Origin of the sequence: Lysinibacillus sp. A4, assembly GCF_024919535.1 — a bacterium.
Lineage (GTDB): Bacteria > Bacillota > Bacilli > Bacillales_A > Planococcaceae > Lysinibacillus > Lysinibacillus capsici.
This window is the reverse complement of the sequence record NZ_JANWTB010000006.1, coordinates 288358-346028: the sequence shown is the minus strand read 5'-3', so window position 1 is coordinate 346028 and position 57671 is coordinate 288358. Positions and strand designations below refer to the sequence as shown.

57 protein-coding genes, 1 pseudogene and 1 riboswitch (2 of these 59 only partly in view) are annotated in these 57671 nt (G+C 37.1%); of the genes and pseudogenes, 34 read left to right on the top strand and 24 right to left on the bottom strand.

The window, feature by feature from the left end:
• Window positions 1-534 carry the end of a VWA domain-containing protein gene (locus NY607_RS14765; protein ID WP_259419903.1) on the top strand. It extends 2064 nt beyond the left edge of the window, so only the last 534 of its 2598 coding nucleotides appear in the window; the start codon falls outside the window, past its left edge; the stop codon is at window positions 532-534.
• Window positions 535-721: 187 nt separating this feature from the next.
• Here NY607_RS14765 and thiW read toward each other — a convergent pair whose 3' ends face one another.
• The 7 genes from thiW to NY607_RS14730 all read right to left on the bottom strand — a co-directional run bounded on the left by thiW (window position 722) and on the right by NY607_RS14730 (window position 7505).
• Window positions 722-1222: an energy coupling factor transporter S component ThiW gene (gene thiW, locus NY607_RS14760; protein WP_131521684.1), complete on the bottom strand. Its 501-nt coding sequence runs from the start codon at window positions 1220-1222 to the stop codon at window positions 722-724.
• Window positions 1223-1316: 94 nt separating this feature from the next.
• Window positions 1317-1424: riboswitch (TPP riboswitch) on the bottom strand.
• 66 nt (window positions 1425-1490) lie between these two features.
• The gene (locus tag NY607_RS14755; RefSeq protein WP_048391968.1) at window positions 1491-2687 is read right to left on the bottom strand and encodes an MFS transporter; all 1197 of its coding nucleotides are present in this window, start codon (window positions 2685-2687) and stop codon (window positions 1491-1493) included.
• A gap of 488 nt (window positions 2688-3175) precedes the next feature.
• Entirely contained in the window at window positions 3176-4249 is a 1074-nt protein-coding gene (locus NY607_RS14750) for an ABC transporter substrate-binding protein (RefSeq protein WP_259419902.1), read from the bottom strand.
• Window positions 4246-5043: an ABC transporter permease gene (locus tag NY607_RS14745; RefSeq protein WP_237899475.1), complete on the bottom strand. Its 798-nt coding sequence runs from the start codon at window positions 5041-5043 to the stop codon at window positions 4246-4248. Before NY607_RS14745 ends, NY607_RS14750 begins: the two co-directional genes overlap by 4 nt.
• Window positions 5040-5849, bottom strand: coding sequence for an ABC transporter permease (locus NY607_RS14740; protein ID WP_048391965.1), 810 nt, complete (start codon window positions 5847-5849; stop codon window positions 5040-5042). The genes NY607_RS14745 and NY607_RS14740 overlap by 4 nt, the downstream gene beginning before the upstream one ends.
• Window positions 5839-6945, bottom strand: coding sequence for an ABC transporter ATP-binding protein (locus NY607_RS14735; protein WP_131521681.1), 1107 nt, complete (start codon window positions 6943-6945; stop codon window positions 5839-5841). Before NY607_RS14735 ends, NY607_RS14740 begins: the two co-directional genes overlap by 11 nt.
• A 17-nt stretch (window positions 6946-6962) precedes the next feature.
• On the bottom strand, window positions 6963-7505 hold the full coding sequence (locus NY607_RS14730) for a helix-turn-helix domain-containing protein (RefSeq protein ID WP_004224674.1): 543 nt from the start codon (window positions 7503-7505) through the stop codon (window positions 6963-6965).
• 406 nt (window positions 7506-7911) lie between these two features.
• On the opposite strand from NY607_RS14730, the gene NY607_RS14725 reads away from it, so the two are divergent.
• The 7 genes from NY607_RS14725 (at window position 7912) to NY607_RS14695 (ending at window position 13240) form a co-directional block, all read left to right on the top strand.
• Window positions 7912-8454, top strand: a complete 543-nt coding sequence (locus NY607_RS14725) for a peroxiredoxin (RefSeq protein WP_004224676.1) — start codon at window positions 7912-7914, stop codon at window positions 8452-8454.
• A gap of 143 nt (window positions 8455-8597) precedes the next feature.
• Entirely contained in the window at window positions 8598-9053 is a 456-nt protein-coding gene (locus NY607_RS14720) for a TlpA family protein disulfide reductase (protein WP_004224678.1), read from the top strand.
• Window positions 9054-9191: 138 nt separating this feature from the next.
• Window positions 9192-9854, top strand: a complete 663-nt coding sequence (locus NY607_RS14715; RefSeq protein ID WP_004224679.1) for a potassium channel family protein — start codon at window positions 9192-9194, stop codon at window positions 9852-9854.
• Window positions 9855-9860: 6 nt separating this feature from the next.
• On the top strand, window positions 9861-10340 hold the full coding sequence (locus tag NY607_RS14710; RefSeq protein ID WP_237899476.1) for a hypothetical protein: 480 nt from the start codon (window positions 9861-9863) through the stop codon (window positions 10338-10340).
• Between the two features lie 131 nt (window positions 10341-10471).
• The gene (locus NY607_RS14705; RefSeq protein WP_237899485.1) at window positions 10472-11575 is read left to right on the top strand and encodes a GNAT family N-acetyltransferase; all 1104 of its coding nucleotides are present in this window, start codon (window positions 10472-10474) and stop codon (window positions 11573-11575) included.
• 172 nt (window positions 11576-11747) lie between these two features.
• The gene (locus NY607_RS14700; RefSeq protein ID WP_237899494.1) at window positions 11748-12263 is read left to right on the top strand and encodes a GNAT family N-acetyltransferase; all 516 of its coding nucleotides are present in this window, start codon (window positions 11748-11750) and stop codon (window positions 12261-12263) included.
• On the top strand, window positions 12260-13240 hold the full coding sequence (locus tag NY607_RS14695; protein WP_131521676.1) for a S66 family peptidase: 981 nt from the start codon (window positions 12260-12262) through the stop codon (window positions 13238-13240). The genes NY607_RS14700 and NY607_RS14695 overlap by 4 nt, the downstream gene beginning before the upstream one ends.
• 37 nt (window positions 13241-13277) lie before the next feature.
• Here the strand turns inward: NY607_RS14695 and NY607_RS14690 are convergent, their stop codons facing one another.
• From NY607_RS14690 to NY607_RS14680, 4 genes are all read right to left on the bottom strand, one after another.
• Window positions 13278-13664 (bottom strand): GNAT family N-acetyltransferase, encoded by a 387-nt coding sequence (locus tag NY607_RS14690; RefSeq protein ID WP_396631598.1) that lies wholly within the window; start codon window positions 13662-13664, stop codon window positions 13278-13280.
• Window positions 13648-13809 carry a GNAT family N-acetyltransferase gene (locus NY607_RS24325; RefSeq protein ID WP_396631597.1) on the bottom strand — a complete coding sequence of 54 codons (162 nt, stop codon included), beginning with the start codon at window positions 13807-13809 and terminating at the stop codon, window positions 13648-13650. Before NY607_RS24325 ends, NY607_RS14690 begins: the two co-directional genes overlap by 17 nt.
• 96 nt (window positions 13810-13905) lie before the next feature.
• Complete coding sequence (locus NY607_RS14685) at window positions 13906-14109, bottom strand: hypothetical protein (protein WP_004224696.1); 204 nt, start codon at window positions 14107-14109, stop codon at window positions 13906-13908.
• 176 nt (window positions 14110-14285) lie between these two features.
• Window positions 14286-15548, bottom strand: a complete 1263-nt coding sequence (locus NY607_RS14680; RefSeq protein ID WP_048391960.1) for a dicarboxylate/amino acid:cation symporter — start codon at window positions 15546-15548, stop codon at window positions 14286-14288.
• Between the two features lie 395 nt (window positions 15549-15943).
• On the opposite strand from NY607_RS14680, the gene NY607_RS14675 reads away from it, so the two are divergent.
• Together NY607_RS14675 and NY607_RS14670 are read left to right on the top strand one after the other, a co-directional pair.
• Window positions 15944-17545: an ATP-binding protein gene (locus NY607_RS14675; protein ID WP_131521673.1), complete on the top strand. Its 1602-nt coding sequence runs from the start codon at window positions 15944-15946 to the stop codon at window positions 17543-17545.
• Window positions 17546-18253 carry a response regulator gene (locus NY607_RS14670; protein ID WP_259419901.1) on the top strand — a complete coding sequence of 236 codons (708 nt, stop codon included), beginning with the start codon at window positions 17546-17548 and terminating at the stop codon, window positions 18251-18253.
• Window positions 18254-18620: 367 nt separating this feature from the next.
• Here the strand turns inward: NY607_RS14670 and NY607_RS14665 are convergent, their stop codons facing one another.
• Window positions 18621-19868 (bottom strand): MFS transporter, encoded by a 1248-nt coding sequence (locus tag NY607_RS14665; RefSeq protein ID WP_259419900.1) that lies wholly within the window; start codon window positions 19866-19868, stop codon window positions 18621-18623.
• A 533-nt stretch (window positions 19869-20401) separates the two neighbouring features.
• On the opposite strand from NY607_RS14665, the gene NY607_RS14660 reads away from it, so the two are divergent.
• Window positions 20402-21970: a glycoside hydrolase family 10-like protein gene (locus NY607_RS14660; protein WP_131521671.1), complete on the top strand. Its 1569-nt coding sequence runs from the start codon at window positions 20402-20404 to the stop codon at window positions 21968-21970.
• Window positions 21971-22029: 59 nt separating this feature from the next.
• Here NY607_RS14660 and NY607_RS14655 read toward each other — a convergent pair whose 3' ends face one another.
• Entirely contained in the window at window positions 22030-25119 is a 3090-nt protein-coding gene (locus tag NY607_RS14655) for an efflux RND transporter permease subunit (protein WP_131521670.1), read from the bottom strand.
• A 99-nt stretch (window positions 25120-25218) separates the two neighbouring features.
• Between NY607_RS14655 and NY607_RS14650 the strand changes: the two genes are divergently transcribed.
• Entirely contained in the window at window positions 25219-26052 is an 834-nt protein-coding gene (locus NY607_RS14650; protein WP_259419899.1) for a TetR/AcrR family transcriptional regulator, read from the top strand.
• A gap of 46 nt (window positions 26053-26098) precedes the next feature.
• On the opposite strand, the gene NY607_RS14645 is transcribed toward NY607_RS14650, so the two are convergent.
• The 3 genes from NY607_RS14645 to NY607_RS14635 all read right to left on the bottom strand — a co-directional run bounded on the left by NY607_RS14645 (window position 26099) and on the right by NY607_RS14635 (window position 29058).
• Entirely contained in the window at window positions 26099-26887 is a 789-nt protein-coding gene (locus NY607_RS14645; protein WP_259419898.1) for a protein kinase domain-containing protein, read from the bottom strand.
• A 288-nt stretch (window positions 26888-27175) separates the two neighbouring features.
• Window positions 27176-28843 (bottom strand): ribonuclease J1, encoded by a 1668-nt coding sequence (gene rnjA, locus NY607_RS14640; protein ID WP_004224711.1) that lies wholly within the window; start codon window positions 28841-28843, stop codon window positions 27176-27178.
• Window positions 28844-28848: 5 nt separating this feature from the next.
• Window positions 28849-29058, bottom strand: a complete 210-nt coding sequence (locus NY607_RS14635; RefSeq protein ID WP_004224712.1) for a DNA-dependent RNA polymerase subunit epsilon — start codon at window positions 29056-29058, stop codon at window positions 28849-28851.
• Between the two features lie 436 nt (window positions 29059-29494).
• Here NY607_RS14635 and NY607_RS14630 point away from each other — a divergent pair, with 436 nt between their 5' ends.
• Complete coding sequence (locus NY607_RS14630) at window positions 29495-30265, top strand: Cof-type HAD-IIB family hydrolase (protein WP_054549831.1); 771 nt, start codon at window positions 29495-29497, stop codon at window positions 30263-30265.
• Between the two features lie 58 nt (window positions 30266-30323).
• On the opposite strand, the gene NY607_RS14625 is transcribed toward NY607_RS14630, so the two are convergent.
• The gene (locus NY607_RS14625) at window positions 30324-31079 is read right to left on the bottom strand and encodes a DeoR/GlpR family DNA-binding transcription regulator (RefSeq protein WP_131521666.1); all 756 of its coding nucleotides are present in this window, start codon (window positions 31077-31079) and stop codon (window positions 30324-30326) included.
• 163 nt (window positions 31080-31242) lie between these two features.
• Between NY607_RS14625 and NY607_RS14620 the strand changes: the two genes are divergently transcribed.
• The 5 genes from NY607_RS14620 to phnX are packed head-to-tail and all read left to right on the top strand — an operon-like array spanning window position 31243 to window position 36518.
• Window positions 31243-31995, top strand: coding sequence for an ABC transporter ATP-binding protein (locus NY607_RS14620; RefSeq protein ID WP_131521665.1), 753 nt, complete (start codon window positions 31243-31245; stop codon window positions 31993-31995).
• A complete protein-coding gene (locus tag NY607_RS14615; RefSeq protein ID WP_131521664.1) occupies window positions 31988-33619 on the top strand; it encodes an ABC transporter permease subunit in 1632 nt (543 codons plus the stop codon). Before NY607_RS14620 ends, NY607_RS14615 begins: the two co-directional genes overlap by 8 nt.
• Complete coding sequence (locus NY607_RS14610; protein WP_131521663.1) at window positions 33616-34602, top strand: extracellular solute-binding protein; 987 nt, start codon at window positions 33616-33618, stop codon at window positions 34600-34602. Before NY607_RS14615 ends, NY607_RS14610 begins: the two co-directional genes overlap by 4 nt.
• 13 nt (window positions 34603-34615) lie before the next feature.
• Window positions 34616-35716, top strand: coding sequence for a 2-aminoethylphosphonate--pyruvate transaminase (gene phnW, locus NY607_RS14605; protein WP_131521662.1), 1101 nt, complete (start codon window positions 34616-34618; stop codon window positions 35714-35716).
• The gene (phnX, locus tag NY607_RS14600) at window positions 35706-36518 is read left to right on the top strand and encodes a phosphonoacetaldehyde hydrolase (RefSeq protein WP_131521661.1); all 813 of its coding nucleotides are present in this window, start codon (window positions 35706-35708) and stop codon (window positions 36516-36518) included. Before phnW ends, phnX begins: the two co-directional genes overlap by 11 nt.
• 41 nt (window positions 36519-36559) lie before the next feature.
• Here phnX and def read toward each other — a convergent pair whose 3' ends face one another.
• A complete protein-coding gene (gene def, locus NY607_RS14595) occupies window positions 36560-37117 on the bottom strand; it encodes a peptide deformylase (protein WP_131521660.1) in 558 nt (185 codons plus the stop codon).
• A 394-nt stretch (window positions 37118-37511) separates the two neighbouring features.
• On the opposite strand from def, the gene pdhA reads away from it, so the two are divergent.
• The 5 genes from pdhA to NY607_RS14570 all read left to right on the top strand — a co-directional run bounded on the left by pdhA (window position 37512) and on the right by NY607_RS14570 (window position 43585).
• The gene (gene pdhA / locus NY607_RS14590) at window positions 37512-38627 is read left to right on the top strand and encodes a pyruvate dehydrogenase (acetyl-transferring) E1 component subunit alpha (protein ID WP_004224731.1); all 1116 of its coding nucleotides are present in this window, start codon (window positions 37512-37514) and stop codon (window positions 38625-38627) included.
• Window positions 38628-38630: 3 nt separating this feature from the next.
• On the top strand, window positions 38631-39608 hold the full coding sequence (locus NY607_RS14585; protein ID WP_004224734.1) for an alpha-ketoacid dehydrogenase subunit beta: 978 nt from the start codon (window positions 38631-38633) through the stop codon (window positions 39606-39608).
• 47 nt (window positions 39609-39655) lie between these two features.
• Window positions 39656-40993 carry a dihydrolipoamide acetyltransferase family protein gene (locus NY607_RS14580; RefSeq protein WP_259419897.1) on the top strand — a complete coding sequence of 446 codons (1338 nt, stop codon included), beginning with the start codon at window positions 39656-39658 and terminating at the stop codon, window positions 40991-40993.
• A gap of 5 nt (window positions 40994-40998) precedes the next feature.
• Window positions 40999-42414 (top strand): dihydrolipoyl dehydrogenase, encoded by a 1416-nt coding sequence (lpdA, locus tag NY607_RS14575; RefSeq protein ID WP_004224738.1) that lies wholly within the window; start codon window positions 40999-41001, stop codon window positions 42412-42414.
• A gap of 388 nt (window positions 42415-42802) precedes the next feature.
• Complete coding sequence (locus NY607_RS14570) at window positions 42803-43585, top strand: SDR family NAD(P)-dependent oxidoreductase (protein WP_131521657.1); 783 nt, start codon at window positions 42803-42805, stop codon at window positions 43583-43585.
• 52 nt (window positions 43586-43637) lie between these two features.
• Here NY607_RS14570 and NY607_RS14565 read toward each other — a convergent pair.
• From NY607_RS14565 to NY607_RS14555, 3 genes and pseudogenes are all read right to left on the bottom strand, one after another.
• Window positions 43638-45162: pseudogene (locus NY607_RS14565) on the bottom strand (tripartite tricarboxylate transporter permease).
• Between the two features lie 236 nt (window positions 45163-45398).
• Window positions 45399-45653, bottom strand: a complete 255-nt coding sequence (locus NY607_RS24320; RefSeq protein ID WP_396631596.1) for a hypothetical protein — start codon at window positions 45651-45653, stop codon at window positions 45399-45401.
• A 131-nt stretch (window positions 45654-45784) separates the two neighbouring features.
• Window positions 45785-45910, bottom strand: coding sequence for a hypothetical protein (locus NY607_RS14555; RefSeq protein WP_259419896.1), 126 nt, complete (start codon window positions 45908-45910; stop codon window positions 45785-45787).
• Between the two features lie 162 nt (window positions 45911-46072).
• On the opposite strand from NY607_RS14555, the gene NY607_RS14550 reads away from it, so the two are divergent.
• Both NY607_RS14550 and NY607_RS14545 read left to right on the top strand, forming a co-directional pair.
• A complete protein-coding gene (locus tag NY607_RS14550; protein WP_227744968.1) occupies window positions 46073-46519 on the top strand; it encodes a CidA/LrgA family protein in 447 nt (148 codons plus the stop codon).
• Window positions 46512-47189, top strand: coding sequence for an LrgB family protein (locus tag NY607_RS14545; RefSeq protein WP_259419895.1), 678 nt, complete (start codon window positions 46512-46514; stop codon window positions 47187-47189). The genes NY607_RS14550 and NY607_RS14545 overlap by 8 nt, the downstream gene beginning before the upstream one ends.
• Window positions 47190-47419: 230 nt before the next feature.
• Here NY607_RS14545 and NY607_RS14540 read toward each other — a convergent pair whose 3' ends face one another.
• Window positions 47420-48889: an aminotransferase class I/II-fold pyridoxal phosphate-dependent enzyme gene (locus NY607_RS14540; protein ID WP_004224764.1), complete on the bottom strand. Its 1470-nt coding sequence runs from the start codon at window positions 48887-48889 to the stop codon at window positions 47420-47422.
• Window positions 48890-49035: 146 nt separating this feature from the next.
• On the opposite strand from NY607_RS14540, the gene NY607_RS14535 reads away from it, so the two are divergent.
• Both NY607_RS14535 and NY607_RS14530 read left to right on the top strand, forming a co-directional pair.
• On the top strand, window positions 49036-49995 hold the full coding sequence (locus NY607_RS14535) for an NAD(P)H-dependent flavin oxidoreductase (protein WP_237899520.1): 960 nt from the start codon (window positions 49036-49038) through the stop codon (window positions 49993-49995).
• A gap of 20 nt (window positions 49996-50015) precedes the next feature.
• Entirely contained in the window at window positions 50016-50303 is a 288-nt protein-coding gene (locus tag NY607_RS14530) for a UPF0223 family protein (RefSeq protein WP_048394723.1), read from the top strand.
• Between the two features lie 103 nt (window positions 50304-50406).
• On the opposite strand, the gene NY607_RS14525 is transcribed toward NY607_RS14530, so the two are convergent.
• Window positions 50407-51033, bottom strand: coding sequence for a YktB family protein (locus NY607_RS14525; protein ID WP_259419894.1), 627 nt, complete (start codon window positions 51031-51033; stop codon window positions 50407-50409).
• Window positions 51034-51159: 126 nt separating this feature from the next.
• On the opposite strand from NY607_RS14525, the gene NY607_RS14520 reads away from it, so the two are divergent.
• Window positions 51160-51357: a hypothetical protein gene (locus NY607_RS14520; protein WP_004224768.1), complete on the top strand. Its 198-nt coding sequence runs from the start codon at window positions 51160-51162 to the stop codon at window positions 51355-51357.
• 212 nt (window positions 51358-51569) lie between these two features.
• Window positions 51570-52364: an inositol monophosphatase family protein gene (locus NY607_RS14515; protein ID WP_004224769.1), complete on the top strand. Its 795-nt coding sequence runs from the start codon at window positions 51570-51572 to the stop codon at window positions 52362-52364.
• 42 nt (window positions 52365-52406) lie between these two features.
• Here NY607_RS14515 and NY607_RS14510 read toward each other — a convergent pair whose 3' ends face one another.
• Entirely contained in the window at window positions 52407-52592 is a 186-nt protein-coding gene (locus NY607_RS14510; protein ID WP_004224770.1) for a DUF5325 family protein, read from the bottom strand.
• A 138-nt stretch (window positions 52593-52730) separates the two neighbouring features.
• Between NY607_RS14510 and typA the strand changes: the two genes are divergently transcribed.
• From typA to NY607_RS14485, 5 genes are all read left to right on the top strand, one after another.
• Window positions 52731-54575 (top strand): translational GTPase TypA, encoded by a 1845-nt coding sequence (typA, locus tag NY607_RS14505; protein WP_054549845.1) that lies wholly within the window; start codon window positions 52731-52733, stop codon window positions 54573-54575.
• A gap of 30 nt (window positions 54576-54605) precedes the next feature.
• A complete protein-coding gene (locus NY607_RS14500) occupies window positions 54606-55004 on the top strand; it encodes a YlaH-like family protein (RefSeq protein ID WP_131521652.1) in 399 nt (132 codons plus the stop codon).
• 215 nt (window positions 55005-55219) lie between these two features.
• Window positions 55220-56212, top strand: a complete 993-nt coding sequence (locus tag NY607_RS14495) for an ABC transporter substrate-binding protein (RefSeq protein ID WP_131521651.1) — start codon at window positions 55220-55222, stop codon at window positions 56210-56212.
• Window position 56213: 1 nt separating this feature from the next.
• The gene (locus NY607_RS14490; protein ID WP_004224774.1) at window positions 56214-56981 is read left to right on the top strand and encodes an ABC transporter ATP-binding protein; all 768 of its coding nucleotides are present in this window, start codon (window positions 56214-56216) and stop codon (window positions 56979-56981) included.
• Window positions 56974-57671 carry the 5' portion of an ABC transporter permease gene (locus NY607_RS14485; RefSeq protein WP_004224775.1) on the top strand. It continues 97 nt past the right edge of the window, so the window shows 698 of its 795 coding nt (coding positions 1-698); the start codon lies at window positions 56974-56976; its stop codon lies beyond the right edge, outside the window. Before NY607_RS14490 ends, NY607_RS14485 begins: the two co-directional genes overlap by 8 nt.

The following is a 57671-nucleotide window of genomic DNA, read 5'->3' as shown; positions in this document are numbered from 1 at the left end:
GCAGATGGTTCCTTTATGATTACAGACCCTACAAATGAAGCTGCATTTTTAGATATTGTAGCGGTAAATGAGGCAGGGGAGGAGCTAGAAACACAACTTGAAACCATTTCCGCATCCCAAGTTCGAGCTGTAGTACAAGCTGAACCTGGATTAATTTTCTTCCGTGTAGCAGATGAAAAGAAGGCCATTTATCAGGCAGGGCTAAGTGTTCCTTATAGTGCTGAATACGAACTACTCCCTGTAAATAACCAACTGATAGAAGAGTTAACTAAACGAACAGGAGGCACTGTTTTAAAGGAACCACAAGATGTTTTCCGTGACTTTACGACAAAAGGAGCAGATCGGCAAAATATTGCCACATGGATACTCTTAGCAAGTATGCTTCTTTTCTTTATTGATATTACCATAAGACGCTTTGGTTGGAATTTCCTAACGAATGTGAAGAGAAAAGAGCCGCTGGTTGAGGAAAAAACTATACAAGCAGAAGATACAAATGTAGCACAGTTGTTAAAAGGCATGAAAAAACGATCTTAAATAGAGGAAGCAGTGCAAACTCGAATAGTTTTGCACTGCTTTTTTTATGTTGCTTGAAATAGAGAGTTATCCCCTTTGTAGAGAGGGGAAGATGATCTACAAAGTGGACTCTTTGCTCATAAGGAGGAGAAAGGCGCTCCAAATTGGACTGCCCGCAGCTCAATGAATGCTCATAATCCAATACCTCTTAATAAAGAGAAGAATTAAATCTCTTTACGAGCTCTGTTTTACGCAAGCTACTCGCAACCATTACACCTAAAATAGCACCGATCGTACTTGATGTTAAAAAGGCTGGTAGGAAGAAGAATGCTGCTACAGATGTTCCCATGAATAATTTTGCATAAGGGACGGCAATAAGTGAAGCCAGAATGCCCGTTCCGATAACCTCTCCGATACCAGCTAACCACATTTTATTGCTATATTTATAGGCAAGAGCAGCACAGACCGCACCGATGATACTACCAGGGATAGCTAGTAGAGAGCCTGTTCCAGTAAGGATACGAATGATGGCAGTGACAAAGGCAACTATAACAGTTGGTACAGGCCCAAGTATAATGGCTCCTATCACATTAATCGCATGCTGAACGGGGTAAGCACGTGCGATGCCTGTTGGGATGGATACGAAAGTAGAGCCTGCAACAGCAACGGCTACTAATAAAGCCATGACTGTTAATTTACGAATTGACATAAAGTTCACTCCTTTTGGTAAAGTTCGTGAGGAAAAATAAAAAGGCCACCCCCTTTAAACAATAGGAAGCGGCCTTGCGTGTATATAGTGACAACAGCAAGTAGCGCCACTTCCCTCCGCTAGTGTGAACTAGATCAGGTTCAAAGGGTCCGTATATTACCATATACGTCTCAGCCTTTTAAAGACTCCCCTAGTGGTTAAAATCATTCAATTTTGTGAATCAACAATAATGTACCATACTGCTAAAAATAGTCAATGATTTTTCAGACTATTTTGTATCGGGATGCATTAAATGAGGTGCTTTTTTCACTGTCCAGATGAGCGCAAGGAAGAAACAGGCTAATAATATGATAGAACCGAAAATATATGGGCTATTCATATTCCAGTCAAATAATAAACCTGCCAAAGCGGGTCCAATCATATTTCCGAGGCTCATATAGGCATTATTCAAGCCCGCAGCAAATCCCTGCTCTTTCTCTGCAAGCTTTGAGATGAGTGTATTAACAGCTGGACGAATTAATGTCGTTGCTGTAGAGAAAATTGTTGCTACAACTAAAATAAGGGCAAAGCCAGAAACAAATAATATTAAGAAAATAGCAACGGATGCAATAAATAAATTTACTAGTACTACTTTCATTTCACCATAACGATTGAACAATGGTGTAATAATAAACATTTGTACTACTACTCCAAAAGCACCACCAACAACTAATATAATCGCTATATCTACAGGTGTGTAATTAAACTTTTCTGTCACAAATAATGACAATGTCGTTTGGAAATTTGCAATTCCAAACGAGAACACCAGCATAATTATGAGCATAACAAAATAAGGCATATGTATGGAACGAGCCATTTGCTTCGCCAGATTGTCTTGCTTTTGTTTCTGTTGCGCAGTGTTTGGTTTGGTAGAAGGTAATAAAAAGTAAGATAAAATAGATGCTACAATGGCTGCAGCTCCAGCTGTGAAAAATGGGAAATGTAAGCTTACCTTTGCTAAAAAGCCACCAATACCAGGTCCAATCATAAAGCCAAGAGACATAGCGGCACCCAACATCCCCATACCTTTCCCACGTTCTTCATAGGTTGTGACGTCAGCGACAAAAGCCATAATAGGAGGTGCAACAAATGCGGAACCTAGACCACCTAAAAATCGTGCTAAAAAGAGCATCCATACATCTGTAGCAAGGCCAAATCCGATTTGTGCAAGACCTGTTACGATAAGACCGAAAATAATTAAATTTTTTCGTCCGTACTGATCTGAAAGATTCCCAGCAATAGGAGAAAATACGAATTGAGCTAAGGCGAACGTTGCGATTAGCATACCTAGAACTTGTCCTGCTGCACCAAATATTTTTAAATACTCTGGCATGACAGGAATAATAATGCCAATACTTCCCATTGCGATAAACATATTAAACATTAAAATATACAAAGCCGCCTTATTGGACTTCTGCTGGGTCATCGAATGAACCCCCTTTTTGTAATCAAATATAGTACAGTCTATCATAAAGAATTATTGCTTGGCTAATAGTTAAGATTATCGTACTGGTTCTATATTTAGAATGGTTTTCCACAAAAGTTTTCATCCGCGCACCTATGCATGAAGAAATAATAGATGTTAGTCATAAAAATTGAGGGGAAAAGAAGCTATGGGGATAAATTAGTAAAGCAACAACAATCTATGGACTTCTCTTATAAAGTGAGAATTAAAAAATGTGAGAGTCTGTCTGTAATGGCATAAAGCATGGCTATAAATTGTAGCGATGTTATAGCGCATCAGAAGGAATATCACAAGAATACTGATGTGAAAATCTATTAAAATTCAGACAAAATATTTTCTAAATATAATAATGCAAATAGTCAATTGAAAATGTTCTTATTTAATAGTCAGTTAAATAAGAAGAGAAAAAAAACTAGCGAATTGATGTAAAAGTCAATTCGCTAGTTGAATTATCGGATACCCATTTTAAATTCTAAAAATAATTCGTTGTATTTCCCTAAATAATCAGGTCCTAAGTTTTTGTAGACCTCTAATGTATCGCGTTGTTCTTCAGAAGGATAGTAGCGTTCGTCAGAAACAACTTCTTCGTCCATTAAGTCCATAGCTGCAAGATTAGGCGTAGAATAGCCTACAAAATCGGCATTTTGAGCACCTGATTCAGCACTTAGCATGAAGTTTATAAAGGCGTGGGCACCATCAATATTCTTCGATGTCTTTGGGATGACCATATTATCAAACCATAAGTTTGAGCCTTCCTCAGGTACAGCAAAGTCTAACTCTTCATTTTCATACATCATGTCAGCTGCTTGGCCAGACCACGTAAGGGCAACGGTTGCTTCATTATTGATCATTAATGGTGTAATTTCATCTCCAATGATTGCTTTTACATTTGGTGCAAGGGTGATTAGTTTGTCAGTAGCTTCACGAAGTTCCTGATTATCTAGTGAATTCAGAGAATAGCCAAGACTGTTTAAGCCCATCCCAATGACTTCGCGCGCACCATCTACTAAAAAGACTTTTCGCTTTAAAGAAGGGTCCCATAAATCATCCCAAGAGGAGAAGTCTAAGTCTCCAACAAGGCTTGGATTGTAGACAATACCTACTGTTCCCCAAAAATAAGGGACAGAATATTTATTGTTAGCATCGAATGGTAAATCTAAAAAGTAAGGATCAATATTTTTAAAATTAGGGATTTTCGTTTTATCTAAAGGAATCAATAATTCTTCTTCCTTCATCTTCTCAATCATATATTCAGAAGGGACAGCAATATCGTAGGCTGTTCCGCCTTGCTGAATCTTTGTCATCATAGCTTCATTGGAATCGAATGTTTCATAGATGACATGAATGCCTGTTTCTTTTTCAAATTCTTTTAACAAATCAGGATCAATATATTCTCCCCAGTTAAAGATGGTTAACGTGTCTTTTCCACTTTTACCGCCACCCGCACTTAAGGCATCAGCCGCATAGAATAAAAGGGCTGAAACGACAAGGATGGCGATGGTAGCTTGAATTAGTGACTTCATCGTTGCCCCTCCATTCTTTTACTCGTACGACTTGTCATGAAATAATAACCAACAACAACTAAAACCGTAACGAAGAATACTAAACCTGAAATTGCATTCACTGTTAGAGAAATTCCTGCGCGGGCCATTGAATAAATTTCTACGGATAGAGTACTAAAGCCATTACCTGTTACAAAGAATGTCACGGCAAAATCATCTAATGAATACGTAAGGGCAAGGAAGAAGCCTGCAAAAATCCCTGGCTGAATATAAGGAAGAATGACACGCATCATAACGTCCTTTTTCGTTGCCCCTAAATCTAATGCTGCATCGATTAATGAGTTATTCATTTCTAGTAGCTTTGGTAAAACCATTAATACAACAATCGGTACACTAAATGCAACATGTGCTAATAAAACAGATGCAAAGCCCAGTTTAATACCTACCATTGTAAATAAAATTAAAAAGCTAGCCCCGATAATTACGTCTGGGCTGACGATTAAGACATTGTTTAAGGATAATAAAGTATTACGCATTTTAGAATCCTTAACCGTCACAATTCCAATTGCTCCTAGCGTACCAATAATAGTAGAAATGAGAGCAGAAAGTAATGCCACGATGACCGTATTTATTAATATAACAAGAAGACGCGAATCTTCAAAAACAGCTTGATAATGCTCCAAAGTAAAGGATTCAAAATTATTCATGGAGCCGCCACTATTAAACGAGTAAAAGATTAAATAGAAAATTGGAGCATAGAGAACGATAAAAACAATTGTTAAATAGACTTTGGCTGAAGCAGATAGTTTGTTCATCGTACGCGACCTCCTTTATCCTTTTGTCCCGTAATTAGCATGATAATCACCATGAATAAAATTAAGAATACAGCAATAGTGGAACCCATACCCCAGTTTTGTGTCACAAGGAATTGCTGTTCAATCGCTGTGCCTAGAGTAATGACACGGTTCCCTGCAATTAAGCGAGTAATCATGAACAGGGATAGGGCAGGGATAAAGACAACTTGAATACCAGATTTAACGCCATCCATTGTCAATGGTAAAACAACACGGCGGAAGGTTGTAAAAGCCGAAGCACCCAAATCCCGTGCTGCATAAATGAGCGTTGGGTTTAAACGATCTAAAGAATTGAAGATCGGTAAAATCATAAATGGAATAAAAATATAGACCGACACAAAGACAAAGCTAATATCAGTAAAGAGCATTTGCTTTGGATCGAAGCCAAATACTTCGATAAATGCATTAATAGGCCCGTATAACCCAAAGATGCCGATAAAGGCATATGTTTTTAACAAAAGATTAATCCATGAAGGAATAATAATAAGTAGAAGCCAAAGTTGTTTATGCTTGGTCTTCGTTAAAAAATAGGCAGTTGGGTATGAAATTAATAGTGTAAAGAATGTAATTAAAAATGCATACCAAAACGAGCTCAAAGTCATCTTTAAGTAAACAGAAGAGAAGAACGCTTTGTAGTTATCGAGCGTAAAGTTGCCATGTAAATCAAGCAGGGAATAATAAACAACGAGTGCAATTGGCGCGATAACGAAAAAGGCAATCCATAACACATATGGAAATAACGCTGATTTCGATGTTTTAGTTTGCATCTTCATCGTCTCCATACGATTCTAATCGTTTATCAAACTCTTCCTCTGTTTCGTTTAAGCGCATTACGTGAATTGCCTCAGGATCAAAGTCTAAGCCAATCTCAGTCCCTACTTCTGCTTTCTTCAATGAATGGACTAGCCACTCATTACCATCTTTATCGTATGTGGATAATTCATAATGTACCCCTCGGAATAATTGTGTATCCACTTTTACCACAAGTTTGCCTTTATCAATTGTTGTCATTTCTAAATCTTCTGGACGAATGACAATATCTATTTTTTCATTTTGCTTCATCCCTTGGTCGACACATTCGAAAACTTTGCCAGCAAATTCAACCTTGAAATCCTCAATCATCACGCCAGGTACAATATTGGATTCACCTATAAAGTCAGCAACGAAGCGGTTAATCGGTTCATCATAAATATCCACGGGTGTACCTGACTGCTGAATTTGGCCTTCACTTAAGACAAAAATTTCATCACTCATAGCAAGTGCTTCTTCTTGATCATGTGTAACAAAAACAAATGTTTTGCCAAGACGTTGCTGTAATTCACGTAGCTCATATTGCATTTCTGTACGTAGCTTTAAGTCTAAAGCTGAAAGTGGCTCATCCAGTAAAATTACTTCAGGGTCATTGACAATGGCACGTGCAATCGCGACACGTTGTCGTTGTCCACCAGACATTTCAGATATTTCGCGGTTACCATAGCCTGCTAAATTGACAAACTTTAAGGCTTCAGCTACACGCTCTTTTATGTCCTTTTCAGGAAGCTTTTTAATACGTAGGCCAAATGCGACATTTTCAAACACATTTAAATGAGGGAACAGCGCATAATCCTGAAAAACAGTATTTACTTGACGTTCATTGGCAGGAACTGCATTAATCTTTTTATCATGGAAAAATACATTTCCTGTTGTAGGTTCTGTAAATCCTGCAATAATTCGTAAAATGGTTGTTTTACCACAACCTGATGGACCAAGGAGTGTATAAAACTTCCCTTTTTCAAGCTCCAAATTGATATTTTTTAAAACGACGGTACCGTCGCTATATGACTTTGAAACATTTTCAAAGCGGATAATTGAATTGGTTGTCATGGATGCGCCTCCTTAAGCTATAAATAAGAATCTGTTGCGACAAGTAAAATTTTTGTTTCATCATCATGTGCATTAAATATCTGATGATGGTCTGTCGCGTCATAGTAAAGTGCATTGCCTTCACTTGCGATATACTGTTCATTCCCTAATACGAGACGAATACGCCCTTTAACCACATAAATAAATGTTTCAGAGAGCGAAGGCTCAAACTGTTTGAACTCGCCATCTGCAGCAAAGGTTAAGAAAATGGGTTCCATTTCTTTTTCATTTGAAGTAGGAATCAGCCATTGAATTTCATATTTTTTTTCTTCATCTGTATAGGTAGATTGATCTTCCTCTGTATAAACAACCTTCTGTTCAGGTGATTCATCATCAAAAAAGTCTTTGGGTCTCGACCCTAAAACTTCTAATATTGAAAATAATGTTTCAATTGAAGGTGAGTTTAGATCACGTTCTAATTGGGAAATATAACCTTTACTTAAATCTGTACGTTCTCCAAGTTCCTCTTGGGTAAGACCTTTTTTTAAACGAAGCGCTTTAATTTTTGCTCCTATTTGCATCTTTTCCCTCCTAAGAGAAGTTTAGCAATGATAAACTTTTGAAATATGAAGTTTACTTTAACGAAACTTTTAGTTTACTAAAACCATTACAATTATACATAATAATAAAAAATTTGCAATCGTTTTTCGTGAAAAAAATAGCTATAAAAAGTTGAAAAATGGGGTATAAATGAAAGTGAGAAAAATTTTGAATAGTGTAGAATATTATTGTCAAAAATAGCTTGTAGATAGACAGTAGCAATAATTCCAGTTATGGATTTGACGAATTTTTGTCAATCCATTTCAATCATCCAAACGGGCGGAGTTTACTTGTTTGAAAAACTGCGGTTACTCTGCTATCGTAGAAGACGAGTTCGCTAGTGCGAATGGAATATATAAACTACATATTTATTCGGAGGGATTTATTATGGCAGAACGCATGGTAGGTAAACAAGCACCTGACTTTACAATGGAAGCAGTACTTTCAGACAAATCATTTGGTAAAGTATCACTAGAAGATATTAAAGCACAAGATAAATGGACAGTTCTTTTCTTCTACCCAATGGACTTTACATTTGTATGTCCAACTGAAATCACTGCAATGAGCGATCGTTATGACGAGTTCGAAGACTTAGATGCAGAAGTAATCGGTGTTTCTACTGACACAATCCATACACACTTAGCATGGATTAACACAGACCGTACGCAAAATGGTCTTGGTGAATTAAAATACCCATTAGCAGCTGATACAAACCATCAAGTATCTAAAGAATATGGTGTATTAATTGAAGAAGAAGGTATCGCGTTACGTGGTTTATTCATCATCAACCCAGAAGGCGAATTAAAATACCAAACAGTATTTGATAACAACATCGGCCGTGATGTTGATGAAACACTACGTGTACTTCAAGCACTACAAACTGGTGGTCTTTGCCCAGCTAACTGGCGTCCAGGCCAAGCAACTCTATAATTTAAATAGAGGATTATGCGAAAAATTAAAAGTCCCCACGACAAGTTTGTGGGGACTTTTAACTGAATTTTTGTTTTGGGAAAGAGTTTTTATACCGTTATCTAAATATTTGAAGACAAACGATCTTTTAGAGGAGGATTTTTATGAAACTTCGTGAACAAATGCCTGAATTAGTTGGCGCAACGACTTGGTTAAATGGTGAAGTAACGAAAGCAGAATTAGTAGGCAAAAAACCAACATTAATCCACTTCTGGTCAGTAAGCTGTCATTTATGTAAAGAAGCAATGCCAGATGTGAACAATTTCCGCGATCAATATAAAGATGAATTAAACGTTGTAGCAGTACATATGCCACGTTCTGAGGCAGATACTGATTTAGACACAATTAAAGCAGTAGCAGCAGAGCATGATATTGTGCAACCAATCTTTGTAGATAGTGAAATGAAGCTAACAGATGCTTTTGAAAACCAATATGTTCCAGCATATTTTGTGTTCGATAAAGATGGTCAGCTGCGTCATATGCAAGCTGGTGGTAGTGGTATGAAAATGCTAGAAAAGCGTGTAAACCGTGTGCTAGATGAGATGCGTAACGCAGAATAATAATATGTTGAAGACGGGGATTAAGGTCCTCGTCTTTTTTGTTGTCCACCATTGACGAATTGGCTCTTGTTTTGACAATACATATCGCAGAGAATAGGCTACAATGGTGGTATAGTAGTTTTCGGAGGGATTTTTATGATGAAAAAAGAGTTTGCAGTCATAGGGCTTGGACGTTTTGGAGGCAGTATTGTTCGTGAATTAATGAGTCAGGGCGCACAGGTAATGGCCATTGATCATTCTTCAGAGCGTGTAGATGAGTTTGCTTCCATTGCTACACAAGCTGTTATTGCAGATTCAACCGATGAATCGGTGTTGAATTCATTAGGTATTCGTAATTTTGAGCACGTGATTGTAGCAATTGGGGAAGATATTCAAGCAAGTATATTAACAACAATCATTTTAAAGGAAATTGGTGTTGAGCAAATTACAGTAAAAGCTCAAAACGATTACCATGAAAAGGTTTTACGTAAAATTGGCGCAGATTTTGTCGTCCATCCTGAGCGAGATATGGGTATTCGTATTGCTAATAATATGTTGTCGAATACTGTTCTAGATTATTTAGAGCTATCAGATGAACACTCCATTATGGAATTAAAGGCTAATGATGCGATTGCTGGCTATTCCATTATGGATTTAGATATTCGCGCTAAATATGGCATCAATATTGTAGGAATTAAGCGTGGGGCTGATATTATCGTATCTCCACAGGCGAGTGACAAGATTTTATTAGGAGATATTATGCTTGTTATAGGCGCTGATGTTGATATAAATCGCTTTGTTAAAAAGGCCTTGAACGGGTAAGAGCAAATGACGAAACGCAGATGGAGACTTATTATATTCGCTGGTATTTTATTAATTGGTGCTTTTATTATGCAAAATAGAGAAAAAAGTGAAGATGAAGCAATTTCTTTTGTTCTAGATCATGCCACAGAAATTGACGACATTGAATTATTCCAAGGAGATCAATCACTATTTCATACTACAGGCGATGAAGCACAAGACTTTATTGAGAAATATCCTTTAAGTCATGTAAGGAAGCTTTCCAAAAAGGAAAGAACTATTTTTGAAGAAAAGCCTGTATATCATATCGTTTATAAAATGAAGGATAAGCCTCTTTATGAGGTAGAAATATTAAAAGTGGCTATTAGTTCTGAACTTGATGAAGAGTTACAGCAAATGGTTTTTCGTGTGGATGATGCACAATATTTGGTTTATTGGGCAAAAGAGAAAAAGGTACTCGAACAATCGACCAACACGCAACGATTACTTGAACAATACGGGCAATAATGCAGGTAGTGATACAGCAATTCATGCTGGTCACTACTTTTTATTCTATTTTTAATAAAAATTGGAAAAAATATTTGATTTCATCGAGAGAGTTCGATTAAACTTTGACATAAAGAAGGGGGCTAGATGTAATGAAAATCATGTCAACTAATTGTGTAATCGAACAATTACAACCAGAGCATTTTACAGATATACAAAAACTCTACTCTAATAAACAAGTTCGAACTTATCTCGGTGGTGTTCCATCAAACAGCTATATAGAAGCATCTTTTAAAGGCATGCTAGAAGCGCCATTCCCTAATACATATTTATATATTACTTTAAAGGAGACAGGTGAATTTATAGGTCTTGTCTCGATCGATGAATACCATGATAAGGAGTTATATGAGCTTTCCTATCAATTTTTACCTCAGTTTTGGGGGAAGGGGTTAGCTTTTGAAGTGCTCACGCAGGTAATTCAGGATGGTTTGAATTATCTGAATATAGAATCTATTGTGGCAGAAACACAAACAGCGAACAAGGCATCATGTCGCTTGCTCGAAAAATTAGGAATGAAGAATGTACAGATGTTAGAAAGATTTGGGCAGGAACAAGCTGTCTATGAATTAAGTAAAAATAATGAATCGATAAGACAAATCATCGCCCTATCAGGTGGTGGGTTTTCTCAGCAGAACCCTTCATTTATCGATGAGTACATTTTACGACAAACGCAGAAAAATGAACGAGTTAAAATTTGTTTTATTCCCACAGCAAGTAATGATGCACAAGGGTATATCGAGAAGTTTTATGCAGCATTCCATCATTGTGATGCAACCCATATCTTGCAAAAAGATATGCATGATAGAAGCATTCGAGAAAAAGTACTAGCGCAGCATATTATCTATGTGGGTGGAGGGAATACAGGATATCTTCTTGAAAAGTGGCGAGAATATGGTTTTGATGAATTGTTAAAGGAAGCTTATCAAAAAGGAATTATATTAGCTGGCATCAGTGCTGGGGCAATGTGTTGGTTTGAAAAATGCTATAGTGAAAATACATATGATGGTTTTGAGGAATGGAATGGCTTAGGGTTATTATCAGGTACCTATTGTCCCCATTATAATAATCAAGAGAGAAGGTGGGCATTTGATCGCTGGATAGAAAATCATCCCACATTACAAGCATACACACTCATAGATACTGAGACACTCCATTTTAGAGATGAAAAACTAGTAGCTAAAATTCAAACCTACTAGAAGGGACGAAGAAAAGTATGAGAATTCCAGCAAAACTAACACTGGGTGATGAGATACGTGTAATTGCTCCAAGTAGTAGTGTACAAGTTTTAAAAGTAGAGTTGGTTGAACAAACAATACAAAAGAATTGAGCATTGAAGTGACTATATTTTAGAAGGAGAGCGTGTTCAACATGATCATACGAGAAGCAACCCGACATGACAGTGAACGAATTATAGCTGTTATGGCAAATGCAGAGGCATCAAATTTTATGTTATTTGGACCAGGTGAGCGCAATTTAGCACCTAAGCCATTTGGAGAGTATATAGACAAGTTATATCATAGTCACCACTCAGCTTTGTTCATAGCTGAAATGGATGAGCAGGTTGTGGCGTACTTAATTGTACAAGGCAATGAGCCGTCAAGAATTGCTCACCGTGCTTATCTTGTCATAGGCATACATAGTGACTATAGAGGAAGAAAAATTGGAACAGCTTTATTTCAACACGTAGAAAATTGGGCAATAGTGAATGGTGTACATCGTCTAGAATTAACCGTCATGGAAAATAATGAGGCTGGTGTTGCTTTGTATAAGAAAATGGGCTTTGATATCGAAGGAACGAAGCGGGCTTCGCTGTATGTAGATGGACAATATATTAATGAATACTACATGTCAAAACTATTGATTGGGAAAGGAACTACCGTATGACTTCAAAAATAAACATCGGCATTTATTCCCCGTCCTCCCCAGCAACGGTGACGGCTTTGGAACGATATGAACGTGCTAAAGCATTTCTCGAGAATAAAAATTTTCAAATAGTGACAGGTTCTTTAACTGGTAAAACTGATTATTATCGTTCAGGTTCGCCAAAAGAAAGAGCAGAAGAATTGAATGAGTTATTACGTAATCCAAATGTGGATATGATTATGTCTACGATAGGGGGCACCAATGCTAATAGCATGCTACCTTATATTGATTATGAGGCTTTTCGTCAACATCCCAAAATGGTCGTAGGTTATTCGGATGCAACGGCCGTTCTACTGGCACTTTATGCAAAGACGGGAATCTCAACTTTTTATGGTCCAGCCCTCGTACCTTCCTTTGGTGAGTTTGAACCATTAGTAAATGATACCTTCAAATTTTTTGAGCATTATTTCTTTAAGCCTCAAGCATTACCATACGAAATTCCAATGCCTTCTTATTGGTCGGATGAACCTGTTAATTGGCTAGAGAAGACAGTGGATAAAAAACTCAAGAAGAATGAATGGTTAGCGATTCAGGATGGGGTTGCTGAAGGAAGGTTAATTGGCGGGAATGCCAATGCCATGTATGGATTTATTGGTACGCCGTATTTCCCTAAAATTGTGGAAGGTGATATTTTATTAGTGGAGGACTGCTTAAAAAATGCTGCTGTTGTTGAAAAGAATTTTGCAATGCTAAAATTGCATGGTGTCTTTAACAAAGTTAGTGGGATTATTTTGGGGAAACATGAATGCTACGATGATTTAGGAACGGGTCGACAGCCATATCATATTCTACTTGAACAGTTGGATGGAATAAAGATTCCTATATTAGCAGAGGTGGATATTTGTCATACACATCCTATGCATCCAATTGCGATAGGCAAACGAGTAAGGATAGATGCCACAGCTAAGAAGATATACTGTTTGGAAAGATGGTTGTAATGATAAAGCCTTGCAAATCGTAGCAAGGCTTTATTTTCTAGAGGTTCCTATAATCATCATCAGTGATAGCGTACATTTTTACATGTTGGTATTGTCCCTTAACAAGCATACTTTTCCGTAATAACCCTTCAAACTGCATACCTGACTTCTCCATAACCTTTTGTGAGCCAATGTTTTCTTCAAAGCATCGTGCTTGGATACGTACTAAATCTAATTCATTAAAACCGAAGTCAATGAGTTTTTTTGTTGCTTCTGTTGTGAACCCCTTATTCCAAAAATCCTCAGAAAGCACATAGCCAATTTCCGCGTATTTATGGGTGTCATTAATCGTCACAAAATCAATCGTTCCAATAATTGTGCCTGCATATTCAATACCCCATAACATCAAATTACCTTGCTGATAGCCATTAAAAATTAATGCCATAAAAGCCTTTGTATCCTCTAAGCTCGTATGTCACATAACGCGCCACATTTTCACTGGAAGAGTAGTCATACATTGCTTCTAAATCCCCATGTGTAATAGGTCTCAATAGTAACCTTTCCGTTTTCATAATTGGTATTTTACTCATGATTTACCCCCTTTAACAAATAGTATATAAAAAAGTCGACCCATAATTATGAATTAGGTCGACTTTTTATATTTATTCATTTTTGCAGCGTTGACATTATGGATAGCGCTTATCTGTTGCAGAGGAATCCTTCGTTTTGGTTTTATGTTGTTCATCTTTCACTTTTTCATTCAATTCTTCGACAGGTATTGGATCTACTGTTTTCATGTCCTCGTGTTTATCAAAAATGCTTTCTTTATCTGTATCCAATACATCAGGGTTATTCGTATTACGTGTTTTTGCCTGTTTTTTATCATTCATTCACTATCACCTCTTACTATTAACTTTCACTTTTTTACTAGAGTGTAAACATTTTATTTTGGGTGATAGTGTAAGCTAATTGTTTGTTGTCAGCATCAATCCATAAGGACATAGCTTTTACTCGAATGATAATGAGTATAGTGAAACAGAGATGGCTATCATTTCTACCATTTTTCTTAGGAAGATATAGTGGTCTTTCCCTGAAGTGCACGTTCTTCCATAGCTGTGTCAAACTCTTTTTCAGATTTTGACACGACAACACAAGCTACGCCATTACCAATTAAATTTGTAACAGCTCGAGCCTCAGACATAAAGCGATCTACACCGATTAACAGCGCTATTCCTTCCACTGGTATCATTGGGAAGGCAGCCAAAGTTGCTGCTAATGTAATAAATCCTGAGCCTGTTACACCTGCTGCACCTTTAGAAGTAATCATTAAAATTCCGAGCAGTGTAATGATTTGAATCCAAGTTAGTTCCATTCCATATGCTTGTGCGATAAACAATGCAGCCATGGACAGGTAGATGGAAGTCCCATCTAGATTGAAGGAGTACCCGGTAGGAACGACTAAACCTACAACCTGCTTCGAGCAACCATAGTTCTCAAGCTTTCGCATCATAGATGGCAGTGCTGATTCAGAAGAGGAAGTCCCAATTACTAAGAAAATCTCATCTTTGATATAAGCGATAAATTTAAAAATGTTGAATCCAAAGAACTTTGCAATGGCACCTAAAATAAAGACAACAAATAAAAACATTGTTATATATACGGCAGCCATTAATAAACCTAGATTACCTAAAGATTTTAAACCAAAATTTCCAATTGTATAGGCCATTGCACCAAAAGCTCCGATTGGTGATATTTTCATAACCATACTTACGATCTTGAAGAATATCTCTGCTACTTGCTCAAAGAATGTGATGACTGGTTTTGCGGGTGCACCGATTGAGGCAGCTGCTAAGCCAAATAAAACAGCAGAGAATAGGACTGGTAATAATTGACCAGTTGCCAATGCACCAACTACATTTTCTGGAATAATACTAGAAATGAAGGCACCCAAGCCTTGCTCAGATTCAGCTGCAGCAGTTGTATATTTTGAAATATCAGCATCAGATGCACCTGATGTATCCAAGCCTGTACCAGGACTTACGATTAAAGCAACAGCAATTCCGATTGCTAATGCAATTGTGGAAACTATTTCGAAGTAAAGCAATGCCTTACCTCCGATTTTCCCGACCTTTTTCATATCTCCCATACTGCCGATTCCAATAACAACTGTTAGGAAAATAATAGGAGCAATTAACATTTTAATTAATTTGATGAATAAATCTGCTAAGATTTTCAAGCTGGCACCGAACTCGGGGAAAATGGCTCCGACAATAATCCCAAGTATGATAGCCACTATAACCTGAACAGTCAAATTTTTCAGTAACTTCATTTTTTGCTACCTCTTTTCTAAATTTTCTCTTTGATATCGCTTTCACTAAAAGTATCATAGCGAATATTTCTTTAAAAAAGAGATTTAGAAAATAAGAAACATATCGTTCATTAAGTACATTTACTTACATTTACATATAAATATAGTAATATCAATAACTATCTCTGTTATGGTACGCTATAGTTAATTAATTATTGTTATAATACAAAAACATAGAGTGATAATTAAGTTCTTTTTAAATTATCAGTTTATAATATTGTTCATTAAATTCAATATTTTCTGCTACTTATATCGACTAAATATGTTGTCAAAAGATTTTTTTGCAGATAATCTTAAAACTAAATATGTGTGCCACTGATTATGAGAATGCAAATTTGAAAGGAAGGAATTTTTTAATGATGAAAATGCCTGTGAACGGCAAAATACTGTTAGTGACATTTTTAATCATTGCACTCTCCTTTTTACTAGGTGGTATTTTTTTACTCGGTAACCTATTATCTGAACAGGAAAAAGATTTTGGACAGCGAGCAATGCTTGTGGCAAGAACTGTATCAAATGTACCAGAGCTTAGTGTACATCTGGAAAATGCCAATATAAAAGAATCTGCAAAAAATATTAATAAAATTGTAGATGGCATTAGAGTGATTCATAAGGCCGAGTATATTGTTGTAATGAATATGGAGCGTATTAAACTATCACACCCAGTAAGTAAGGAAATAGGAAAACGCAGTGAGTCGCAGGATTTAAACGCCGCATTTAGTGAACATTATTATGTATCAAAGGCACGTGGAGAATCGGGTGTTATGATACGGGCTTTCGTGCCAATTATTAATGATAAAAGGGAACAAGTGGGCATTGTAGTCGTTGGCTATTCATTACCAGATTTTCTGGAAATGTTACAAAGTTATGAGCGAGAAATTATGATAACTATTGTTATATCACTGATTTTCAGTATTTTCGGTGCCTATACACTAGGACGACATATAAAAAAACAAATGTTTGGGCTTGAACCTCATGAAATTGCAAAAATGTATGTGGAAAGAACAGAAACCTTTAATGCCATGCATGAGGGAATAATAGCGGTAGATAAGGAAATGAATATCACCATTTTTAATGAAAAAGCGGCCGATATTTTAGGTGTTACTAGGAAAATAGAGGACTGTATTGGACAAAAGATTTATGACGTTTTGCCTGATACCCGTCTGCCTGAAATTGTTGAAACAGCAACACCTGTTTATGATCAAGAGCTTTACATTAATCATCATAGTATCTTAAGTAATCGTGTACCTATTATTGTGAATGGAGAGCTAGTTGGTGCAGTTGCTATGTTCAAAGATTTAACAGCTGTGAAAAAGCTTGCGGAGGAAGTAACAGGTGTAAAGGCCTTTGTTCAAGCATTACGTGTACAAACCCATGAGCATAAAAATAAGATTCATACGATTGCGGGACTACTGCAATTGGGACATACAAAGCAAGCACTTGAATATGTTACTGTTACTACTGAAAATGAAGCCTCATTGACGAAGTTTTTAAATGAACGCTTTCATAATGAAAATATTTCAGGTTTGTTATTAAGTAAAGTAAGTTATGGAAAAGAACTGGGTATCGAGGTTGAAATTGATCGGAAAAGTCATTTTAAACGCTTTCCACCTCTATTAGATCATCATGATTTTGTTGTGTTGTTTGGCAATTTAATTGAAAATGCTTTTGAGGCATTAAATGTACTTTCTAAGGAAGATAAATATGTAGCCATCTCTGTAGACGAGCATGATGGCGTCTTAGCGATTGCAGTTACCGATAACGGGATTGGCATGACCAAAGAGGTGCAGGAGCGTATGTTTGAAAATGGATTTTCGTCAAAGGCTAGTGAAAATCGAGGCATTGGCTTGCATTTAGTCTATGAAATTGTAAGAAAAGGCAATGGAGAAATTGAAGTAACAAGTGAATTTATGAAAGGAACAAGTTTCTTAATTTTATTTGAGTTAGGAGAAGTATAGATGGATGTAATAAATGTCTTATTGATTGAAGATGATCCAATGGTACGAGAAGTGAACAGACAATTTATTGAACAAATCAAAGGTTTTTCATTAGTTGGCTATGCTAGCAATGGAATTGAGGGAATTCAAAAAATTAAACAATTAACCCCAGAGCTTGTCTTTATGGACATTTTTATGCCAGAGCAGGATGGCATTATTACGTTAGGGAAAATACGAGAAGAGCATCTTCATGTTGATGTTATTGCTGTAACAGCTGCGAATGATATGCCCACTGTGCAGCGAATATTACACTTAGGTGTCTATGATTATATTATGAAGCCCTTTACGTTTGATCGGATTGAGCAGACTTTAAAAAATTATCAAAGCTATAGAAGGAAAATAAGCGGCATGCAAGATTTAACTCAGCATGATGTCGATCATTTAATGCAACAGCGTCTTCCTGAACAAATTGTAGTAGAAACAACAGGAATGGATGCCATTCTTATAGAAGAACTCCCCAAAGGGTTTAATCGAGCTACCTTAGATAAGGTACTTGCATATATAAAAAAAAGTGGCGAGGCAGTATCAGCGGAGGAGGTATCAGCTTATATAGGTACAGCACGTGTTACAGCTAGACGCTATCTAGACTTTTTAGAAAAGCAGAAACTATTAAAAGTAGATATACAATATGGAAACGTAGGACGTCCTATTCATCGTTATTATATTTAGTTCAATTAGATTAAAGTGCGTATTTTAAATAAGTTATGGTGAAAAATGTACAGATAAATTCTAAGCGTCCTATTTCCTAATACATATCTTTAAATTCCTTTAAGGGCAACATCTAAAATTTTTGGATACCGAAGTTGTTGCGTATTGGAAGAGATCTTCATGACCATTTAAATTTTAAAGCAAATAATTATAATTCAGATATTGTGGGAAGCAAGATGCTAAAGCACAAAAAATTCCCAAGACATAAATAAAGACGAAAAAAGCCCTGCATAAAGCAAGGCTTTTTTAGCGTCAACGTTGTTTGAGATTGTGGATAGGCTAAATTTAAATGTTATTTTTTATTAACAATTTTCTTGAAATAAAATCTTCACTTTTTTTCTAGCGAGTCAACATGCTCAGCAGTAGGTTTACCAGCTTTTAATAAGACTTTACTGCCCAGAAGGAAAAATCCTTGGATGAAGAGTAATAATCCTGTACCGATGAGTAGCCACTCAATAGCAATAATATCAGCTATTGGCCCGAAAATTAGCATTCCTAAAGGCATCATAGAGGTAGATATCATACTAAGAATGCCAAATACTCTTCCCATATAGTCACTTTCCACTTTTTCTTGTAATAACACCGTTGCAGGTGTATTAAAGATTGGCATGGCTATGCCAGTAATGGCCATGATTCCGAGGTACAACCAAAAAATAGGAATGACGCCGAGAGCTATTGTACAAAGACCAAATAACAAAGCGGATAATGTCATTGTATGCACTTTATTTTTAAAGCCACCCCATGTTGCGATTGCGATACCACCGATTAACATCCCAATGGCAAAGGCCATTTCGATGGCAGTCAAACGCCATACATCATTGCCAAAAGTTCGTGTAACTTGTAAAGGCGTTAAAAAGGCAGCAGGTGCACAAAGCAGCATGAAAAAGGCAAAGAACAAGAATAATTGTTTCAAGAAAGCATGCTCTTTAATATAGATGAAGCCTTGTTTCATATCACTAAAATAGCCTGTTGTTTGTGGCTGATTAGCTTTTGCATGTGCAGGGATATGCAGAAATAATAAGAAGATAGCGATGGCAATAGCCGCTGTTGTCACATCAATAAAGAAAATGGATTCAATAGAAGCCATCGTTAATAATGCACCACTTGCCATAGGTGCAAGAATCATGATGAAGGCTTGAATACTACTATTTGCACCATTAACCTTCATTAAATGCTCTTCAGGCACAAATTGTGGCAAAATTGCGCCCACTGCTGGTGTTTGAATACCTGCACCAACTGCGCGTACGGCTGATATTACAAATAGTAGCCAGAGCTCATCATAGCCTATTAAAAATAAAATAGCTAGAATTAGCGTAGATAAGGCAATCATTCCATCTGCTAAAATAATAAGCCATTTACGGTTATAGCGATCTGCCCAGACACCAGCAATAGGTGCTAAGAAGAAGGTTGGTAAAAAGCCACAAATGATCGCGATGGTCATCATGCTGCCTGATTGTGTTGTAAGTGTGATATACCATGTAATGGCATATTGCACAAGAGCAGAGCCAAAAAGTGAAATCGTTTGACTACTTAAAAAAAGTATTGTGTTACGTTTCCAATGTTCCAATTTCGTCATCCCTTTCTAACAGTAGTGCCTGTGTGGAAAGTAAAAGACAACACAAAAAAAGAGGGGAGTAGAAGCCCCCTCTTTTCAAGTATTCCTAAAACAGACTAGACCTAATTCCATTTCCCTTGCACAGCAGGCAAAGCGTACACATATTTAATTAGTAAGATGAAATCGTAGTCTAATTGATGCTGTCATTGGGAATACCCTCCGTTCTATATAAGTTGTGTTGATTGTAGCATAAAGTTCATCTTTGCGTAAAGAAGGAATGAAGCAAAAACTAGGTTGAATTTTAAAAATATGGAAATTGTGAAATTCATCTAATAAAATGACATATTTATCGATTTCTTTAAAGGAAAAGTACGATTCATCGCCTTTTCAGTAGTTTTTAATGGTTAGTATACATATTTTGAATCTATCGGGAACGTTTGTTAGAGTTGAAACTAATTATCTGCTTCATTGATTCCGATAAAGTTGCTTTGGAGACGTGCATATAGCGAGTACTTGTCATATACTAAAATAGAAAAATAGCAAATGGAGGAAATATGAGAAAGAAAAATAGTAAATGGAGAATATTAACTTTAGTCGCGATGATTTTTGTGTTATGTCTATCGACAATCCCTACAAAGACTGCTTTGGCAAGCACGACACAGCCAAAAAGGGAAATGAGGGCTGTCTGGATTTCAACCGTTCTTAATCTTGATATGAAAGCAGGTATGACGAAGGAGCAGTACACGACTTGGACACGCCAAACATTGGATCAACTAAAAGCCAATAAATTCAATACTGTTATTTATCAAGTAAGACCAACAAATGATGCAATGTATGCCTCTGATCTAGCGCCATGGTCATCTTACATAACAGGCAAAAAGCAAGGCACAAATCCAGGCTACGATCCTCTTGCGATCATGATAGAGGAAAGTCATAAACGGGGTATGGAGCTGCATGCATGGATGAATCCTTATCGTGTAACAATGTCTGGACAAAAACTGACAGACCTTGCTGCTGATAATGTGGCTAGAACACATCCAAACTGGGTTATCAAATATGGTAAGCAATATTATTTAAATCCTGGTTTACCAGAAGTACAAGACTATTTAGTTGAAGTAGTAAGAGAGCTAGTAGGTAATTATGATATTGACGCAGTGCATATGGATGATTATTTTTATCCATATAAAATTGCTAATGAAGTTTTTCCAGATCAAGCAGCTTTTAAAAACTATGGTGCTTCCTTTAAAAAGGTGGAGGATTGGCGACGAGATAATGTCAACCGTCTTGTAGAAAATCTTTACACGGCCATTAAAGACACAAAACCATATGTTCAATTTGGTATTTCACCATTTGGTGTATGGCGCAATAAATCGCTAGATAAAACAGGAAGCGATACAAGGGCTGGTGTTAATAATTACGATGATTTATATGCAGACGTCAGAACATGGATTCAAAATGGCACAATTGATTACATTACACCACAGATTTATTGGTCAAGAACATTATCTGTTGCGAAATATGGAACGCTGCTAGATTGGTGGAGCCATGAAGTGCAAACCTACGCAACAACACACCCTGTGCATCTATACATTGGGCTTGCTGATTACAAAGTTGGCAATGATAGTGATGCAGCATGGAAAAATAAAATGGAGTTACCAAGTCAAATACTAGCGAATCGTTCGGAAAAGGTAGCTGCTGAGGGGCAAATGCATTTCTCCTTAAGAAGCTTTCAAAACAATAAACTAGGCTATGCAACGATTGTTAGTCAACAATTGTATAATTACACAGCACTGACACCCGAAACAACTTGGGATGATGACACAGTGCCGAACGTACCGACTTTTGTGCAAGTGACGAAGGAAGCGGCAGGTCGCAAGATAGAGATTATAGATGAAAATGAACCACAGCCACGCAAGTATGTCATTTATCGTTTTACAGGAAACAAAGAAGGTTCTTATGATGACCCTCGAAATATCGTGGATGTTGTTTATAATATGGATGGCCTCACTAAATTTGTGGACAAGTCAGCTCTTACTAAACATAGCTATACATACGGCATTAAGGCTGTATCAAATACAGGTGTGGAAAGCAAGGAAGTTTTTGTAGTAATAGAAAATCAATGAAAAGATTAGGATAAAAACAACCACTCACGCAAAGATTGCATGAGTGGTTGTTTTTTTTATTAATTTTCTTCAATATCTTTACGGTTTTTCTTTAACATTTTAGATAGCATTTCATAAACAATTGGTACAACAACAAGTGTTAATAGGGTAGAAGATAATAAACCGCCAATTACAGTAATAGCTAAGTCTTTGGAAATTAATCCACTACCGCCAGTACCAAGTGCCATTGGAATCATAGCACCAATTGTAGCGATGGCTGTCATCAGGATAGGACGTAAACGTGTTGCTCCTGCTTCAAGGATCGCCTCACGCATGGAAAGACCATCATGTTCCATATGAATGATACGGTCAACTAATACGATGGCATTTGTGACGACGATACCAATCAACATCAATAGACCCATCATGACAGATACAGAAATAGTTTGCCCTGTAACGAATAATCCAATGAATGCACCAATTACTGCGAATGGTAGTGAGAAAAGAATAGCGAATGGAGCTAAACCTTCTCCGAATGTTACCACTAGAATGAAGTAAACAATGGCAATGGCTGCTAACATCGCAATACCAAGCTTAGTGAATGTTTCTTGCATATCAGCAGCAACACCAGCAACACCAAGTGTTACACCTTTTTGTAAATCTAATTTATCAATTTTTTTATCAGCAGCAGTAGTGGCTTTTGAAATATCGTCACCGATAATCGTTCCAGATACTGTTGCGAAATATTCACCTTTTGAACGAGATAATGAGTTAAGTGTTGTACCTTCCTCAACATCTATTAGTTCTCCGATAGTCATTGTTGTACCCAATGCTGTTTTAATTTCAGTGGCTAAGACATCATCAAGTGAAGTCGCAGCTGCTTTAGCATCTCGTTGAACGATGACATCGATATCTTTACCATCGTTTTTCACGGTAGTTAATACTTCTTGTGATGTATTTGAATTTAATGCCATCACGATTTGAGCTGTCGTTAGCCCGTATTGAAGGACATTTTTTTGTTCAACTTTTAGCACATGCTCTACATATGGATCTTCATTATCAGATTTAATATCTTCTAAGCCATCCACTTCTTTTAGAGCGCCTTCTACTTGTTTCACAGCATCTCGAAGTTTATCTAAATCATCACTATACAGTGTATAGCTGACTTCGTTTGATGACATCGACATAGAAGAGAAGTTTTGAGACTTCCATTCTCCTGATTGCCCGATGTTAAATACATAGTCTTCAACCTCTTCACGAGCTTTAGGGAAGTCTTCCATATCCGGATCAAAGATAAGGTACATTAAGGCACCGCCAGCACCTCCACCCATCATCATTGCTGATGGATCGACATTGTTCGCATCTGTAATGGAAACTTGTAAAATATCAACATCTTTACGTTTCATTAATTCTTTTTCTACTTTTTCAACATTAGCTGCCGTTTCGTCAGCCAGTTCTCCCGTTGCAGGCGTATACGTTAAGTACATAACTTTTTCTTCTTGTGAGCCCATAAAACTAAAACCAATAAGTGGTGTTAATGCAAGAGAGCCAACAAGTAAAAGAATCGCAAGGACAGATGTAATAATTTTGTGATTTAATACTTTTTCTAAGACACCTTTGTACCAGATAGCAAGTTTACCAACTTCTTTATGTTGGCTTTCAGTCTTCTCACCGTATAACTTTTTACGGAATAAGAAGTGAGATAAAGCAGGTACGATTGTGATCGCAACTAATAATGATGCACCTAATGCAAATGTCATTGTAAGGGCAAATGGCATGAATAATTCGCCTACCATACCACCTACGAAAATAAGAGGAGCGAATACAGCGACCGTTACCAATGTTGAAGAAAGAATTGGTTTGAACATTTCAATTGTTGCTTCACGAATTAGGGCACGACCTGTAAGTTTTTCTTGTTTTAAGTGAATTCGTCGGTAAATATTTTCTACAACTACGATTGAGTCATCGATAACACGACCGATTGCGACGGTAATCGCGCCGAGGGTCATGATGTTTAATGTGATATCCATCCAGTTTAATAGGAGTAATGCCATGAAGATAGAAACTGGGATAGAAATAATTGAAATAATCGTTGATTTGAAATCACGTAAGAATAGTAAAATGATTAATACGGCAATTGCGCCACCAAAGACTGCTTTTTCGATCATTGTAAATACAGAATCTTCTATTGGGGCACCTTGGTCAAGAGAGATCTCTACGTTTAAGCCGTCTAATCGTTTTTCCTCATCCTTCATAAGGTCTTTTACTGCATTAACAACTGTTACGGTATTCGCATCTTGGCCTTTAACGATTTGAATAGCAATGGCATCTTGACCATTTGTACGTGAAACAGATTGCACTTTACCTTCTACTTCAATTTTTGCAATATCACCTAGACGAACGAAAGGTGAAGGATTCGTAGCTGAAGGTGTAACTGGAATTAATAAGTCTTTCAGTTCATCCACTGATTTTACCTTACCGTCTACTGAAACTGCTTGTTCCCCGACAGTAAATTGATATAAACCAAGTGACAGTGACATATCACTTGCTTGAATCATTTGTTTAACAGTATCCTCTGTTAAACCAAGTGCTGCCATTTTTTCTTCATCATATTTAAACGATACTTGTTCAATATGCTGACCTGTGATGGTAGCGGATGCAACACCATCAATCTTTTCGATTTTAGGCAGTAAAACATCTTCAACTGTTGAAGTTAAATCAACAATATCTTCCTTAGAGCTACTTACAGATAAAGCGACTACAGGCATCATGTTCATGCTGATTGCCATAATAGTAGGCTCTTGAGCACCTTCAGGTAGTTTAAGATTATCTAAAGCTGCTTCTAATTGTCGTTTTTTCTCATCCATATCAATTCCATAGTCGTATTCCACTTGAACTTGTGCTACGTTGGAAGAGGAAGTTGAGTAAACAGCCTTCACATCTTCTAAACTTTCTATGGATTTTTCGAACGGAATGGAAAGATCATTCATGACTTGTTCAGGCGTTGCGCCAGGATATACGCCCATGACAATTAAATACGGGATCGAAATATCGGGTATCGATTCCATTTTCATCCGTGTACCCGAATAAATACCAGAGACAGTGATGATAATTGTTAATAACCACACTGCCAATTTGTTCTTTAATACGAAATTAACTAAACCTTTCACCTTCACACCTACCCTTTATTGACTATCTAAATTCAATTATTTATACTAATGACTAATCGGTCATTTGTCAACGAAATGCATTAGGAGAGAGTTAAAAATATGTTAAAAAAGCAATTAATTATGGAGAAAGCGTTAGAACTGTTTTCTGAACAGGGTTTTGAAGCTACGTCAGTACAACAAATTACAGAACGCTGCGGGATTTCTAAAGGTGCATTTTATTTATCCTTCAAAACCAAAGATGAGCTTGTAATATCAATGGTTGATTACTATTTACAGCAGTTTATTGCAGATGTTGACCAAGTAGTCAGAGGAACGTATAACAAAGAAACTGTTATGGTTGAATTTTATAAAAGCATTTTTCAAGCATTCAAAGACCATTCCGCATCCGCACGTGTATTCTTTAATGAAAAGGTCTTTTTAACAAAAAAAGAGCTATTTCATAAAATAACAGCGTATGAAGCAGAAATGTCGAAATCAATTCTCTATATGCTTGAGCAGCTTTATCAGGATCAATTACAAGAAACGAAATATGATGTAATGTACTGCATAAAAGGATTTATGAAGAGCTATGCTGAGCTTTTTATTTTTTCCGATATGCCACTTGATTTAGAGCAATTAGCTAAATCTTTAGCAGAAAAGACAGATATTATTGCCCATCATACAACCATTCCATTTATTACAGCAGATCTTGTGCCGTTTATTGCAAAGCCGTGTGAGCAAGATGTGTCAAAAGATGCTTTACTACAATTATTAGAGCAAAATATAAATCATACTGAGGATTCTATAGAAAAAGAATCCATTGAGTTGTTAAAGCAAGAAATAGAAAATCCTACTTATGGTAAAGCAATCATTAAGGGGCTAATTGAAAATCTACGTGTAGACCCAGCGTATCATTGGATTGCATATGTAACTGCAAAATACTTTAATATTTGAACTCTAGGATAGAATTGTTCACGATTGGCGGTGAACAATTCTATTTTTAATGGTTTTTATCTATGAATGGGGGCATAGATTGCAAGGCCTCTAAAGCACTTGCGAAGGGTTCTTGAATCCATAATAAGCGCTCTAGAAAATCTTGGACTTCGATTGGTAATTTTAATTCCTGCTGCCAAGCTTTCTCTTTTTTCTTGCTTGGCTTGTAGTCTGAGTATAGTAAAAATAATAAAAAATGGCCCACAAAATAAAGATCGCTTATATGATTTTCAGCACGTTTTGGATTTTCAATCGTAGAGATATCGATTTGCTTTTGATAAGTGGTAGCTAGACCAAAGTCAATAATATGCAATTGTTGACCCACTAACAATATATTTGGAATACGTAAATCCCGATGTACAATACCATAATTGTGTAACTGTACAATTTGTTCTAATAGTTGCATTGTAATAGCAAGGGATTGAGCGATTGTAAATTTGGCACCGTTCTGAAAAATAAGCTGCTCAAAAGTTTGCCCATTAACATAGTCCATGATAAAAAATGGGCTGTCTGAAATTGTTCCTGCTGAATGGATGGTAGGAACATAGGACAATGAAAGTTGCTGGAGTATGTGAATTTCTTGTTGAAATTTATGAATGGTTTTCTGGTGGTGACGATGTTTGGGGCGCAAGCATTTTAAAACAAATAGACTCGCTGACGAGCAATCTTCAATTAAATACGTACGACCATATGAGCCATAGCCAAGAAATTTTTTAAAAGAAAAATCGGGATGCTCTGCTATGTAAAGTTCCACAGCCTGGTCAAAACTTTTTTCGGAAAGTCGTTTCCACCACATTAGCTACTAAAGAAACTCATAGAGCTGAAAAAACTGCGTGAGCTTTTACGAGAGCTACGCTTATAATGCTTGTGACCATAATAATTATGTCGCTTTGAATACCTACTACGGCTACTTGATGAAGAATAATGGCGTTTGGATTTACTATTGAATAAGGAATGAAGAATTTTATCTAGCATAAAAACGCTCCTTTTTGATGTTGTTATTACTATATACGCAAAAATAAAAAGGAGGTTTCAAAAATAAAAAAGAAACTATGTAAATTTTACATAGTTTCTTTTTACGAGGTTAAACCTCCATAATAATCGGTAAGATCATTGGACGACGTTTTGTTTTTTCAAATAGATAAGGTCCCAAAACGTCTGTAATTTCATTCTTCAATTCTGTCCATTGAGGAGTTTTGCTTTGAATTGTTTCATTCAGATGACGGTTTAGCATTTTTTGTGCCTCGTTGATCATCGTACCTGATTCACGCATGTAGACAAATCCACGTGAGATGATGTCAGGGCCAGAAACAATTTTTTGGTTTTCCATATCAACACTTACAACTACAATCACTAGACCTTCTTCAGAAAGAATACGACGATCACGTAACACGATATTACCGATATCGCCAATACCATTGCCATCAATGTAAACATCTCCTGAAGGAATACGCCCAGCTACATGTGCTTCATTGGCACTTAGTGCTAGAACATCACCATTTTCCATAACAAATGTATTGTCTAGTGGAACATCGCAATCTTCAGCTAAATGTGTATGCATTTTTAACATACGGAATTCACCATGGATAGGCATAAAGAACTTAGGCTTCATTAAACGAAGCATCAGTTTTTGTTCTTCTTGAGATCCGTGACCAGATGTATGAATGTTGTTTAATGCACCATGAATGACTTCTGCACCTGCACGGAACAATAAATTAATGATTTTATTAACACTCACGGTATTACCTGGTACTGGTGAAGAAGAAAAGATAACTGTATCGCCAGGCTGTATTTGAATCTGACGATGTGTCCCGTTGGCAATACGTGACAAGGCAGCCATTGGTTCACCTTGAGAGCCTGTACATAAAATCATCACTTCGTTTGCAGGAAGTCGATTGATGCTTTGAGCATCAATAAATGTATCCTTTGGAGCAGTAATGTAACCTAGCTCACGACCAATCGTAATAGCATTGTCCATTGAGCGACCAAAGACAGCAATCTTTCTTCCGTATTTTACGGCTGCGTCTGTGGCTTGCTGTAAACGGTGAATATTTGATGCAAAGGTAGCAAAAATAATACGGCTATCCACCTTACGGAAAATCTCATCGATACTTTTTCCAACTGTGCGCTCTGACATTGTGAAATTAGGCTTTTCAGCGTTCGTACTATCAGATAGTAAGCAAAGTACGCCATCACGTCCAATTTCAGCCATCTTTGTTAGGTTGGCTGGTTCACCCACTGGTGTAAAGTCAAATTTAAAGTCACCTGTGTGAACGATATTACCAGGTGGTGTTTTAACAACAATTCCATAAGCATCAGGAATACTATGTGTTGTTCTAAAGAAGCTAACAGATGTTTTTCTGAATTTAATAACATCCTCTTCTTTAATTTCAATGAGTTTTGTTGTACGTAGCAAGCCATGTTCTTCTAATTTATTACGTAATAAGCCAAGTGCAAGCTTACCACCGTAGACAGGAATATTTACTTGACGTAAAAGGTATGGAATACCCCCAATATGATCCTCATGTCCATGGGTAATAAAAAGTCCTTTAATTTTATCGACATTACGTACTAAGTACGTGTAATCAGGAATAACATAGTCAATGCCGAGTAAGTCGTCTTCTGGAAATTTAATACCGGCGTCAATTAAGATAATTTCATCTTGAAATTGAACGCCATAAGTGTTTTTGCCGATTTCGCCCAGTCCGCCGAGCGCGAAAACAGCTGCTTGGTCATTTTTAACAAACTTCATGTTTGTTAAATTTCCTCCAAGACGAAGTTCGGGCTTGCTTGTTCGTACTCTAAGTAGTTACCCTCAAGCAGTTGAATGAACTCGATGTTGTAGTTTCGGTCTTTTAGCTTTTCACGTACTTCACGTTCTGAAGTAGCTTCTAGGTATAGACTTTTAGTATTTTCGCGAACTGGAATCTCATTTGCATTTTCTTGATAATAAACTTTGTAAATCATAGTTTGCTCTCCTTTAATTGCGTACAATTTTCTTGCACCTTTGACTACTACCACACACGTGCTACAAGAAAACAACGAATTTCTTTTATTGAAGAAATGTACGTTTGTAATACTTGTATCTCAATGCTTCAGATGTGCACTATGTTATAAAATTGTATAGGAAGTAGTGAGACAGTGGTTGCGTATAGCCAAATAAATGCATTTCCTTTATATTATCACGCACTTCCTCTAAAATAAAGAAAAGCCCTTCAAATAATGAAGGGCAAATGTTAGGCAATTGATTTTTTTCCGAGTACGCCGCGAAGTTGCTTCAACAATTTCCGTTTGAGTTTCTTCAGCATGGCACATCACTCCTTAGGATCATTATAATTAAAATTATTGTCTATGTAAAGTCATTTAGCTTGAAAGGATAATATTTATGGAAAGGGTTAATAGAATGAACAAAATTTTATTTTTTGATGTCGATGGTACTCTCTATAACAGTGAAAAAAAGTTACCTTCATCTGCAAAAGAGGCACTTTTGACAGCACGACGTAATGGTTATGAATTGGCGATTGCTACTGGTCGAGCACCATTTATGATTGAGTCATTGCTAGAAGAATTAGAGATCGATACGTATGTTACCTTCAATGGCCAATATGTTGTCTATAAAGGTGAGGTTGTCTATACAAATGGGATTGCGAAAGATGAACTAGCTAAAATTATTGCCTTTGGTGAGGCGCGTAACGAACCGGTAGTGTTTTTAGATGATAAACGGATGATTGCCTCAGTTGGCGATCATCGTATGGTAGCTGAAAGCTTAGATACTCTTAAATATCCGTATCCAGAATTAGACTCATCTTATTATATGCAGAACAATGTATATCAAACACTTATTTTTATGGAAGAAAAAGATGAACCTTTATATAATGAAACATTCCCAAATGTTCAATTTGTACGTTGGCATCGTTATTCTTGTGATATTTTGCCAAAGGGAGGTTCGAAGGCTGCTGGTATTGAAAAGGTGCTTGAAAAAATGGGCATCACTTTACAAGATGCCTTTGCTTTTGGCGATGGCATAAATGATATTGAGATGCTACAGGCAGTTGGGACAAGTGTGGCTATGGGAAATGGCCATGAGCGAGTGAAGGCAGTCGCTCATCATATTGCAGACCATGTAGACGAGGATGGTCTCTCTAAAATAATGCGTAAGCTATCCATTATTTAAAAATGAAAAACAACTAGTTGTGAAATTTACAACTAGTTGTTTTTTATTGATTAATGGTCTATGCCATATTGACGGCTTTTATTTGAACACCTTTTTCCGAAAAATGTTGAATCGTCTTTTTGGATAGTGCGTCATCTGTGATAATGACATCTACGTCATCCACTGGACAAACTTGAATCGCTACATCTTTACTAAATTTTGAGGAATCTGTAGCTACGTAGACTTTTTGAGAGATAGAAATAATTTGCTTTCTAGTAATCGCTTCATCCAAGCTAAAATCAGATATGCCTTTTTCAATTGAAACGCCACTAGCGCAAATAAAAGCTTTATTGATATTAAGATGCTCGAAGCGAAATAAAAATTCATTTGATGTCACTGATTTTTCAGAATGGCGTACTTTACCCCCAAGCAGTATAACCTCAATGTTAGAGCCGATTAGATCAAATGCTACAGGTAGTGAATTTGTCACCACTGTTAGTTTTTCCTTGTCCAATAAAAATGGTGTCATTTGATAGGTAGTTGTTCCGCTATCAATGAAAATACATTCCCCATCTTGAACGAGCGAAGCACATGCTTTGGCAATGGCGATTTTCTCTGTTAACTGTTCGTGAAGTCGGTGATCCATTAGTCCTTCTACTGGCTCAATATATTTAACGCCCCCATAAAATTTTTCAATTTTTTTGTCTTGCATCAACTGTTGGACATCACGACGGATCGTTTCCATTGAAACGTTAAACTCTTTTGTAAGTGTTACTAATTTTACTACCTTATGTTGACGTATAAACTGCAAAATTTGGTGTTGCCTTTCTATCATATACATTTCATCACCTCTACTAGATATTTACTCAAAATAATCATAACTTTGTCAACAGTTTGTCAGAATTTACTCAACATTTACTCAACATTTACACAAATAAGCATTTTCCTTTACAAATAGTCTCTATACTGAAGCTAAGAACTGAGTGAGGTGACCCAATTTGTTAGAGCTAAAAAATATCTCAAAAAGCTATAAAAATAAAAAAGTTTTAGTAGATATCAATGTAACCATCGAATCAGGTGAGATTATTTCATTGCTAGGGCCGAGTGGCTGCGGTAAAACTACTTTGCTTAATATCATTTTAGGACTTGTAGATCCAACTGCTGGTCAGCTTGTCTACAATGGACAAGATATTTCCAAGCAATCAATGCAAGAAAGAGGATTTAATATAGTGTTTCAGGATTTTGCGTTATTTCCTCATTTAAATGCATACGACAATATCATTTATGGATTAAAAAATAAAAACGTGAAAATGTCCAAAGAGGAGATACAAGAATACATTGATTTTTTAGAGCTAGCTCCTCATTTGCATAAGAAGATTCATGAATTGTCTGGTGGGCAAAAACAACGCGTTTCCATTGCAAGAACACTCGTGATGCAACCTAAAATTCTATTATTAGACGAACCACTAAGTGCACTAGATGGCGTTATAAAAGAATCTATAAAGGAGCGTATTAAATCTATCGCCAGTGAATTTAATTTGACGACAATTATCGTGACACATGATCCAGAAGAAGCCCTTACCTTATCAGATAAAGTCATCATTATTAATGAAGGTACAGTTGCTCAATTTGGCACACCTCATGAAATTGTTACAGCGCCCAAAAATCAATTTGTAGAGGATTTTATCTTAAGGCAGCTTCATATTAAGCGCCATAACATCTATCAATTATTTGGAGAAACATATGCTTAAAACGAATAAAATAATGAAATTAATTTTTCTACCGATTCTACTATTTTTTCTATTCTTTTTAATTGTGCCATTGCTTTATATGTTTTGGCAGTCATTCAAAATAGGCAATGTCGTGACCACTCAAAATTATATAGAAGCTTTACGGAATATCGAAATTCGTGAAGCTTTTACGAATAGTTTTAAAGTTTCTTTTGTAGCATCAGTGATTACAACCATTTTAGCCTTTTGGTTGGCCTATGCTGTTCATTTTACTACGATGCATCGCCATACAAAAAAGCTAGTTCAAATTGGAATAACCTTGCCGATGCTACTGCCAACCATCACCTATGGCTTTGTATTGATTTATACATTTGGGAATCAAGGAATTCTAACAAAATTAGTGGGGCAGCCTCTTTTTACAATCTATGGGTATAACGGCTTGGTGATCGGTTACGTCTTATACACATTACCAGTTGCTTTTATATTAATGCAAAACTCCATGCAATATATCGATAAGCGGTTTTTACTTGTTTCAATATTAATGCATGATCAGCCAATGCGTCGTTTTTATCATACCGTATACCGCCCTATGGTTGGGACAATTGGCGGGGCATTTATTTTAACATTTGTTTTAAGCTTTACAGATTTTGGAATCCCTGCATCAGTTGGTGGCAATTACAGGGTAATAGCTACTGAGCTCTACCAAGCCATGTTAGGTTCCATTGTACATTTTGAACGTGGAGCAGTCATTTCAGTGTTAATGCTAGTACCTGCTGTATTAGGTGTTGTCATGCTAACGATTTTAGAGCGCTTCAATTTTCAATATAAACAGGTTGGGCAAAGTGAACTTGTAAAGCATCGTTTACGAGACGCGCTATTTACAATTTATTCAATTCTCAGTGTAACAGCTGTATGTATTATTTTTTCAACCATGTTTATTGTGCCTTTTACCAAAGGCTATCCGTACGATTTCAGCTTTACATTAGAGCACGTTCAAAATGTACTTGCAGAAAAAGATTTAACGAAGGTTTATATCAATTCTCTCATCGTAGCGGTTCTAACAGCCATATTCGGTGTGGGCATAACATTTATGTCGGCGCTTCTTAATACAAGGACACCATTAAAGGGAAGAAAAAGCTTAGATGTAACTTCTATGATGACAAATACAGTTCCAGGTATGGTACTTGGATTATCCTACTTATTTTTCTTTAATGGAAGTTCTTTAAAGGGTACTTTTCTTATCATTATCGCATGTAATATCGTGCATTTTTTTACGACACCTTATTTAATGGCGAAAAATTCATTGCAAAAAATGGATCCTACGTGGGAAGTGACAGCTGAGCTGTTAAAGGATTCGTGGTTAAAAACCGTGATACGAATTATTTTACCGAATATTAGGCCAACGATTTATCAAATGTTTAGCTACTATTTTTTAAATGCGATGGTTACAGTCAGCGGTGTTATTTTTCTTGTCAGCACAAAGACAATGCTTGTATCGACAAGGATAAAAGAGCTACAGCATTTCGCAAAGTACACCGATATTTTTGTTTTATCGATATTCATTTTATGTACAAACCTCATTGTGAAATTAGGTTGTGATTATATAGCAGCACATAAAGAAAAAACGGAGGAGATTACAAAATGAAGAAGTCAACAGGCATGATGTTAGGGACAGTAAGTGCAGCAGCAGTCGTTTTAGCTGCATGTGGAGGAGTAGCAGCAGATTCCAAAGAGCAAGTCATCATTTATTCAAATGCTGATGATGAAGCTATTGAAGTGATGGAAACTACATTAGATGATAAAGGCTATAAAGGTAAGTATTTAATCCAGTCGTTTGGTACTTCTGAGTTAGGTGGCAAAATGATGGCGGAAGGGACAGATATTGAAGCAGATGTTGTAACAATGGCTTCTTATTTTATAGAAAGTGCACAAACCTCAAAATCCATGTTTGTGGATATTTCTTCAGACTTAAAGCCTCTTGATGGGAGTGTTACGTATGCATTACCGATTTTAGGCAATGTAGGCTCTATCTTTATTAATACAGAGGTATTACAACAAAAGGGGCTATCTATTCCGAAATCCATTAAAGATTTGACAGACCCTGCTTATAAGGATTTAGTGTCATTCCCAAACATTATGGACTCCTCAACAGGGTGGCTTCTAGTACAAGCTATTATAAAGGAATATGGTGAAGAGGAAGGGAAAAAAGTTCTAGCAGAGTTAATTAAAAATGCAGGACCACATATTGAAAGTTCAGGCTCTGGCCCTATTAAAAAGGTGAAAACAGGAGAAGTTGCTGCAGGCTTTGGTTTACGTATCCAAGCTATTGATGCCAAAAACGAAGGGTTACCGATTGATTATATTGACCCGACAGAAGGAAATTTCACTTTAACGGAATCTGTAGCTGTTGTAGATAAAGAAGGTGAGGAAGCATTAGCAAAAGAAATTGCAAAGGTAATTGCAACAGAGGCTCGTGATGGTCTTCTAGAGCAATATCCTGTAGCTCTATATGAAGGAGAACAAGTAAAGGACGAGCACGTTCCTACCTATTTGAAAAAATGGGATACTACCTTAACCGTAGATTTATTAGAAAAACACCAAGCCTTCTTTAAAGAAGCACAGCGATAAGGAGTTATAGCAGATGAGTAACTATAAATTATTGACGCCAGGTCCATTGACAACAACTGAAGCAGTGAAACGAGAAATGTTAAAAGATCGTTGTACATGGGATGATGATTATAAAAATGTGACACAAGTGATTCGTAAGCAACTCTTAAAATTAGCAAAAGTTGATGAAGCTGATTACACTACGGTACTAATGCAAGGAAGTGGAAGCTTTGTAGTAGAGTCTGTACTCACAACAGCAATTGGTGAAAATGATAAGTTGCTGATACTAACAAATGGTGCTTATGGTGAAAGAATTGTTGAAATGGCTAAAGCCTTAAAGTTACAGCATGTTGTTTATAGTGCTCCTTTTGATGAACAGCCCTCCTTGTTAGAAGTTCAATCCTTCCTTGAAAGAGATAGGAGTATTACTCATGTAGCTCTCGTACATTGTGAGACGACTACTGGTATTTTAAATCCTATTAAAGAAATTGGGGAAGTTGTTCATTCGTTCAACAAAACGTTTATTGTAGATGCCATGAGTAGCTTTGGAGGCGTACCAATGGATTTATCAAGCTTGCATATTGATTTTTGTATTAGTAGTGCCAATAAATGTATTCAGGGTGTGCCAGGCTTTGGTTTTGTTATCGCGAATACAAGAGCACTGGAAAAATGTAAGGGACAAGCTCGAAGTGTTGCATTAGATTTGCATAGTCAGTGGGAAGTAATGAAGCAAGATGGGAAATGGCGTTTCACATCGCCTACACATGTAGTGGCAGCTTTTGCGAAGGCGCTTGAAGAGTTGAATGAAGAAGGCGGAATTCATGCCCGCTACAAACGCTATGCGTATAATAATCAACTACTTCGCTCTCGCTTGTCAGTGCTGGGATTTAAAGCGTATATTTCGGAGGAGCTTCAATCACCAATTATCACAACATTTTTATTCCCGTATAAAGAGTTTTCTTTTGAGCATTTTTATCAAGAAATAAAAAATGCAGGTTTCGTTATCTATCCAGGTAAGCTGACGGATGCCGATACATTCCGTATTGGCAATATTGGTGATATTCATGAGGAAGATATTCTTGCATTATGTGAAAGCATTGAAAATTATATGGTGGTGAAAAACAATGAAAATTGAGACGGTTATTTTGGACTGGGCAGGCACAGCAGTTGACTTTGGTTGTTTTGCCCCTGTTAATGTTTTTTTAACAATTTTTGAAGATGCTGGTGTAATAGTTACACTGGAAGAGGCTCGTAAACCAATGGGGATGCTGAAAATTGATCATATCCGCACCATGCTAGAAATGCCAAGAATTAAAGCAGAATGGCATCGTGTACATGGACAATCCTTTACTGAAAAGGATGTACATGTATTGTATAATCATTTTGAAACAAAATTAATGGAGTCTTTGGCGACCTATACAGATCCTATCCAGCACGTGAAAACAACCGTACAGCAATTAAGAGATGCAGGTATTCGAATAGGCTCTACAACTGGCTATACAGATGCAATGATGGAAGTAGTGACAAAGCATGCTACTGACAAGGGCTATCAACCTGATTTTCTTGTAACACCAACACAGGTTGGTGATAAAGGGCGACCATATCCATATATGATTTTTAAAAATATGGAGGCATTAGGTTCGCAAGCGACGAAGCGAGTTGTGAAGGTTGGCGATACAACATCAGATATAAAGGAAGCCTTAAATGCAGGTGTTTGGGCTGTTGGCGTTATTATTGGAAGCTCAGAAATGGGACTATCCGAAGAAGAATTCAATGCCCTATCTTCAGAGGAACAGCGACAAATCATAGAGAAAACAAAATGTGTTTTTGAAGAATCTGGCGCTCATTATACAATTGAAACAATGGCGGAGTTGCCAGCATTAATTGAAACGATCAATGCTCGGTTAAATATGGATAGACAATTAGAATATAAATAATAATTAACCTCGGCAGAAGTAAAAAACTGCCGAGGTTGTTTTTAGTCGCGCTCATATGGGATTGAATCTGGTATTTCCGCAAATGGATTCTTTTCATTAATGCGGTCATAAAACATAACGCCATTTAGATGATCTAATTCATGCTGAAAGGCAATCGCTGGCAAGCCCTTAAGGCGCATTTTTTTCTCTTCACCATCAACTGTTTTAAATTTTACTGTGATACGTGCATGGCGAGGTACATACCCAGGAATATTACGGTCAACAGAAAGACAACCTTCTCCTGATGATAGGTATGTGTTTTCAACAGAATGGCTAACGATCTTTGGATTTATGGCTACAAAGCTTAATTGTTCACCAGCCTCATCTTTTAAATGAAGAGCAAACATACGCTGTAAGCTATTTACCTGATTGGCAGCCAAACCAATGCCACTACGCAAATTATATTTTTCTGCCATTTCAGGATCTTGGCTGTTGATTAAATATTGAAGCATATCCTCAGCAAGCTTTCTTGTTTCTTCAGTTAAAGGGAATTTAACTTCCTCTGCTTTTGTGCGTAAAGTCGGATGACCTTCGCGGATAATATCATCCATTAAAATCATAATAGTAATCTTCCTTTCAACTTTGTAGTGCTTACTAATAAGTATACATCACGTTTTCGTACAATCCCATGAAAAAAGTCCTTATTTGAATATACTCAAAAAATTTTTCTAATGCTATTAGATTTTCGAGAATGGGGTATTCTACTAGGGGAAAACCTGTTGGAAAACGTAAGAGTTGTATGGTGTGAGTAAGGTGTTGTAATACAGAATTTGAATATTAGTAATACAGTATAGGACAGCGGTGTTTGATTGTTATTCTAGAAAAAATCTTTGTATATAGCAGTAATAGATGATTGACCGACAGTATTTTATTCAGTATACTGAGTGTCAAGAATAAGTTGTACTAGTTAAAAAGGTGATTTATTTTAATACAGCTGAAAGGGAGATGTGACAAATGAGCAAGAAAAACAATAATATTTTTGATGCTAAACAAACGCTAACTGAAATCGAAGATAAGTTTGAAATGTTTCAAATTTTGAATGAAGAAGGCGAAATTATAAATAAAGAGGCAGATCCGAAATTATCAGATGAGGAACTAGTTGAGTTAATGACACGTATGGTTTACACACGTATTTTAGATCAACGTTCAATCTCATTAAATCGTCAAGGACGTTTAGGCTTCTATGCACCGACTGCTGGTCAAGAAGCTTCACAACTTGCTTCTCACTTTGCATTAGAACAAGAAGATTGGATTTTACCAGGTTACCGTGATGTACCTCAAATTGTATGGCATGGCTTACCTCTTGAAAAAGCATTTTTGTTCTCACGTGGTCACTTCATGGGCAATCAGGTTCCTGAAGGTGTAAACGTTTTAGCTCCACAAATTATTATTGGAGCACAATATATTCAAGCTGCTGGGGTAGCACTTGGTATTAAAAAACGCGGGAAAAAAGCTGTTGCAGTAACTTATACTGGTGACGGTGGTTCTTCTCAGGGAGACTTCTATGAAGGCATTAACTTTGCAGGTGCATTTAAATCTCCAGCAATCTTCATCGTACAAAATAACCAATATGCAATCTCAACACCTCGTGAATTGCAAACAGCTGCTAAAACAATTGCACAAAAAGGTGTAGCAGCAGGCTTACCAAGTATTTTAGTAGATGGAATGGATGCGCTTGCAGTTTATGTAGCAACTCGTGATGCTCGTGAGCGCGCGGTTAATGGTGAAGGCCCAACATTAATTGAAACAATGTGTTACCGTTATGGTCCTCATACAATGGCTGGGGATGACCCAACTCGTTACCGTACTTCTGATACAGATAATGAATGGGCTCAAAAAGATCCTCTCGTTCGCTTCCGTAAATACCTAGAAGCAAAAGGTATATGGGATGAGAAAAAAGAAGAAGCAGTTATTGAGCGAGCAAAAGAAGAAATTAAAGAAGCAATCAAAAAAGCAGATGCTGCTCCAAAACAAAAAGTAACAGAATTAATGGAAAATATGTATAAAGGCGAAATGCCATCTAATCTAAAAGAACAGTATGAAATCTATAAAGAGAAGGAGTCGAAATAACCTATGGCACAAATGACGATGATTCAAGCAATTACAGATGCACTTCGCACAGAATTAAAGAATGATGAAAACGTTCTTGTATTCGGGGAAGATGTAGGTGTCAACGGTGGGGTATTCCGCGCGACAGAAGGCCTACAAAAAGAATTTGGGGTTGACCGCGTATTTGATACACCATTAGCAGAATCAGGTATTGGTGGCTTAGCAGTTGGCCTTTCTCTTCAAGGATTCCGTCCAGTTCCTGAAATTCAATTCTTTGGTTTCGTTTATGAAGTAATGGATTCGATTAGTGGCCAGCTAGCACGTATGAGCTACCGTAGTGGTGGCGTCTACAATGCTCCAGTAACAATCCGTTCACCATTTGGTGGTGGTGTGCACACACCTGAAATGCACTCAGATAGCTTAGAAAGCTTAATGACAGCACAACCAGGACTAACAGTTGTTGTTCCATCAACACCATATGATGCAAAAGGTTTACTTATTTCTTCTATTCGTAATGACAACCCAGTTATTTTCTTAGAGCATTTAAAGCTATACCGTTCATTCCGTGAAGAAGTGCCTGAGGAAGCATACGAAATTCCACTAGGAAAAGCGGATGTAAAACGTGAAGGTACTGATTTAACAATTGTTGCTTACGGTTTAATGGTTCATGAAAGCTTAAAGGCTGCAGAAGAACTTGAAAAAGAAGGACATTCTGTAGAAGTAATTGACTTACGTACAATTCAACCAATCGATGTGGAAACAATTATCGCATCTGTTGAAAAAACAGGTCGTGCAATCGTTGTCCAAGAAGCTCAAAAACAAGCAGGTATCGCTGCGAACGTAGTAGCAGAAATTACAGAGCGTGCAATTCTAAGCTTAGAGGCTCCTGTTCTTCGTGTGGCTGCACCAGATACTGTGTACCCATTCCCACAAGCTGAAGGTGTTTGGTTACCAAACTACAAAGATGTAATGGAAACAGCGAAAAAAGTTTTAACATTCTAATAAAGCTTCTAAACTTGAACAACAGTAAATAGAAAGGATGGGTACACATGGCATTTGAATTCAGATTACCGGATATTGGCGAGGGTATTCACGAAGGCGAGATTGTGAAATGGTTCGTTAAAGCTGGAGATACAGTAAAAGAAGACGATATTCTTTGTGAAGTACAAAATGATAAAGCAGTAGTAGAAATCCCTTCACCAGTTGAAGGAACAGTAGAGGAAGTTTTAGTAGGAGAAGGAACAGTTGCCGTAGTTGGCGATGTTTTAATCCGATTAGACGCACCTGGCTATGAAGACTTAAAGCTAAAAGGTGACGATCATGCCGAAGCAAAAACAGAGGCACAAGTTCAAGCAACTGCTGAATCTGGTCAGAACGTAGAAGAAGCTCCTGCTAAAGAGGAAAAGGCACCAGAAAAAGCTCCAGAAAAAGTGGAAACAGTAGTTGATGAAACAAAACGTGTGATCGCGATGCCTTCTGTACGTAAATTTGCCCGTGATAACGATGTAAATATTCGTGAAGTGAAGGGTACAGGCAAAAACGGTCGAATCCTTAAAGAAGATATTGAAAACTTCTTAAAAGGTGGTGGCACTGTAGAGGCTGAAACTGCAAATATCGAAACATCAGAAGATACAGTTCAACAAGAAACGTCTACACCAGCAGCACCAGTAGTTCTTGAGGGGGATTTCCCAGAGACTCGTGAAAAAATGTCAGGTATTCGAAAAGCGATTGCAAAAGCAATGGTACACTCGAAACAAACGGCTCCTCATGTTACACTAATGGATGAAGTCGATGTAACAGCTCTTGTAGCACATCGTAAAAAATTCAAAGATATCGCTGCCGAAAAAGGTGTTAAATTAACATACTTACCATATGTAGTGAAAGCACTTATTTCAACTTTACGCGAGTTCCCAGAATTTAATCGCTCTTTAGATGATGCAACACAAGAAATTATCCAAAAGCATTACTATAACATTGGTATTGCAGCAGATACTGAAAGAGGCTTACTAGTACCAGTTATTAAGCATGCAGATCGTAAATCTGTATTTGCAGTGTCTAATGAAATTAATGAATTGGCGACAAAAGCCCGTGAAGGTAAGCTAGCACCACATGAAATGAAAGGTGCTTCCATGTCCATTACGAATATTGGCTCTGCAGGAGGACAATGGTTTACACCAGTTATTAACCATCCTGAAGTAGCAATTCTAGGTATTGGTCGAATTTCAGAAAAACCTGTAATAAAAAATGGTGAAATTGTAGCCGCACCTGTGTTAGCATTATCATTGAGCTTTGATCATCGTATGATCGATGGAGCCACTGCGCAAAATGCTTTAAATCATTTAAAGCGTTTGTTAAGTGAGCCAGAATTATTATTAATGGAGGCGTAACAAAAATGGTAGTAGGAGATTTCCCAATCGAAACAGATACTCTTGTCATTGGTTCAGGTCCTGGAGGATATGTAGCAGCAATTCGTGCAGCTCAAACTGGCCAAAAAGTAACAATCGTTGAAAAAAATGTACTTGGTGGAGTGTGCTTAAACGTAGGTTGTATCCCATCAAAAGCATTAATTTCAGTAGGTCACCGTTTTGAGCAAGCTAAACATTCAGATGACATGGGAATCATCGCTTCTGATGTGAAATTAGACTTCTCAAAAGCACAAGCATTTAAAGACAGCGTTGTTAAGAAATTAACTGGCGGTGTTGAAGGCTTACTTAAAGGTAACAAAGTTGAAATTGTACAAGGTGAAGCTTATTTCGTTGACGCTCATTCAGTGCGTATCATCAATGGTGAATCTGCTCAAACTTACACATTTAACAATGTCATTATTGCAACAGGTTCTCGTCCAGTTGAAATTCCAACATTCAAATTCACTGATCGTGTATTAAATTCTACTGGTGCACTTTCTCTACAAGAAGTACCTGGTAAATTAGTTGTTATCGGTGGCGGTTATATTGGTACTGAGCTTGGATCAGCTTATGCGAACCTTGGCTCTCAAGTAACAATTATTGAAGGCGGAAAAGATATTTTAGCTGGCTTCGAAAAGCAAATGACGCAAATCGTGAAAAAAGGCCTTAAAAAGAAAGGCGTTGAAATTGAAGTTAACGCATCTGCAAAAGGCGTAGAAGAAACTGAAAACGGCGTAGTAGTAACTTATGAAGTAGGCGGAGAAGAGAAAAAAGTTGAAGCTGATTACGTATTAGTTACTGTAGGACGTCGTCCAAATACAGATGAAATGGGCCTTGCTGAAATCGGAGTTGAATTCGGTGAACGTGGTCTAATCAATGTTGACAAACAATGTCGTACAAATATTCCAAACATCTATGCAATCGGTGATATCGTAGCAGGTCCTCAGCTTGCACATAAAGCATCTTACGAAGGTAAAGTTGCTGCTGAAGCAATTGCGGGTGAAAAATCAGTTGTTGATTATCTTGCAGTGCCAGCTGTATGTTTCACAGATCCAGAAATGGCGACAGTTGGTTACAATGAAGAACAAGCAAAAGCTGAAGGCATTGAATACACTGCAGCGAAATTCCCATTCGCAGCAAATGGTCGTGCTCTTGCATTAAACCAATCAGAAGGTTTCGTGAAACTTGTTGCTCGTAAAGAGGATGGCTTATTAATTGGTGCTCAAATCGTAGGTGCTGGTGCATCTGATATGATCGCTGAAATGGGCTTAGCGATTGAAGGCGGCATGACTGCTGAGGATATCGCATTAACAATTCACGCTCACCCAACATTAGGTGAAATTACAATGGAAACTGCTGAAGTATTACTTGGCAACCCAATCCACATTGTAGCGAAAAAATAATTTGAATAAAGGAGTGTAGATAAAGCGGGATCATTCGCTTATCTACACTCCTTTTTTGATGCCACTGTATTATTAAGAACAGATGGGTGAGTAAGAAAGGGTAACAACTCGAAAATGTGCTCTCCGATTGAAGTGAAAAACGGAAATTTTTATTATAAAAACCGTCATTAGAAATCTAAATCTTTTTATGAACAATTAATTTTTATATTAGCTTGTTCCCATAACAGGCTTTAATGATAATGAAAAGTAATAAGTAGCTCTTCATGAAAAATTCCGTCATTATAGCTTTCAAATCGAATTTCTATCATTTAGAAGCTCCTTTGATTATTCTGAATAATCGATAAATGCTATAATGATAGCATTGTAGAAAGTAAGGGAGGATTTAATAATGGAGCTTAATTTAACGGGGAAAGTAGCAATTATAACAGGATCGAGTAAAGGAATTGGCTATTATACAGCCATGCAGCTTGTTAAAGAGGGTGCACAGGTTGTACTTTGCGCTCGTGGTGAAAAGCAACTGCAAGTGGCTGCAGGATGTATAAAAAACGAAACAGGCGTAGATGTATTAATTGTTCCAACTGACATTACAAAAGAAAAAGATTGTAAGTATCTCATTGAGCGTACTGTAGAGCATTTTGGACGTGTGGATATTCTTATTAATAATGCTGGTACAGCTTCAGCGAATTCCTTTGAAACGGTGAGTAGTGAGCTGTGGCAGGCAGATTTAGATTTAAAGGTATTTGGTGCTATTCATTGTTCAAAATATGCTGCTCCATATATGCGAAAGGCTGGTGGCGGTGCAATCGTTAATGTGACTGCTGTGATGGCTAAAACTCCACCTGCAAGCTCACTTCCTACTACTGTAAGCCGTGCTGCGGGGCTTGCCTTGACGAAAGCGATGAGCAAGGATTTAGGGAAGGATAATATTCGAGTAAATTCTGTATGTATAGGACTTATTCGTAGTGATCAAATCGAAAAGAAATGGAAAAAGGAAGCACCAAATTTATCGTGGGAAGATTATTCTCGTAAAGTGGGACAAGCAATTCCACTTGGTCGAGTAGGAGATACACAAGAAGCAGCAAACGTGATCGCTTTCTTAGCATCTGATGCGGCGAGCTATGTTACAGGAACAGCTGTTAATATTGATGGTGGCTCTGGTCACGCATTATAAAATAGTAAAGATCCACTATACAAATAGAAGTATAGTGGATCTTTAAGAAAAATTACCCTTCTTCATTAATAAGAACATTTTTACCACGTATTTTCATAATCAGTGGTATAAGTACCATTAAATGGAAATCACTAAAAATAGTAATGATAAAGGCATTGTTATAAAAGTAGAAAAGTCTCCATACGAAATGGTTAATGCACGGCGCATATTATTTTCAATCATTGGCCCTAGTACCAGTGCAAGGACTAAGGGAGCTACTGGGTAATCATTTTTAGCAAATAGATAACCAAGAACACCACAAGCTACTAATAAAAATACGTCAAATGTGGCGAATTGCACGGCATAAACACCAAAAATTGAAATGGCAATAATTATAGGCAATAGATATTTTTTAGGTGTTTCGATGATTTTGGCAAAAATGCGGACTAAAGGCATATTTAATACTAGTTACATTAAATTTCTAATGAACATACTGGCAATTAATCCCCAAGCAACTTGAGGATGTTCATCAAATAATAATGGACCTGGCTGAATATTATACATAATAAGTGCACCCATTAAAATATCAGTAGTACCTGAGTCGGGAATTCCTAATGTTAGTAATGGGATCATTGCACCGCCTGAGGCAGCATTGTTCGCTGATTCTGGCCCAGCTACACCCGCAATATGACCTTTTCCGAATTGCTCGGGTGTTTTACTAAATTTTTTTCAGTAATATAAGAAATGAATGAGGCAAGTGTTGCACCTGCACCGGGTAATACGCCAATGAAAAAGCCTCATAAGGAGCCGCAAGCAATAGGAACAGCACTATCCTTTAAATCTTCCTTTGTTGGTAATACACAATTAATTTTGGCTAATTGACCATCCTCTTCTTCTTTTTCAAGAATGGTTTTAAATACTTCGCCTAATGCAAATAAACCAACAGCGATAGTTATAAATACAATGCCGGAGAACAACATTGGCTGACCAAATGTAAAACGTTCGATACCTGATACGGCATCAATACCAACTGTCCCGAGCATAAGCCCTAAAACAGTCATAATTAAAGCTTTGGTAATAGAACGTCCTGCTAGGCCACTAACTACTGCAAGTCCTAATAACATCAAAGAAAAATATTCTGCGGGTCCAAATTTAAGTGCTAATTTTGACAATGGATTTGCCAATAATATCAGACCTAGTAGCGCTACAACGCCCGCACAAAATGAGCCAATGGCCGCGATCGAAAGAGCACTTCCTGCACGGCCTTGTTTAGCCATTTGATAGCCATCCAATGTTGTCACAACTGATGACGATTCACCAGGCGTGTTTAATAGAATGGAGGTTGTTGATCCACCATACATGGCCTCGTAGTATACCCCTGCAAGTAAAATAATGGAGCTTGTAGCAGCAGCCTCAGTAGGTAGTCCAGTTGTAATAGTTGCTGTAACAGGTATTAATAATGCAACTCCACTCATTGGACCTATACCTGGAAGTACACCAACTGATGTACCAATTATGACACCCACAAGAGCGAATAAAAGGTTTTGCCATTGAAGGGCAACTGCAAAATCATCAGCTAAAAATTGCAATGTTGACATATGTTCACTCCTGTACTAACAAATTGGGAAACTAGGTAATGATCCTCCTAGTAAACTTGTAAATAAATAATAGATGCCGAGTGAAAATCCAGCTGCAATAATAATTGAATAAGTAAGTTTAGTAGTTCCATTGTTTGGAAACTAATACACAAAAATAAAAATGTTGTGATTATATAGCCAATTTTTTCAAGGGAAAATACATACGCAAGAGCGCTACCTAAAATGATTAAGAACTTTTAGAGCTCTGTTGAAGCTATTTTAGAAGAAGTAGTTGATCCTCCTGTGACTCGCTCTCTCACAGCTTTTTTCCATGATTCATAAAATAATTGAAGACTTAATAAATCTAAAATAATACCTAAACCTAATGAAAAAATTTTAGGCCCAACTGTAGACCCATAAGCACTATCAGAAATCTGAGTTGCTTGAAAAATAAACAAAATGCTAAGTGCTAAGAGGATAATGCTAGATGTTTTATCAAATGTATAGCTCAACCGTTTTACACCTCCGTTGAAAATAGAATAGAGTTACACAAGTAGTTCTATATTTAATGGAAATACTTGTGTCTTTTTTTAAAAAACGATTCGTTATTTTTGCATACCAAGAGCTGTTAGTAGTTCAATGATTATTTTATTTTGAATGTCCGGTATTCTGCTTGCCAACCATTACGGGTCACCTCAGCTTGCCATTCTTTTGATTCAGACATTGCCTGTAATTTTTCAGACCAATAGGCAATCGCATCTTCACTCATATTTTTGAGTCTTATGAAGTTCTTGTAGAATAGGACTTTTAATACTGTTTTATAGAATTGGTTGGATATTTCTCCATTTGATTGTTATTTTTATAAAATTATAATAGACAGAAAATTCCTACAGATGTAGAATGAACGATATAGGGGGTGAAAAGTGGCGAAATGTTGAACGAAAATTTTGCTGCGTTGTTGTTACGAGTTGTTCGGATTATTGTGCAAATTGGTATACTTACTATTTTCTATTACATGGGGGTTGGCATTGTTTCTTATTTGCACATACCTCTTCCAGGAAGTGTCATTGGCTTACTTTTATTAGCACTTTCACTCAATTTTAAAATTATTAAGGTCGAATATATACAAGATGGAGCAGGTTTTTTAATTGGCATCTTAACGTTGTTTTTCATTCCAGCAACTGTAGGTGTTATTGATTATCCAGAGCTCATGTCAATCACTGGTCTGCTCATAATTCTAGCAGTTATTGCTAGTACATTAATCTCTATTTATGTAACAGGATTGCTGACACAACTCATTGAAAAAAGAGAATTGGCGAAAAAGGAAGGTACGAAAATTACGGGAGAAGAAGGAAAGGGGGAATTGACTGTTGATTGAAGTAACGGTTGTCCTTAGCACCATCATCATGTTTATTTTATTTACAAAGCTCTATCAACGATTTCCCCATCCTATCATGATTCCCTTGGTCACGACTACGATTGTCAGTGCAGTGATTTTACTTGTGTTTGATATTCCATATTCAACTTATATGCAAGGTGGGGAATGGCTTCAGAAAATGCTTGGGCCAGCTGTTGTGGCACTTGCATATCCTCTCTATAATCAACGGGCAATTATTATGAAATATAAGTATTCTATTTTATCAGGACTTGTAATCGGCATGATAACAGGCTTAGTGACAATTTTTGTGTTACTAAAATGGATCAGTGTAGAACCAAGCTGGATGCTGACAGCCTTACCTAAATCATTAACAACGCCTGTTGGAATGCAGGTGAGCGAAACGATTGGGGGCATTCCTCCTTTAACGGCTGTTTTCGTTATGATTGCAGGGTTTGTAGGGGCCATTATCGGACCGTTAGTCATTAAGTATGGTAAAATCGACTCTGCTGTGAGTAGGGGAGTGGCAGTAGGAAGTGCCTCACATGGGGTAGGTCTTGTGAAATTAAGAGAATATGGGGAACAGGAATTATCAGTTGGTTCCTTATCAATGGGCTTAACGGCTGTTATCGGAGCTTTCTTCTGCCCTTTATTTGTGTATTTATTTTTATAATAGAATCGTGCTTTGTGGAAAAAGGAGCTGTCCCAAAAAAGATAGGAACAACCCTTTTGTTGTAATAATTAGTTATTTCTAGAAGCGGTTAGTCATTGTGAAAATCAACTAAAAAAATACTTCAGATAATATTCTATTATAGCGATTTTGTAATGAAGAGAATGTTTACTAATCTGTATTTTATAAATATAAAAGCTAGCCCATCTTATTGAAGAGCTAGCTTTTATTTTTTAGAAAATTGGCTTACGTTCTTTGATAACACGAATTGTTTTTAATGTTGTATCCTCTGGTCCTTGAACGGGTAAACCTGCTTCAATATTCATTTGAATATAATGAATATTTTCTTGAGTAATTATTTCCCCGGGAATAAAAATAGGAATCCCAGGAGGATATACCATAATAAATTCTGCACAAATACAGTTATCTGCTTCTGCAAGAGGAACGACTTCTGTATCTGCATAAAAAGCATCACGCGGAGACATGGCAAGAGCTGGAATTTCAGGAACATTTACCAAAGCCTCTGTTATAGCCGCTTCAGAATCAAATGCTTTAGACATACGAGTTAACGCATTTATTAAAAGATTAATTTCCTTTTTTGTATCTCCTAAAGTCACTAAACATAAGATATTATAAAGGTCAGACAATTCGACTTCAATATTGGCATTATAACGCAACCATTCCTCAGCTCGATGACCAGAAATACCTAAATCTTTCACACTAATCAGAAGTTTTAATGGATCCATATCATAAGTTGCAGAAGAATGTAACTTTTCCTTACCTGCACACTTTAAATGTGGGATTTGATTGATACGTTTACGAGCATCCTTTGCTAAACGTAATGCATCGTCAATTAAATCGTATCCATGAATGGCTAGCTGACGTCGAGCTGTGTCAAGTGAAGCAAGTAATGGATAGGATGTCGATGTAGTTGTTAACATAGAAAATACAGCTTGTACACGTTTTGCAGAAACAAGACCCTCACGTACATTTAAAATAGACGTTTGTGTCATGGAGCCACCAAGCTTATGAACGCTTGTTGCTGCCATGTCAGCACCTGCTTCCATAGCTGAATATGGAAGGTCATCATGGAATTTTATGTGTACACCATGCGCTTCATCTACTACTACCGGAATATTACGGTCATGAGCAATCTCCACAATACGCTTTAAATCAGCTGTAAAGCCAAAATATGTTGGATTAATAACAAGTACTGCTTTTGTATCTGGGTAAGCATTTAATGCTTTTTCAACAGCTTCAGGGGATATGCCATGAGAAATCCCATATTCGCTGTCAACTTCAGGATGAATAAAAATTGGAATGGCACCAGCGAATACAATCGCCGACATAATAGATTTATGAACATTCCGTGGCACTAGAATTTTATCACCTGGACCGACGACGGTCAGAATCATCGTCATGATGGCGCCACTAGTACCTTGAACGGAAAAGAATGTATGATCAGCACCAAAGGCTTCAGCTGCTAAGTTTTGCGCTTCTTTTATAGCACCCTTTGGTGAATGTAAATCGTCTAGTGGAGCAATATTAATTAAATCGATTGATAAAACGTTGTCGCCGACGAATTCTCGGAAAGCAGGATCCATCCCTTGCCCTTTCTTATGGCCTGGAATATGGAACTGAATGGGATGTCTGTTCCGATGTTTTAGTAATACGTCGAACAATGGAGTCTCTAATTGTGACAACGCAGGTACCACCTCACTTTATAATATCTAAGAAAACAAATGAATTATAGCACCTAACGACACGAAAAAATAGGCTTTTCCTAAAAAAATAAAAGGATTTTTTTCAGGATACCGAGAAAATAGTATTGTACGAAAGGGGAGGTACTATGAATTGGAATACACGTGTGACGGATCTTTTACAGGTTAAATATCCAATTATTCAAGGGGGATTAGCCTATTTAGCATATGCTGATTTAGCTGCAGCGGTGTCGAATGCTGGTGGTTTAGGGCAAATAACGGCTATGAGTTTACGAGATCCTGAATTATTACGAGCAGAGATCCATAAGGTAAGAACATTAACAGATAAACCATTTGGCGTAAATTTTGCGATTGGTATGCATGGTACAGGCTATGAGGATATGGTGCGTGTGGCAATCGAAGAAGAAGTTCCAGTTGTTACAATGACGGGGGGGAATCCAGCGCCTATATTTAATTTGCTGGCAGGCACAGCGATAAAAAAATTAGTCCTTGTAGCTGCTCGTAGACAAGCTCAAAAGGCTGAACAGCTTGGGGCAGATGCTGTAATGGTAGTGGGTCAAGAAGGTGGCGGTCATCTGGGGCGTGATGATGTCGGTACAATGGTTCTTGTTCCCCAAGTTGTTGATAGTGTAAGTATTCCTGTCATTGCTTCTGGCGGAATTGGCGATGGACGGGGCTGGATGGCTGCTCATGCATTGGGAGCTGAAGGCATTGAAATGGGCACTCGTTTTATAGCAACACGAGAGTGTGTTGATGCTTCAGAGGCTTATAAAGAGGCACTAGTTGCAAGTACTGAGGCAGATACAACCATTATTAAGCGCTCAATTGGTGCACCAGCTCGTGCATTACGCAATGAATTTACTGAAAAGATTTTGGAAATTGAGGAAAAGACACCAACATATGAGGCGTTGAAAGAATTTATAAGTGGTTCAGCAAATAAACGCTTTATTTACGATGGTGATAAGGATCAAGGCTTTGGCTGGGCTGGACAAGTGACTGGAATGATTCACGATATCCCAACCGTTGATGACCTTATTAAGCGAATGGTTGCAGAAGCTGAAAGTATACGGTTAAAATGGGGGCAATAACGTAAAGGTGGTTTTGTCGAATGGAATACTCTTATCCGTTTTCAACTGATTGGTCCACAGAGGAGATTGTGGATGTTGTTCAATTCTTTGAGGGAATTGAGAAAGCTTATGAAAAAGGCATCAAGCGTGAAGTTATGCTAGCTAAATATCGACGCTTTAAAGAGATTGTTCCTTCCCAAGCGGAGGAAAAATCAATTTTTCGCGAATTTGAAGAGGCGAGTGGCTACATTAGCTATCCAGTTGTAAAACAAACAAAGGAAGCCGAAGATGGAATGATTATAAAAGTTACCCCAAGAAATGGCCGTTAAAAAAAGTGGATGTGAGATCAACTCACATCCACTCTTTATTTTTTTGTGTTAAAAAACGACATATTGCATAAACTACATCAATAAAAAATTTTATAAGGTTAGCCTATTTTCCAACAATAATATTGTAAAGAGGAAGTAAGCAGTTAAATGTGTCTTCTGTTAATTGATGTAATTCGCTTACTGTTAGTTTGGTTGCTTGTTCTTTTGGAATATGACGCCCAATTAAGAACTCACCCTTTTTGACATCTCGTAGGCGAATAAGCAGTTCTTCAAGCTTGTCTTCTCTTGCCTCTTCGAGAGAAACAGCCTCAGGGGACATATGGTCTCCTGACACGATAAAATCATCGGGAAGCTGCTCAATTAAAGATTTATGAGCTAGTAAACGCTCAGCCATAACATTTTTTTGAGGCGCTTCATAAATAATAGCTAAGACGATGAATAAATGTGTGTGCCATAGACCAATCTGAAAGTGAGGCAATGATTTATAACCTCTTTTATAAGGGGCGAAGGCAACCCAGCTATCTTTTGGAGGGTTAACGGTTCTTCGAGCATGTTTAGCCACATGCGGGAAGAATTCTTCACCTAATTGGCTAGAGAAATATGCTGAAAAATCTTCACCTAGCGAATTAAATTTTGGACGTACATGTAAATTTAAAGCATCCATTCTCTGTTCTAAACCGTCTATTGTAAAAACTTTAAAGTCTTTGTTTGTCCACTTTATTTTTGGCAATTTTATTTTACTCCTTTCGTTTTATAAGGTTTATTTTACGCTGAATTTGGGAAAAAATCTTATAACAAGAACTTTATCAAATGAGCAAAGTTTTTGTAAAAAAATTTAAAAAAGGAAGTGTTTTTTATGAAACCGTTCGTAAAAATTATACGTAAAGTTGACATTGAAAAGCAATATGAGCACATTTTACAATTAGAATTAGATTATGAATTAGCTTCACTCTTTGCAGCAATGAATGAAAAAAATGACATGGAAATTGAAAAAAGTAAAAAACGTCTGGCAGAAATTCAGATGGAACTTGAAAGTTTGCACGCCTATGCGTAATCAAAATCTAATACCCATTTAAAAAATCACTTGCTGAATATTCCGACAGCAGGTGATTTTTATTGTGACAAAGGGTAAAATAGAAATTATATCATAAGGTAGTACTAGGTTTTATATAGCAAAAGTTGTGATGTAGTGGGAAAAGGTAGCATAAACATACGAGAGCGATTTATATAAAAGGCCTTTTCTTATATTCGAAGGGTGGGTTATGAGTGGATTTACAACAAATTGATAAATTTGCAAAAGATATTATTTTTGAAGCTGGGCGACGTATTCGGGAGGCTTTTTCGTATAATCTAGTAATTGAGACAAAATCAGGTGCAAATGACCTCGTTACTAATATTGATCGAGAGACGGAGTTATTCTTTATTGAGCAAATTAAAGCCTTTGATCCAACCCACAAAATTCTAGGGGAAGAAGGAATGGGCGAACAGGTTAAATCACTAGATGGTGTAGTTTGGATTATTGATCCAATTGATGGAACGATGAATTTTGTTAAACAGCATCGTCATTTTATGATTTCTATCGGTATTTTTGTCAATGGCGTAGGAAAGTTAGGTTACATATTTGATGTCATGCGGGAGGATTTATTTAGTGCCATAGAGGGGCAAGGGGCATGGTATAATGATTCACCATTGCGTAAACTACAGTCTGTTACAATGGAGGAGTCTGTCATTGGCATAAATGCACATTGGGTCGCACCTAATCGACATATTCACCATGAAAAGGTGATTGATATGGTTCGAAAAGTCCGCGGTACTCGGTCCTATGGCTCCGCAGCAATGGAAATTGCATTTGTTGTAAGTGGCAAATTAGATGCCTATGTCTCTATGCGTTTAGCGCCATGGGATATTGCAGGAGGGACCATCATTGCTCAGGAAGTTGGAGCAGTTGCTACAAATCTACATGGTGAAGGCTTTGATTTCCTTCATCAGGATACATTTATTATTGCTAATCCCGCTATTCATAAAGAATTATTAGAAAAATATATAGTGCCATATGAATAAAAAGGAGCCGTCTATTTATTAGACAGCTCCTTTTTATGTTCTTTAAAGTAATCCTTGCGCACGTAGTTTACGCTTCATTTTAAAGGCTGTCATGAAAATGACACAAGTAGCCACAATACCAGCTATTACACCAAATACATTACTAGCTGCAACAGAGTAGCCGATAGAACACATTGCTAATACAGCTGCCAATGCATAGATGGCCATTACGATTTTTGCACGATTCATAGCCTAGCCTCCTATATAAAAAATTTGTCGATCAAATATATTTTTTAGAATGATGGAAATTCTAATAAGGACATTTCTATCCTTCTTGTGCTATAATATCACAGTTAAACATTCGAAAAAAGAATATGGAGTGGAATAATGACAAACTTACGTCAAGATCTTCGCAATATCGCAATTATCGCCCACGTTGACCATGGTAAAACTACTTTAGTCGACCAATTATTAAAACAATCAGGTACATTCCGTTCAAACGAACATGTTGAAGAACGTGCAATGGACTCTAATGATATTGAACGCGAACGTGGTATTACAATTTTAGCAAAAAATACTGCAGTAAACTATAACGGAACTCGTATTAACATCCTTGATACGCCTGGACACGCCGACTTCGGTGGTGAGGTAGAACGTATTTTAAAAATGGTAGATGGCGTTTTACTAGTTGTCGATGCGTATGAGGGTTGTATGCCGCAAACACGCTTTGTACTGAAAAAAGCGTTGGAACAAAAGTTAACACCGATTGTAGTTGTAAACAAAGTTGATAAAGATTCAGCTCGTCCTTTAGAAGTAGTAGATGAAGTATTAGAATTATTCATCGAGCTAGGCGCTGATGATGATCAATTAGATTTCCCTGTTGTGTATGCATCAGGTGTAAACGGTACAGCTTCTCTTGATGCTGATCCAGCAAAACAAGAAGAAAATATGCAATGTCTATTTGAAAAGGTAATTGAAGCAATTCCTGCACCAGTAGACAACTCAGCAGATCCATTACAATTCCAAGTGGCATTACTTGACTACAATGATTATGTTGGTCGTATTGGGATTGGACGCGTATTCCGCGGAACAATTGAAGTAGGGCAACAAGTTGCTTTAATGAAGTTAGATGGGACTGTGAAACAATTCCGTGTAACGAAACTATTTGGTTTCTTTGGTTTAAAACGTGAAGAAATCCAATCAGCTAAAGCTGGTGACTTAATTGCTGTTTCAGGTATGGAAGACATCAACGTTGGGGAAACAGTATGTCCGGTGGAACATCAAGAAGCTTTAACACCATTACGTATAGACGAGCCAACATTACAAATGACTTTCTTAGTGAATAATTCACCGTTTGCAGGTCGTGAAGGGAAATGGGTAACTGCTCGTAAAGTAGAAGAGCGTTTACGTTCGCAACTTCAAACGGACGTATCTCTACGTGTAGAAGATACAGATTCACCAGATGCATGGACGGTTTCTGGACGTGGTGAGCTACATTTATCAATTCTTATTGAAAATATGCGCCGTGAAGGCTTTGAACTACAAGTATCAAAACCTCAAGTTATCATTCGTGAAATTGATGGTGTAAAATGTGAACCATTTGAACGTGTACAAATTGATGTACCAGAAGAAAATGTAGGTTCGGTTATTGAATCGATTGGTACGCGTAAAGGTGAAATGTTGGATATGGTGAACAATGGCAATGGCCAAGTACGTTTAACATTCCTTGTTCCTGCACGTGGTTTAATTGGATATACAACAGAATTCATGTCTATGACGAAAGGTTTTGGTATCATTAACCATACATTCGATTGTTACCAACCATATATTCCAGGCCGTATTGGTGGACGTCACCAAGGTGTTCTTGTATCAATGGAAACTGGTAAATCGACAACTTATGGTATGATGCAGGTAGAGGACCGTGGTACACTATTTGTTGAGCCAGGTACTGAAATTTATGAAGGTATGATTGTTGGTGAAAATACACGTGATAATGATATCACTGTAAACATAACAAAAATGAAGCAAAAAACGAATGTTCGTTCTGCGACAAAAGATGCAACAAACGTTATTAAAAAGCCACGTCTATTAACACTAGAAGAAGCATTAGAGTTCTTAAATGATGATGAGTATTTAGAAATCACTCCAGAATCTATTCGCCTTCGTAAACAAATTCTAGATAAAAATGAACGTGAAAGAATAGCGAAAAAACTAAAAAACGCTGAACAATAATTTTTTGCTTCCACGAAAGGAAGAGGAGTCTTGGATCTGAAGTCCGCTTTATTGGGTGAACTAAATGTTATTCAAGTTGCTGCACAGGCAGGTACAGATGAAACAACACGAGTTTATGGGAGAATGGCTGGTATCACTAGATTTTTATATGAAAATTTACCAAGCTATGAAATAGCAGGTTATGTTGTATTTCTTCTTGTATTTGTACTTTCTGCCATTGTCTATAAACTAGGCTTTGCCAAGAAATTAAAGTTATCTCAAAATATTATTATTTATGCGTTCCTATTTTTAGGTTGTATCATGCTTACATTCTTCGCCCTATTCTTACCAATGATTGAAGGTCTGATTGTAGCGGCCTTAATTCTAATTGTCTATAAAACAAGACTTTGGCGTGAAAAAAGAGAAGAGCAACAAGCTACCAATCAATAACAATTACGTACTTTATAATAAGAACTTTTTATCTGTTATAAACAGTCTTAGCGGTTTTAATGCTAAGGCTGTTTTTTTGTACGTTTTCCCTGTAGTCAAGCTGAAGAAAACACCCACACTCTACACAAATTAAAAAATGATAGGCACCGAAATCTTCTTATGTGAATAAGTTAATGTCGATAGGCTTATTTTCAACACATCAAGGAGGAAAGGGAATGCGTTGGCTTACAAAAGGTTTATTATTAGGTGTCATTGCTTTGTTACTCCTTTCTTTGACGGCATGTAATAAAGCAGAGCTAGAAAAAGTCAAAGTAGGAGAAGTAACTCGTTCAATTTTCTATGCGCCTCAATATGTAGCACTTGAGAAAGGTTTCTTCGAGGAGGAGGGTCTTTCTGTTGAGCTACAAACGATTGCAGGTGGCGATAAAACGATGACGGCGTTACTGTCAGATGGAATTGATATAGCTTTAGTTGGGTCGGAGACGTCTATTTATGTCACATTACAAGGTGCAAATGATCCTATTCAAAATTTTGCACAGTTAACACAAACGGATGGTACCTTTTTAGTGGCAAGAGATAAGATAGATAATTTTTCGTGGGATCAATTGAAGGGCTCAACGTTTTTGGGGCAACGTAAAGGTGGAATGCCACAAATGGCAGGTGAATTCGTGCTGAAAAAACATGGCATCGACCCTGTAAATGATTTAACGCTCATTCAAAATATTGATTTTGCCAACATTGCTACTGCTTTTGCATCAGGTACTGGTGACTATGTTCAATTATTTGAACCTACTGCGAGTGTCTTTGAGAAAGAAGGAAAAGGTTATATTGTAGCTTCGTTTGGAACGGAGTCTGGTAATCTTCCTTACACGTCCTTTATGGCCAAAAGTAGTTATTTAAAGGATGAATCTTCAACTGTTCAAGCTTTTACAGATGCATTGAAACGAGCACAGGATTTTGTGCAAAATGAGAGTGCTGCTGACGTAGCAAAGATTATTCAACCGTATTTTGAAAATGTGGATATAGAGATAATTGAAACTGTAATTGAGCGATATAAAGCACAAGGCTCTTATGCTACTGACCCAATCCTTGATGAAGGAGAGTGGGATAACTTGCAAACAATTATGGAGGAAGCAGGTGAACTTCCTCAACGAGTGGAGTATGGAAAACTTGTGAACACTACTTTTGCCAAAAAGGCTGCTGAGTAATATGGAATTTTTACAGCTGGAGAATATTCACCATAGTTATTTTTCAAGTACACAGGCAAAGGAAGTATTACGTGATATCAGTTTAGCCATTCATGAAGGAGAGTTTGTTTCGTTTATTGGGCCGAGTGGCTGCGGTAAAACCACATTATTATCAATTATTGCAGGATTATTCCCTGCCACTGAAGGCAATGTTTATATAGATGGTGAAAAGCTATCAGCAAGTAATCAATCAAGCATTGGCTATATGCTTCAGCAGGATTATTTATTTCCTTGGAAGACCATTGAAGAAAATGTCACAATTGGCTTGAAAATAATGGAGAAAAGTCATAAAACACATAAAGTAACGGCCAATGCGTTATTACAGGAAGTAGGATTACCGCATGTGGGGAATAATTATCCTCGAGAATTATCAGGGGGTATGAGGCAACGTGTCGCCCTTGCCCGTACCTTAGCTGTAAACCCGAAAATTTTATTATTAGATGAACCATTTTCTGCATTAGATTATCAGTCGAAATTAAAGCTTGAGGATTTAGTGGTGGAAACATTAAAAACTTATAAGAAGACTGCTATTCTTGTGACACATGATATTGGCGAGGCAATCGCAATGAGTGAGCGTGTAGTTCTATTTTCTGCAAATCCGGGGACAGTTCACAAGGTGTTTGAAATTCCTAAAGCCCTTAATGAACTATCACCTTTTGATGTAAGACAGCATCCAGCCTATGCAGATATTTTCCAAACTATTTGGAAGGAGCTGGAGAGCCTTGGATAATACATTATTTAAGCAATATCAGCAATTGTTAAAAAAAGAAAAACGCTATGTTCGAGTGTATCAGCTTATTATTTTACTGCTATTCTTTGGAGGATGGGAGCTGCTTTCAAGATTAGAATGGATTGATCGGTTAATTTTTAGCTCGCCAACTCATGTATGGCATACATTTATTGAAAAAGTCAGCGATGGTTCTTTAACATTGCATGTGAGTGTTACATTAATGGAGACCGTAATTGGCTTTTTAGCGGGGACTTTATTAGGAACATTGATAGCTGTTGTCTTGTGGTGGTCTCCGTTACTATCAAAAGTACTCGATCCCTATTTAGTAATTTTAAACGCGATGCCAAAAGTTGCACTTGGTCCGATTTTGATTGTTGCACTCGGTCCAGGTTATTTTTCCATCATAGCTATGGGTGCATTAATATCCATCATTATTACAACGATTGTTGTATATACGGCATTTAAAGGTGTCGATCCAAATTATAGTAAGGTTTTACAAACCTTTGGAGCGACAAGATGGCAAATCTTTCGTGAGGTCATTTTGCCTGCCTCATTTCCTACGATCATTTCGACCTTGAAAGTGAATGTTGGTTTATCATGGGTAGGGGTTATTGTAGGGGAATTTTTAGTAGCTTCAAAAGGACTTGGTTATTTAATTATCTATGGCTTCCAAGTATTTAATTTTAACCT

What these genes read in the sequence shown, in the direction of transcription:
- NY607_RS14725 (WP_004224676.1), top strand. Translation starts at nt 7,912, where the DNA reads ATGGCAGAACGCATGGTAGGTAAACAAGCACCTGACTTTACAATGGAA.
- NY607_RS14530 (WP_048394723.1), top strand. Translation starts at nt 50,016, where the DNA reads ATGGAATACTCTTATCCGTTTTCAACTGATTGGTCCACAGAGGAGATT.
- NY607_RS14650 (WP_259419899.1), top strand. Translation starts at nt 25,219, where the DNA reads ATGTTAAAAAAGCAATTAATTATGGAGAAAGCGTTAGAACTGTTTTCT.
- NY607_RS14740 (WP_048391965.1), bottom strand. Translation starts at nt 5,849, where the DNA reads ATGCAAACTAAAACATCGAAATCAGCGTTATTTCCATATGTGTTATGG.
- NY607_RS14685 (WP_004224696.1), bottom strand. Translation starts at nt 14,109, where the DNA reads ATGAATGATAAAAAACAGGCAAAAACACGTAATACGAATAACCCTGAT.
- NY607_RS14720 (WP_004224678.1), top strand. Translation starts at nt 8,598, where the DNA reads ATGAAACTTCGTGAACAAATGCCTGAATTAGTTGGCGCAACGACTTGG.
- NY607_RS14750 (WP_259419902.1), bottom strand. Translation starts at nt 4,249, where the DNA reads ATGAAGTCACTAATTCAAGCTACCATCGCCATCCTTGTCGTTTCAGCC.
- NY607_RS14700 (WP_237899494.1), top strand. Translation starts at nt 11,748, where the DNA reads ATGATCATACGAGAAGCAACCCGACATGACAGTGAACGAATTATAGCT.
- NY607_RS14555 (WP_259419896.1), bottom strand. Translation starts at nt 45,910, where the DNA reads ATGAGTGAAGATGCGATTGCCTATTGGTCTGAAAAATTACAGGCAATG.
- phnX (WP_131521661.1), top strand. Translation starts at nt 35,706, where the DNA reads ATGAAAATTGAGACGGTTATTTTGGACTGGGCAGGCACAGCAGTTGAC.
- NY607_RS14645 (WP_259419898.1), bottom strand. Translation starts at nt 26,887, where the DNA reads ATGTGGTGGAAACGACTTTCCGAAAAAAGTTTTGACCAGGCTGTGGAA.
- NY607_RS14755 (WP_048391968.1), bottom strand. Translation starts at nt 2,687, where the DNA reads ATGACCCAGCAGAAGTCCAATAAGGCGGCTTTGTATATTTTAATGTTT.
- lpdA (WP_004224738.1), top strand. Translation starts at nt 40,999, where the DNA reads ATGGTAGTAGGAGATTTCCCAATCGAAACAGATACTCTTGTCATTGGT.
- pdhA (WP_004224731.1), top strand. Translation starts at nt 37,512, where the DNA reads ATGAGCAAGAAAAACAATAATATTTTTGATGCTAAACAAACGCTAACT.
- NY607_RS14580 (WP_259419897.1), top strand. Translation starts at nt 39,656, where the DNA reads ATGGCATTTGAATTCAGATTACCGGATATTGGCGAGGGTATTCACGAA.
- NY607_RS14735 (WP_131521681.1), bottom strand. Translation starts at nt 6,945, where the DNA reads ATGACAACCAATTCAATTATCCGCTTTGAAAATGTTTCAAAGTCATAT.
- NY607_RS24325 (WP_396631597.1), bottom strand. Translation starts at nt 13,809, where the DNA reads ATGAGTAAAATACCAATTATGAAAACGGAAAGGTTACTATTGAGACCT.
- NY607_RS14550 (WP_227744968.1), top strand. Translation starts at nt 46,073, where the DNA reads ATGTTGAACGAAAATTTTGCTGCGTTGTTGTTACGAGTTGTTCGGATT.
- NY607_RS14490 (WP_004224774.1), top strand. Translation starts at nt 56,214, where the DNA reads ATGGAATTTTTACAGCTGGAGAATATTCACCATAGTTATTTTTCAAGT.
- NY607_RS14715 (WP_004224679.1), top strand. Translation starts at nt 9,192, where the DNA reads ATGAAAAAAGAGTTTGCAGTCATAGGGCTTGGACGTTTTGGAGGCAGT.
- NY607_RS14610 (WP_131521663.1), top strand. Translation starts at nt 33,616, where the DNA reads ATGAAGAAGTCAACAGGCATGATGTTAGGGACAGTAAGTGCAGCAGCA.
- NY607_RS14570 (WP_131521657.1), top strand. Translation starts at nt 42,803, where the DNA reads ATGGAGCTTAATTTAACGGGGAAAGTAGCAATTATAACAGGATCGAGT.
- NY607_RS14670 (WP_259419901.1), top strand. Translation starts at nt 17,546, where the DNA reads ATGGATGTAATAAATGTCTTATTGATTGAAGATGATCCAATGGTACGA.
- NY607_RS14630 (WP_054549831.1), top strand. Translation starts at nt 29,495, where the DNA reads ATGAACAAAATTTTATTTTTTGATGTCGATGGTACTCTCTATAACAGT.
- def (WP_131521660.1), bottom strand. Translation starts at nt 37,117, where the DNA reads ATGATTTTAATGGATGATATTATCCGCGAAGGTCATCCGACTTTACGC.
- NY607_RS14705 (WP_237899485.1), top strand. Translation starts at nt 10,472, where the DNA reads ATGAAAATCATGTCAACTAATTGTGTAATCGAACAATTACAACCAGAG.
- rnjA (WP_004224711.1), bottom strand. Translation starts at nt 28,843, where the DNA reads ATGAAGTTTGTTAAAAATGACCAAGCAGCTGTTTTCGCGCTCGGCGGA.
- NY607_RS14675 (WP_131521673.1), top strand. Translation starts at nt 15,944, where the DNA reads ATGATGAAAATGCCTGTGAACGGCAAAATACTGTTAGTGACATTTTTA.
- NY607_RS14660 (WP_131521671.1), top strand. Translation starts at nt 20,402, where the DNA reads ATGAGAAAGAAAAATAGTAAATGGAGAATATTAACTTTAGTCGCGATG.
- NY607_RS14615 (WP_131521664.1), top strand. Translation starts at nt 31,988, where the DNA reads ATGCTTAAAACGAATAAAATAATGAAATTAATTTTTCTACCGATTCTA.
- NY607_RS14495 (WP_131521651.1), top strand. Translation starts at nt 55,220, where the DNA reads ATGCGTTGGCTTACAAAAGGTTTATTATTAGGTGTCATTGCTTTGTTA.
- thiW (WP_131521684.1), bottom strand. Translation starts at nt 1,222, where the DNA reads ATGTCAATTCGTAAATTAACAGTCATGGCTTTATTAGTAGCCGTTGCT.
- NY607_RS14635 (WP_004224712.1), bottom strand. Translation starts at nt 29,058, where the DNA reads ATGATTTACAAAGTTTATTATCAAGAAAATGCAAATGAGATTCCAGTT.
- NY607_RS14690 (WP_396631598.1), bottom strand. Translation starts at nt 13,664, where the DNA reads ATGGCATTAATTTTTAATGGCTATCAGCAAGGTAATTTGATGTTATGG.
- NY607_RS14585 (WP_004224734.1), top strand. Translation starts at nt 38,631, where the DNA reads ATGGCACAAATGACGATGATTCAAGCAATTACAGATGCACTTCGCACA.
- NY607_RS14625 (WP_131521666.1), bottom strand. Translation starts at nt 31,079, where the DNA reads ATGATAGAAAGGCAACACCAAATTTTGCAGTTTATACGTCAACATAAG.
- NY607_RS14745 (WP_237899475.1), bottom strand. Translation starts at nt 5,043, where the DNA reads ATGAACAAACTATCTGCTTCAGCCAAAGTCTATTTAACAATTGTTTTT.
- NY607_RS14710 (WP_237899476.1), top strand. Translation starts at nt 9,861, where the DNA reads ATGACGAAACGCAGATGGAGACTTATTATATTCGCTGGTATTTTATTA.
- NY607_RS14535 (WP_237899520.1), top strand. Translation starts at nt 49,036, where the DNA reads ATGAATTGGAATACACGTGTGACGGATCTTTTACAGGTTAAATATCCA.
- NY607_RS14665 (WP_259419900.1), bottom strand. Translation starts at nt 19,868, where the DNA reads ATGACGAAATTGGAACATTGGAAACGTAACACAATACTTTTTTTAAGT.
- NY607_RS14520 (WP_004224768.1), top strand. Translation starts at nt 51,160, where the DNA reads ATGAAACCGTTCGTAAAAATTATACGTAAAGTTGACATTGAAAAGCAA.
- NY607_RS14680 (WP_048391960.1), bottom strand. Translation starts at nt 15,548, where the DNA reads ATGAAGTTACTGAAAAATTTGACTGTTCAGGTTATAGTGGCTATCATA.
- phnW (WP_131521662.1), top strand. Translation starts at nt 34,616, where the DNA reads ATGAGTAACTATAAATTATTGACGCCAGGTCCATTGACAACAACTGAA.
- NY607_RS14695 (WP_131521676.1), top strand. Translation starts at nt 12,260, where the DNA reads ATGACTTCAAAAATAAACATCGGCATTTATTCCCCGTCCTCCCCAGCA.
- NY607_RS14730 (WP_004224674.1), bottom strand. Translation starts at nt 7,505, where the DNA reads ATGCAAATAGGAGCAAAAATTAAAGCGCTTCGTTTAAAAAAAGGTCTT.
- NY607_RS14510 (WP_004224770.1), bottom strand. Translation starts at nt 52,592, where the DNA reads ATGAATCGTGCAAAAATCGTAATGGCCATCTATGCATTGGCAGCTGTA.
- typA (WP_054549845.1), top strand. Translation starts at nt 52,731, where the DNA reads ATGACAAACTTACGTCAAGATCTTCGCAATATCGCAATTATCGCCCAC.